The organism is Flavobacterium sp. J372, assembly GCF_024699965.1.
In the GTDB taxonomy this organism is placed as follows: Bacteria; Bacteroidota; Bacteroidia; order Flavobacteriales; family Flavobacteriaceae; genus Flavobacterium.
Window position 1 is genome coordinate 115343 of record NZ_JAJOMZ010000004.1, and the last position, 57671, is coordinate 173013.

A 57671-nucleotide genomic window follows, 5' to 3' on the forward strand; every position below is an offset into this window, starting at 1 on the left:
TGCCTGAAAAGCCTTGCTGTCAACTCGCCACGAAGGATTATCTCATCACCATTTACTTCAAGCCAGCTGCCTTCACGCAGGCCGAGCACAGGTTGTGCGTTAAATACATGAAACTCCTTTATACGGGTTTCGCGTGTTTCGCCCATATGGGTTGAGCCAGGCTGCGGGTCAAGGTAATGTGGATTAAGATTGAAGGGAACAAACCCCAGCGTATCAAAACTCGGTGGGTAGATTATAGGCATATCGTTGGTGGTCTGCATCGTCATCCCGCAAATGTTACTCCCGGCGCTGCTGCCGAGGTACGGCGTACCGCTGTTCACGGCTTTTTTAAGCGCATCCATAACTCCGGTTTTGTATAGTTGCGTCACCAGCAAAAATGTGTTGCCTCCGCCTGTAAAAAGCGCTTCGGCATCGGCAACGGCAGCCACGGGGTCGTCAAACTCGTGTACTCCGCGTACGGTTATTCCTATCGTTTTAAACGTTTCGGCCACTTTTGCAGTATAGGCTTCATGCGTTATCCCGCCCGGCCTGGCGTAAGGTATAAAGAGCAATGATTTGCATGCCGCAAAATGTTTTTGAAGTGTCGGCAGCAAATATTCAAGGTAGCCGCCGCCGTGTAAAGTTGAGGTGCTGGCAATAATCAGTTTTTTCATGCGTTAGGTTAAAAGGTAAAGTTACAAGTTTTACGAATGGCGAGGCACAGTTTTTGGAAGGGTATTCTTTAATTTTATCAACCTAATGCCAACCAATACACTACTGCTTGAAAAGACTTGCCTTACTATTGCTGCTACTACCTGTACTCACTTTTGCCCAGGGCCGAAAAAACCTGAATGGCAAAGTGGCATCCTCTATTGACGACCTTGAGGGTATTTACGTAATCAACAAAACCGCCGGAGACCTTACAGTTGCTACCATAAAAGGTGGGTATTTCACTATTCCGGCGGCTGTAGGCGATATACTGTTATTTTCATCAATAAGCTTTGTGGCGCAGCAAATAACAATCACCAAAGAAAATCTGGATGCCGACCTCCTGGTTGTAAAGCTTGAGTTTATGGTACGTGAGCTTGACGAGGTAACTCTTACCCAGTATAAAAATCTAAGCTCAGAAGCACTGGGGCTTGTACCTTCCGGACAGAGGCGCTACACTCCTGCGGAACGCAAACTGGCTACAGCGGGTGACATGCGCATGAACCCCATGGGGCTTGACCCGCTGATAAACTGGATGAGTGGCCGCACAACAATGCTGAAGAAGGAGGTTCAGGTAGAAAAGAAAGAACGCCTGATGGAAAAGATCAACTACATTTATACTGAAGAACAGATCATAAACGAGTTTAAGATACCTGAAGAATACGTTCAGGGTTTTATATATTATATCGTGGAAGACCCTGAATTTGCAAGAGCGATCAAAGCCAAGAACGATACCATGGCACGCTTTCTCATGGACGGACTTTCAGTTAAATACCGTGAAATTATTGCTGATGCAAAATAGGCTTATCTTCATATTGACACTCTTATTCTCAACCGTTGCCTCAGCACAGCGCGCGCCATTTAACGGAAAAGTGCTTTCAGGTACAAATCCCGTTGAAGGCATTCTCATTGTTAACCTGACTGATGAAAAAGAAGTACGTTCAGGCAAAGACGGGAGTTTTACATTGCAGGCACAACAAGGTGATATACTTGTAGTTACTGATATCCGCATTAAGGAGTACAGAATGACACTGACGGCAGCTATGATGATTGAACAGCCTTACCGTGTTTATGTGAATTTGATGCAAATACAGCTTGATGAAGTGGTTGTGACAGGGTTTAACCTGGCCACGATTTTAGGAATACCTGTTGGCCACGCTTATTCTCCCGCAGAACGAAGCTTGAAAACTGCTACCAGTATGGCGCCACCGCTCAACCCTCAATTGATTGGAGGATTTATGGTTGACCCAATTATTAATATGTTTACCGGAAGGACGAAAGCTTTGAAGAAAAACCTTGAAGCTGAAAAAAATACAATACTGTAGATGCGCTATCATCTTATTACAGCGATGATGTATTGGTAAGTGAATTTAATATTCCGCCGGACTATGTACAGGGCTTTAAATTTTTCCTTGCTGAAGACAAACATTTTACAACAGTCCTTAAAGGCGGTAATGCCAAAACTATTGGATATTTATTAGGTGAAAAGGCAATGGAATATCTTACTTTACTAGCGGACCAAAAAGAGTAACCTCAATGCCATTCCCTTATATATGTAACAAATACTATATAAGCATATTAGAGAGTATTTATAAAAACAAAAGCTCCGCAATGCGGAGCTTTGATACTTTTGTACTACTAAATATTAGTGAGCTGGAGCAGCTTCAGTAGTAGTTGTAGTAGTTGTAGCTGTAGTATCAACAACAGTAGTATCAGCAGCTGGAGCAGCTTCTTCAACTGGAGTTTCAACTGTAGTTTCTGTAGTTTCTACAGTTTCTTCTTTAGCAGTTTCCTTGCAAGAAACAAAAGAAACACTCATCATAGCTACAAGAGCGATGCTTAAAACAACTTTTTTCATCTTACTAAATTATAAAAGGTTAATTATTAATTCGGAGCAAAGATATAAATTTTTTGATATCACAAAATATTTCGCAATAAATTTTTTTTAAAACATTTCTTACTGAAATCCAGCAGGTTAAATACATCGGTTTTCGCAGTTAACTTTCATTTTTACAGGCCTTTACCGCATAGTTATTATGCACAACTTGCTTTTATATGAAGTTTATATTTAACCACACAAAGCTAACAGCGATTATTTATTACTTTTTCTTTATGCCAACCAGCTTCATTTCATCAACTAAATGCTTTGCACCGGCATATTTATCTATGATAAAAAGCACATAACGCATGTCAACCATTATATTGCGGCATATTGAAGGATCATAATATATATCGCTCATAGTCCCTTCCCAAACACGGTCAAAATTCAATCCTATCAGGTTACCGTTTGCATCAATAGCGGGGCTGCCCGAATTACCGCCTGTAGTATGGTTTGTACCGATGAAACATACCGGCATCTTACCATTTTCTCCATATTGCCCGTAATCCTTTTTGTTGTAGAGGTCTATAAGCTTTTGCGGAACGTCAAATTCATAATCACCCGGAACATACTTTTCCATCACACCGTCAAGATACGTTACAGGCTCATAGTACGTTGCATCACGCGGCTCGTAGCCTTTCACTTTACCGTACGTTACACGTAGGGTACTATTAGCATCCGGGAATATGCGCGCATCTTTTGGGCTAAGCTCCAGTATAGCTTTCATATAATTGCGCTGCAATGCCGTAATCTTCAGGTTAAGCTCATCATATTTAGGAGAAACATTTTTAGCATACGCTTCAGCCATGGCTTTCACCAGTTTATAGCCTTTATCAGCATTCAGTTTTGCGATAACGGTTTTCGCATCGCCTTCAGTAAGCTCTTTAAAGCCTGCATAGTTGGTAAGTTGTGACTGACTGTAAATCTCTGCAGCCATCTTGCTGTAATCCTGGTTAAGCACTTCTGCAGGTAAAAACTGCTTTGGCGACTTTGTGGCGTAAATTGCCATTAGCTGCTCAAAAACCTTCTCATCAACTGTTTTATTGAAATCTTTGTAAACATCGGCCATGGCTGGCACAAGGTTGTTCCGCCTGTCGGTAAACGCCTGTTCGCCACGGGCATTGTACACCTGCTCAAGCTGATACAACCTGTAACCCATTGTGAGTAACTCGGTATTTCTCAGCACAACTTCGGTGAAATAATCACGTGCCAGGGCGTACGGCGCAATTTCCTTGTACACCTTCTCAAATTCAGGGAGAATATTACCATACTCTTCCTGCTTGCCGGCCTTGTTTACCCAGTTGGCAAAATCTTTCTCATAGCTGCGTTTTATTGCCACTGCATTGGTCTTTTTAAGCCCTTGCGACTCACCTATCCACTTTTTCCAATAATTGGCAATGCTTGCATATTTGGCAGCATATTGAATTTTGATTGCGTTGTCTTTCCGCATAAAGCCGTCTGCCACCTTAAGGGCTGCATCACGAACTTCAATTTTGGCCGGGTTAAGGCTGTTCACAATCTGCTCAACGGCAACCGCGGGCAGGTACTCGGTTGTGCGGCCAGGATAGCCAAAAACCAGTGTAAAGTCGTTTTCTTTCACGCCACCGATAGATACCGGGAAGAAATGCTTCGGCGTATACGGAACGTTGTCTTTTGAATATGCAGCTGGTTTATTGTCTTTGCCGGCATAGATTCGGAAAAGCGAGAAATCGCCTGTGTGGCGTGGCCAAACCCAGTTATCGGTGTCGCTACCGAATTTACCTATTGATGATGGTGGTGCACCTACCAGGCGAACGTCTTTATACGTTTCTGTCACAAAAAGCATGTACTGGTTTCCTTCGTAAAATGTACGTATCTTATTTTCCTGCCAGGATTCTTTCGGCAGGGAAGCTGTGAGTTTCGTGATATTTTCCTGTATTTTCTTTTGCTTGTCTGCTTCTGAAGTTAATCCGCTCACGCCTTCAAGCACTTTGGTCGAGACATCTTCAATCCTTACAATGAACGTCACCTCCATATCAGGGTTTGGAAGTTCTTCAGCCATGCTCATCGCCCAGAAGCCATTGGTAAGGTAGTCATGGTCAACTGTAGAGTGTGCCTGTATCTCTCCATAACCGCAGTGATGGTTGGTAAGCAGCAGCCCTTTAGACGAAATCACCTCGCTTGTACAGCCGCCATTGAAGTGCGGCACAGCATCTTTAAGGCTTGATTTGTTTACGTCATAAATATCCTGCGCGCTCATTTTCATACCCAGGCTTTTCATTTCTTTTTCATTCATTCCCTTAAGCAAAGAGGGTATCCACATACCGCCCTGCTGTGCGGAAACTGTAGTAAAAACAAGTAAAAATGCCAGTAATCTTAGTATTCTCATGATGTAGTTTATTATTGTGGCTGCAAGTTACAATTTTTATCAGGAATGCAGGCGGTTAAGAGTTAATGGTTACTTTCGTAAAAATATGTAGTATGTTCAGCCGGATTGTTACACATATACGTAAGCACGTAAGTATTTCTGCAGAAGAAGAAGCCATTCTTACGTCAGCATTGGAATTACGTGATATAAAGAAAAAAGAATTTCTTCTGGAGGCAGGAGAAGTGTGCCGCGAAAACTATTTCATTAACCAGGGCTGCTTCAGGTTATACCTTATTACGCCCAAAGGAAACGAACAGGTAATACAGTTCGGGATTGAAGACTGGTGGATAACGGAATATTTTAGCCTAAAAACCGGGGCGCCATCACAATACTATTTGCAGGCTACAGAAAATGCCGAGGTTGTTGTACTTAAACGCCACCTTGAAGATGAGCTGTTTGCAAGAATCCCGCAACTTGAGCGCTACTTCAGGCTTGTGTTGGAGAAGGCCTATTCAGCACAATTGAATCGCATACACTATATCTTTAACCTAACAGGTGAAGAGCAATACAGGATGATGAGCCAGAAATATCCGGAGTTTGTACAGCGCATACCACAATACATGCTGGCATCTTTCCTGGGGATAACGCCCGAATTTTTAAGCATGCTTCGTTCAAAAAAAGACTAATTCTTCATTTCTTAAACTACTTTAAGTTTTTTGAGATACAGCTGGCAGACATTTGTATAAGGAATTTTAAAACAATAAATTATACAAAGTCATGGAAAAAAGAATGAAAATTTTTGAAGTAGAACCAGAGGGATATAAAGCGCTGGTTGGTTTAGAAATCTATGTTAACAAAACCGAACTCACCCATACCCACAAAGAACTCATAAAGATACGCACGTCACAAATTAATGGTTGTGCATTTTGCCTTGACATGCACACAAAAGATGCACGAAAATATGGTGAGACTGAGCAACGCATTTACACGCTTAACGCGTGGCGAGATACGCCATTCTTTACTCCGGAAGAACAGGCATTACTTGCTTTGGCAGAAGAAGTCGCGCAAATATCGGGCCACGTGAAAGATGAAACCTTTAAGAGAGCTGTGGAACTGCTGGGCGAAAAATATGTAGCTCAGGCTATAATCCTAATGGTCGCAATAAATAGTTGGAACCGAATCGCTATTTCAACCGGAATGATGCCTGCTTAATAAACCTCACTATTGCCCAATTACTTTACCACGAGCTTCATTAACCCACGGTTATGAAAGGCGTAACCATTAGACAAGTAAAGTTTTTGGGCAATGGTATTATGGCCTTCCACTTCAAGGTAAATGATTTTCACGGAATGCAGCTTCGCCTGCTCATTAACCCAATCAAGCGCGAGTTTGCCAATGCCCTGGCCGCGTTGCGAAGAAGCAATATATAGCTCATCAAGGAAAGCAATACGACCTTTATATTCAAAACTGAAAACAAAAGTAAGAATGACATAGCCGACAGGCTCGCTATCATTCAGGATAATCCATCCTCGTCCCAGCGATTCATTCTCTATAAACTCATGCATAAGCCCTTTAGATACGGCAACATCAATCGGGTAACCATCAATGGAATAAAAATCCTTCATCATGGTTACCACAGTGTCAATATCTGCCTGCCCTATTTCCCTGAAAGTGACATTATTCATCGGCGATGTGTTTAATTATCCTGTTTACAGCCCCGCGGTTCATACTGACAAAGGTCCCGGCTTTGTGCCCGGCCTCGCGGCGGTAATCCTCGTTATGTAGTAATTCACCCAGTATATATCGCAAGTTCTCGCCGTCCTTTGCTTCAATGCATCCGCCGAAATGGATAAGTGCCGCAGCTTCAGGAAACTTTTTGTGATTCGGACCGATAACAATCGGCACGCCGAAAGCTGCCGGTTCCAATATATTATGCAGGCCTGATGTACCGAAACCTCCGCCTACATAGGCAACATCAGCATAGCTGTAAATTTTACCGAGAATGCCGATGGTGTCAACAATAAACACGTCATATTCAGCCAGATTTTTCCCTTCCATTTCAGAAAATAAAACGTACTTGTTTTTGACGGTGGCAACGATTTCTGACACATGGCCTTTACTTATATCGTGCGGTGCAATGATGAATTTTACATCCTTAGTTTCATTTACAAAATCGATGAAAAGCATCTCATCTTTAGGCCATGAGCTGCCAAACACGAAAGTAGTTTTACCATTGATGAAATCCTCGATAAAAGGCAGGCTATTGTCCCGTTCCAATATCTTGCTGACACGGTCGTAGCGTGTATCTCCACTTACAGTAATGTTTTGAAAGCCTATTTTTTGAAGCAATTTTTTCGAACTTTCATACTGTACAAAAAAGTGACGGAATGTCTTTAAAGCCTCCCTGTAAAAACCGCCATACCATTTAAAGAACGCCTGGCTCTCACGGAAAATCCCTGAAATCAGGTATACATTTGTGCCGGATTTTCTTAGCTCATGCAAGTAATTCGGCCAGAATTCATACTTAATGAAAAAAGCCATTTCAGGATTGACTGCCTTTACAAATCTGGCTGCATTGGCTTTTGTATCCAGCGGAAGGTATACCACAACATCTGCGGCAGCGGTATTTTTGCGTATCTCATAACCCGACGGAGAGAAGAACGTTAACACAATTTTATGATTTGGGTAAAGCCTGCGCATCTCTTCCATCACGGGCAACCCTTGTTCATATTCTCCTAACGATGCTGCGTGAAACCAAATCGTTTTATCGCCCGGTTCCAGCTTCTGCGCCAGTGTTTGAAGTACAGTTTTGCGCCCATCTACGAAAAGTTTCATCTTGGGGCTGAAAAGAGCAGCTATCTTAAGGATTGGCCCCGCCATGATTGTCAGCAGGTTATAAATAAAAAGCATACAGGCTGAATTGTTGTGCTAAAATACGCACTTTAAATCATTTTCATTGGGAGCGGCGCATATAATTAGTAGTTTTGCCATTGCAAAATACAATGTGCACTATGAACAAAATACAGATGGTTGACCTTAAGGGCCAATATGAGAGCATAAAAGAAACAGTAAATAACTCCATCCAGGAAGTGCTGGATACCACAACATATATTAACGGGCCGCAGGTTCATTCTTTTCAAAAAAACCTTGAAGACTATCTTGATTGCAAGCATGTGATTCCGTGTGCTAACGGGACTGATGCATTGCAGATTGCCATGATGGGCCTTGGCCTTCAGCCCGGTGATGAGGTTATTACCGCCGACTTCACTTTTGCCGCTACTGTTGAAGTGATCGCTTTGTTACAGCTTACCCCAGTTTTGGTTGATGTTGAGCCGGATACTTTCAATATTTCGATAGAAGCCATTAAAAAAGCCATCACCCCAAAAACAAAAGCTATCGTTCCGGTACACCTTTTCGGGCAGGCCGCCGATATGGAAGAGATCATGGCGCTGGCAAAGGAGCACAACCTCTATGTAATTGAAGATAATGCACAGGCTATTGGCGCTAATTATAAATATGCTGACGGCTCTAAAAAGAAAGCCGGTGTAATAGGCCATGTGGCTTCTACATCATTTTTCCCATCAAAAAACCTGGGATGCTATGGCGATGGCGGTGCAATCTTCACTAATGATGATGCACTGGCACACACCCTCCGCGGCATTGTAAACCACGGCATGTATGTGCGTTACCACCATGACGTTGTAGGCGTAAACTCAAGGCTGGATAGTATTCAGGCGGCGGTGCTTAATGCTAAGCTACCCCACCTTGACAATTACAATAAAGCCAGGCAGGAAGCAGCAGCAAAATATACTAATGCACTGAGTAATCATCCTAACATTGTTACGCCGTTTGTTAAAGGCGACACTGACAGCCATGTATTCCATCAGTATACTCTTAGGATTGTGAACGCTAATCGTGACGGGCTTATGCAGCACCTGCTTGAGAAAGGTATACCTTGTGCTATTTACTACCCTATACCGCTGCACAGCCAGAAGGCCTACGCCGACAGCAGGTACAATGAGAGTGACTTCCCGGTTACAAACCAACTGGTAAAAGAAGTTATTTCCCTGCCAATGCATACCGAACTTGATGATGAACAGATAGCTTTCATCACCGGCAGTATACTGGAATTCCTGAAATAATTTGCATATAAACCACACCTAAATACACCAATATGAAAATTTTAATTACAGGAGGCCTCGGCTTTATAGGGTCGCACACAGCGGTAGAGCTACAAAAAGAAGGATTTGATGTTGTTATCATTGATGACCTTTCGAACTCATCGGAAAAAGTACTTGAGGGCATTACGGCTATTACAGGTAAAAAACCGATTTTTGAGAAGATGGACCTTCGGGACAAAAAATCTGTTGAAGATTTTTTTGGAAAACACAATGACATTACCGGCGTTATCCATTTTGCGGCATCTAAAGCGGTAGGTGAAAGTGTTGAGAATCCGCTCCTGTATTATGAAAATAACATAAGCGCATTAGTCTACCTTTTGCAGCAATTGCAGAAGAAAGAAAAAGCGCAATTCATTTTCAGTTCTTCATGCACGGTTTACGGCCAGGCGGAAAAAATGCCTATAACTGAAGATGCCCCTGTGCAGCAGGCTATGTCTCCATACGGTAATACTAAACAGATTGGTGAAGAAATAATAAGTGATGTTGCAAAAGTTAGCGGCATCAATGCCATATTGCTGCGGTACTTCAATCCGGTTGGGGCTCACGAGTCAGTTGAAATCGGAGAACTGCCACTTGGAGTTCCACAAAATCTTATCCCTTTCATTACACAAACAGCTATCGGGCTGCGTGAACAACTTTCTGTTTTTGGCGATGACTACCCTACCCCTGACGGAACTGCAATACGCGACTACATTCATGTGGTTGACCTTGCGAAAGCCCACGTTACAGCCCTAAAGAGGTTGATAGACAGTAAAAATACCGATAAGGTAGAAGTATTCAACTTGGGTACAGGCAAAGGAAATTCTGTGCTTGAAGTGGTAAAAGCTTTTGAAAAAGTAAGCGGAAAACCTTTGAACTACAAAATCGTTGGTCGCCGCGAAGGTGACATAACTGAAGCATACGCCGACACTACAAAAGCAAATGACGTTTTAGGCTGGAAGGCAGAATTAACGCTAGAAGATGCGCTTGCCTCGGCTTGGAAATGGGAACAAAAAATAAGAAGCTAATAAAAAGGGACCTGATTAAGGTCCCTTTTGTATTTCTGTATAAATTATTTGGCCGTTATGCTCAAGCTGTGTGATATGCTTTATAGATCCGTCGGCATCAAGTAAGGCCCAGTAATCAGGATATTTTATCGTTACTTCTTTACCTTCAAGATCATTTTTAAGTTTGGTAAGGCTAAGTCCGTTTTCCAATCCGCGATTGATATAAAATAAGCGCTTTTCTCCTTTAATGCTGAATACGGCATCTTTCACTCCACCTTCATAAATATTAGAAACAATACCTCTTACAACCAGGCATTCGCTTTCGTCATCAGGTGTTGGTACGGTGCTAAAAGCTAATAAAACTATTCCAACAACTGCCAAGGCAGATATACCAAGAAGAATTGGTTTCGCTTTCATAAAGTAATAGCTTGGTTATAATGTAATAACCTTACAATTGTGAAAATATTATATCGCCGCCGCAGAAGTCTGCGCTTCTTTAACAATTTTCTTCACAAGCCCCTGCAGTACATTACCCGGGCCAACTTCAATAAATTCTGTAGCGCCGTCAGCAACCATGTTTTGCACGCTTTGTGTCCATTTTACCGGCGCTGTAAGCTGTATGATAAGATTCTTCTTAATTTCATCTGCATCGCTTACAGCTGTTGCCAGCACATTCTGGTACACCGGGCAAACAGGGTTTTTAAAAGTAGTTTGCTCAATGGCTGCAGCAAGCTCTTCACGGGCAGGCTCCATCATGGGTGAGTGGAATGCCCCGCCTACCGGAAGTATAAGCGCTCTTTTTGCTCCTGCCGCTTTCAACGCTTCGCAGGCCAGCTCAACAGCTGTTGTCTCGCCTGAAATTACCAACTGGCCGGGGCAGTTATAGTTTGCGGCAACAACAATGCCTTCAACGCCTTCACACACATCTTCAACAACCTTATCTTCAAGGCCCAGTACTGCAGCCATAGTAGACGGTGTTATTTCGCAAGCCTTTTGCATTGCAAGCGCACGCTGGCTTACCAGCTTAAGACCATCTTCAAAGCTTAGTGCACCCGCGGCAACAAGTGCAGAAAATTCGCCCAGTGAATGCCCTGCTACCATATCAGGTTTAAAGCTGTCGCCCATAGTAAGAGCCAGGATAACCGAATGCAGGAATACTGCAGGTTGTGTAACTTTTGTTTCCTTTAGCTGGTCGGCTGTACCGTCAAACATTATATCTGTAATGCGGAACCCTAATATATCGTTAGCTTTTTCAAAAAGTTCTTTTGCTGTGGCAGATGAATCATAAAGATCTTTGCCCATTCCTGTAAACTGGGCGCCCTGCCCTGGGAATACATATGCTTTCATTTGTTTTGGTGTTTAGTTCGGAAAACAAAAATAGGTTTTTTTCCAGCAGGAGATGATTTTGCGATAACATTTAGATTGAGACATAAAAAAAGTCCAGGCATTAGATGTCTGGACTTTCAATATTAGCCGGATATGACTAATTATGCGTTTCTGGTAGCAGAGTATTGCGGTGCAGCCTGCTCGGTTGGTGTGGTTACAATACAGCGCCTTTTGTTGCAGCCGTACCTTTTAGGCCCGCATGATGCTAATAATAACACAGCGGCGCCGAAAGCAAAAAAGTATTTCCTCTTCATCAATCAGTTGTTTCCATTATTTATGCAAAGGTAATGCCAAATGCTATTTTATTGAAAATGTTGCTGTTAAAGTTTATGCCAGGTCGGCTGATAAGCTGTTTGCCTGCATTTTCTTGAGTTGTTCAAGATAGTTGCGTTCATTGCTGAGGCGAGGTATTTTGTGCTGGCCACCAAGTTTATCTTCAGCCTTGAGCCAGTCATAAAAAAGGCCGGGCCGCGCAACATTCAATACCAGCGGATTCAACGTCATGTTGTTGTAGCGTTTGGCTTCATAATCAGAATTTACTTCCTGCAATGCCTCGTCAAGCGACTGCCTGAATGCTTCCGCGCTGGCGGGAGGTGTTACAAACTCAACAATCCACTCGTGTGCTCCCTTTTCACGCCCTTCCATAAAAACAGGAGCCACAGTATAATCTTTAATTTCGCAATTATGGATGGCACATGCCTTTGCCAAAGCTTTATCGGTATTTTCCACCATCAACTCTTCACCAAAAACATTTATATGGTGCTTGGTCCTTCCCGTAATTTTAATGCGGTATGGATTGATGGATGTAAACCTTACCGTATCACCAATCATGTAGCGCCACAGACCTGCATTGGTAGTAATAACAATAGCGTAATTTTTATTTAGTTCCACATCGGCAAGGCGTATAACTTTTTGGTCTGGTGTACCAAATGTATCCATAGGGATAAACTCGTAGAAAATGCCGTAATCCAGCATCAGCAACAGTTCATCGCTGCCATTGATATCCTGTATAGCAAAGAAACCTTCCGATGCGTTGTAAATTTCATAGTACTTAAAGTCAGCTTTGGGCAATATCTTTTTGTATTGCTGCCTATAAGGCTCAAAACTTACGCCCCCATGAAAATACACCTCAACATTTGGCCATATTTCGGTAAGGTCACACTTGCCTGTTTCTTCCAGTATTTTGTTCAGCAGCACCAGCATCCATGAAGGTACACCTGCAAAACTGGTAACATTCTCGGTCATTGTCTCCTTAATGATAGCAGGTATCTTAGCTTCCCACTCACTCATTAATGACACCTTATTGCTCGGCGTACTGCTGAATTCAGCCCAAATAGGCATATTGTCAATCAGTATTGCCGAAAGGTCTCCGAAGAAGGTATTATTGTCTTCATACAGCTGCTTGCTTCCACCAAGCCTCAGGCTCTTACCCGTAAAAAGCTGGCTGTCTTCATTATTGTTAAGGTACAGGCACAAAAGGTCTTTACCTGCTTTATAGTGGCAATCTTCAAGCGCTTCGTAACTTACGGGTATAAACTTGCTTTTGGCATTGGTAGTACCGCTTGATTTGGCAAACCATTTAATCTGCGTAGGCCAGAAAACATTTTGCTCACCCTTGCGGGTCTGTTCAATCATAGGCTCGAGATCTTCGTAAGTTGAAACCGGCACCCGCTCTGCAAATGAAACATAACTGCGAATTGAAGGATAATCGTACTTGCGCCCCTGTACTGTATTTTCAGCAGTGCGCAACAGGCTCAGCAGCAATTCTTCCTGCACCTCATGAGGATATTTCAAAAACAATTCTATCTGGTGGATACGTTTTTTGAGAATCCATGAAGCTATCGAATTGATGATTGCCAACGCCATATTTATTATCTTTACGCCTATAAAAATAGTAATTTTTCCATGCAATACGAGGGGGTTTTAACAAAAATGCAGACAGAATTGGGAACTCCCATACAGTACTACATTGTTTTTGAAAGCAGTTTCATCAACGTTAACCAATTACTGGGCAAAGAGATGGAAATTGCATTTATGGGATACCAGTGCCTGCATTGCAGCAAAAAAAAGAAAATTTACCGACAGGGCTATTGCTATGACTGTTTCTATGTTATACCGGCAGCGGGTGACTGGATTATGCGCCCAGAGCTTAGCAAGGCACACCTTGATATTGCCGACCGTGACCTGGAATATGAAAAGAAAGCACAGCTGCAGCCACATATTGTGTACCTGGCTTCGGCAAGCGACATGAAAGTTGGCGTAACCCGTAAAACACAAGTGCCGACAAGATGGATAGACCAGGGCGCCAGCCAGGCGATACCTCTGGTTGAAGTACCTAACCGCTACCTTGCAGGCGTTACGGAGGTTGCGCTGAAAAACCACTTTTCCGACAAGATAAACTGGAAAAAAATGCTGCTGAATGAGGTGTCGCCTATTGACCTTTTCGAGCGCCGGAAATTCGTGCAGCCGCTTATACCGGAAGAAGTTGCTGCATTTTATGAGCAAACTGAGGAAAAGCTATACAACCTTAACTATCCCGTGCTGGAATATCCTAAAAAAATTACAAGCCTTAATATTGTAACTACTCCGGTTTATAATGGAAAGCTCACTGGCATCAAGGGCCAATATCTGATTTTTGAAGACGGCACCGTATTCAATGTGAGGTCATTTGAAGGTTTTGGCGTAAGGATAAGCGTATAAGCCACAGCTATTTTACAGAATTCCTGAAGCTGACTTCCTTTGGTGAAAACTAATATCAAATCTTACAATAGTTTAGCCGTAACTGTAACAATAATTGTATTTTTGGCACTTATCTGTTAAAAATAAATAGTTAGTTATATGCAGTTTTTAAAGAATGTACTTTCAACAATAGTAGGGCTGTTCCTGTTTTGTTTCCTGTTCTTCATTTTCATCGTGCTGATAGGTGTTGCCGTGGGCAGCAGCGGAAGTGAAGATGTTGTTGCCGTAAAAGATAATTCTGTGATTGAGCTGAACATTGCCGAAGTAACCAATGATTACGGCGGTAAATTTTCTTATCCTGAATTCAGTTTTCTTGACGATGAGCCGAAAGACGGCTTAATCGATATATTAGATGCTATAGATGCTGCCAAAACCGACAGTAAGATAAAAGGCATATCTATCACTAACAGCACCGCTGCTCTTGGCATGGCCCAAATGAAAGCGCTTCGTGACAAGCTTGAAGAATTTAAGAAATCAGGCAAGTTTGTTGTAGCCTATTCCGACTCTTACTCACAGGCAGATTACTACCTCAACTCGGTTGCCGATACGCTTTACCTGAACCCTATTGGTGAAGTCGATTTTAAAGGCCTTTCAAGCGAAGTGATGTTCTTTAAAGACTTCCAGGAAAAATCAGGCATTAAAATGGAAGTGATACGCCACGGCAAGTACAAAAGTGCCGTTGAGCCTTTCCTGAGCAACGAAATGAGCCCTGAAAACAGGGAGCAGCTTACAACGCTGCTCAATTCCATTTGGACATCGGTTTCTACAGACATCTCAAAAAGCCGTAACATACCGCTAGACCAGGTTAATAACATTGCCACCAACCTATCGGCCCGCACAGCTGATATGGCAAAATCGGTTAAACTTGTAGATAAGCTTGGCTATGAAGATGAATACCGCAATGGCATACGCAAAGCACTGAAAGTAAAGAAAGACGAGGACTATAATACAATTGAAATACTTGATTATGTAAAGTCTGGTTCAGTAGCCGCGGCAAAGAGCAGTCTTGGTGACCGTATTGCTGTAATATATGCTCAGGGTGAGATTACCGGCGGCGAAGGCGACATCAACGTTATTGGTGAGGGCGCCATGCGTGAATCGCTTAAAAAAGCACGTGAAGACAAAAATGTGAAAGCCATTGTACTGCGTGTGGATTCACCGGGCGGAAGCGCAATGACAAGCGAACTCATCTGGAGAGAGATAGAGCTTACTAAAAAGAAAAAGCCGGTTGTGGTATCAATGGGTAACCTGGCAGCTTCAGGCGGATACTATATATCATGCAACGCCGACAGGATATTTGCCGAGGCCAGCACCATCACAGGCTCTATTGGCGTATTTGGCGTATTGCCGAACCTTACGCAATTAAGCAACAAAGTAGGCATACACACAGAAGAGGTAAGCACACATGCCAATGCCTCAGGTTACAGCGTATTCTCGCCTCTTAAAGATAATACCCGTGCCTATGTTCAGGAAAGTGTTGAGAACATTTACAAAACCTTTGTGAGCCGGGTTATGGCGGGCCGCAAGATGACTTTTGAGCAGGTTGACGCCATAGGCCAGGGTCGTGTTTGGGCAGGATCAGACGCGCTTAAAATAGGTTTGGTAGACGAAATAGGCGGGCTTGATGCTGCTATAAAACACGCTGCCAAACTTGGTAAGACAACAAAATATTCTACCAAAGCATACCCACAGTTTGAGCGTGATCTCAGCAAATATTTTTCTAACCTAAGCGGGCTGCCTTTTGCAAAAACTAAGGAGGAGTTTATTAAAGAAGAAGTTGGCGCAGAGAACTATCGGGTGATTGAACGCATACGCCGTACTACACAACGCCGGGGCGCACAGCTTATACTGCCTTATGAAATAAACATTAAGTAACAGCCGTTATTTATGTAATACGGCTATAAAGCCGTATCTTAGCAAAAAAGCATACCATGGTTAAGAAGATTTTGAAATGGACCGGCATCACCCTGCTGGTCCTGATTATACTCCTGGCTGTAACGCCTTTCCTATTCAAAGACAAGATTAAAAGCATGATTGCCAAGGCTATCAACGAGCAGGTTGATGCCACTGTGGCATTTGAAGACGTCAGCCTCAGTTTGTTTAAGAGCTTTCCGCAGGCGAATGTTACCATTGATAAGCTAAGCATCATAAACAAAGCGCCGTTTGCCGGAGACACGTTGGTGTACATGGGCGAGATGAACCTTAAGATGTCGGTTAAGGAACTATTTAAGGGGGAGAGCGAACCGATGAACCTTGAATCATTTACTACCAAAAACGGTGTTGTAAACATCCTTTTCAATAAAGATGGCCTGGGCAATTTTGATATTGCACTGAAAGACCAGCCAGAAGAGCCGGGCAGCGGCGAGAGTAAGCCGTTTGCACTGAATGTACAGAATTATGCTGTAGAAAACCTCCGCTTTAAGTATTATGACGAGCGCAGCAAAATGAAAGTGGTTATTGACAGCCTTAATCATGAGGGCAAAGGTAATTTCGCTGCAAGCAAGCTTGATCTTGATACCCATACCACAGCAAAGCTGACCATGGATATGGACAAGACCAACTATATGCGCAACGTAGTGCTGAAGCTGGATGCTGTGCTTGGCCTTGACCTTGACAAAGGCATCTATACTTTCAAAGACAATAAGGCAATGATTAACCAGTTGCCTTTAGAATTCAACGGGAGCCTTGGGCTTCTGGAAGCAGGCCAGCAGTTTGACCTCACATTTAAAACCCCTACCTCATCATTCAAGAACTTTCTGGGCCTAATCCCTGAAGCCTACTCGGGCAGTATTGCCAATGTGAAGACAGAGGGTGATTTTACCATCAACGGCAAAGTGAACGGCATGATGACTGAAACTACTGTGCCGAAGTTTAATATCGCCATAGCTTCCAATAACGCGTCATTTAAATATCCGGATCTACCCAAGTCAATTAACAACATCGTCATTGATACTAAAATCATCAATGAAAGCGGTGTGATGAATGACACGTATGTGAATTTAGACAAGCTTTCATTCCGGATAGACCAGGATGTTTTTGATGCCAGCGCCAATATTAAAAATGTGGTAGAGAATCCGCTGGTTGATGCTAAACTTAAAGGCACCATCAACCTGAATAATTTTGCGAAAGCGTATCCGGTGAAGCTTGATGTGCCGCTATCAGGCATGCTAAAGGCCGATGTAGAAACGAAATTTGACATGCAGGCTGTTGAAAAAGAGCAGTATGAGAAAATCGACAACCGCGGCAGCATGAGCCTATCAGGGTTTACGTATTCTGGCGAAGGCATGGCGAAGCCGGTTGTTATCAATAACGCTTCGGTACGTTTTAACCCGAGCCGTGTAACGCTTGAGCAATTTAATGCCAAAACCGGCTCGAGCGACATTGCTTTAACGGGCACGCTTGATAATTTTTATGGCTTTATCTTTAAAGACCAGGTGCTGAAGGGCAACTTCAACATGAATGCCAACCAGCTTATCGTAGCGGACTTTATGGCGCCTGAAACAGCCAAAACCACAACTAAAACCGGTGACGGCGAAAAGAAAACCACAACAGTAAAAAAATCTGACGCTGTGAAAATACCGGCGTTTCTTGACTGTACTATCACTGCAAAAGCCAATACTGTGGTTTATGACAACCTGAACCTGAAGGATGTTTCGGGCAGGATGATCATCAGGGACGAAGCCGTGAAGCTGGAGAACCTGAAGACATCAATTTTTGGCGGGCTTATTTCAGCAAGCGGTAATGTTTCAACGAAAGGTAAAACTCCTACATTCAGTATGGACCTATCACTGAATAAAGTTGACATCAACCAGTCGTTCACGCAGCTCGACATGCTTAAGTCTATAGCCCCTATTGCTGATGTAATTAACGGCAAACTCACATCAACTATCAACGTTGCGGGTAACCTCGACGCAAAAGAAATGACACCTGACCTGAATTCGCTTACGGGTAATTTATTGGGGCAGCTGCTGTCTACAACCGTTAACGAGAAAAATTCTAAACTCTTAAATTCACTTGACTCACACCTGAAATTCATCGACCTGAGCAAACTCAATCTTAATGACCTGAAAGCTGCCCTGACTTTTAAAGATGGTAAAGTGAATATTGCACCATTCAATTTAAAATATCAGGATATAGCAATTAAAGTTGGCGGGCAGCACGGCTTCGACCAGTCTATGAATTATAATATCAACTTTGATGTGCCTGCTAAGTATCTCGGTTCAGATGTTAACAAACTCTTAAATAGTTTATCCCCGGGTGAGGCAAGTAAGATATCTGTTCCTGTAAATGCAATCCTGACCGGTACGTTCAAAAATCCGAAAATCAGTACTGATGTTTCACAAACTGTTACCAACCTTACCACCCAACTGGTAAAACAGCAAAAAGATAAATATGTAAAACAAGGCGCATCAGCCCTGGAGAACCTCATCAAAGGAAATAAAAGCGGCAGTAACAATCAGTCACAAACCACCGACACTACTAAAACCGCTATTCCGAAAACAAATCAGGAGGCTAAAAAACAAGCTGAAGAAGCCCTGAAGAATACTGTAAATAAGTCTGTACGGGATCTTTTTAAGAAAAAGGAGAAAAAAGAAGAATAAGATTATGTGCTGGCCAATACCCAGGCACATTATTCTGCGCCATTTGCGAAATGTTTCTTTATTTTGCACCTGATGAAATTTCAGAGCACCGCACACTTATCACTTGGCAGCAATAGGGGCAACAGGCAGCAGCAACTGGCTGATTGTGTAGATTATATACACAATCATGTGGCTACTGTGGTAAAAGTTTCAGGGATTTACAGTTCTCCTGCCTGGGGCTTTGAGAGCGATGAGTTTTACAATTGTGCCATTACCATTCATACATTTAAAACCGCACATAAGCTTCTTGAAGATTTGCTGTCAGCAGAGTCAAAGGCGGGGCGGGTGCGTAACGGCAGTGGAGGCTATACGGCAAGGACGATAGACATCGACATCATTTCGTTTAATAATGAAGTGATACGCGAAGAAGGCCTCACAGTGCCACACCCGCGAATGCAGGATCGTAATTTTGTACTGGTGCCGCTGGCCGAGATTGGGCCTGAATGGCAACACCCTGTGTTGAAAAAAGACGTAAGGACACTCTTAGCGCAAAGCAGGGATGAGGGCATTTGCAAGTTTGTTTCAAAACTTGATGTACAGCTTGATAAGTACCGGCTAAATAAATTCAATTATGTTGCCATTGAAGGGAATATTGGTGCCGGAAAAACAACACTGGCTGGTAAGTTAAGCGAAGATTTTAACGCAAAGCTGGTATTGGAGCGTTTTGCTGATAACCCCTTCCTGCCAAAGTTTTATGCCGACCAGCCACGGTATGCGTTCTCGCTGGAGATGTCTTTTCTGGCTGACCGTTACCAACAGCTTAGCGATGACCTGTCTCAGTTTGATCTTTTCAGGGACTTTGTAGTAGCCGATTACCACATTTTTAAATCGCTTATATTTTCTAAAGTCACACTTAGTGAAGATGAGTATCGCCTGTACCGCAAGCTGTTTGACATCATCTACAAGGAAATGCCTAAGCCGGATATATACGTATACTTATACCAGAATACCGAAACATTGCTGCAACACATAAAACAGCGTGGCCGTGAATACGAGCAGGACATACAGCCGGAATACCTTGAAAAGATAAATCGTGGTTATCTGGATTATATCAAGTCACAGCCCGGCCTGGATGTTTTGGTATTAGATGTATCTGAACGGGATTTTGTTGAAAACCAGGAAGACTACGTCTGGATACTTGACGAGATACATCGCTTTAATAATTACTAGATATTCTCGTTAACGAATGAGTGAGAAATGCCCCTTTATTTCAGGTAAACTATCGTCAAGCTTTATAACATACCAGTAATCTGAGGCGGGGAGATTCCTGTTTTCAAAAGTGCCATCCCAGTATGGCCTGCTTCTGGTAAGCTGTATTAGCAATTTGCCGTAACGGTCAAATATACTAACCTTAACCTTCGGGTACAGTGTCATACCTTGTATTGTAAAAAGGTCATTCACATTATCATTGTTTGGCGTAAAGAATCCCGGCACTACAAACACTATGAAATTGCCTGTTACAGTACCGCAATCATGACGTTCTTTTACAGTTACTGTTCCCTGCCCTGCCGGTACGTCAGTAAAAATATTTGACGTTTGAAAGTTCACCCCGTCAAGCGAGAAGCGGTAATCCTCAACATTAGTATTGGCAATGTTTATTGCTACGGTAGTGCCATCCACATTAATCGAAGAGATTACGGGCGCCAGCCTTTCAATTACTGTAAATGTTTTAGTGGCTGAACAGTTTTGCGCGTTAGTTAGTACTACGCTATAAGTTCCTCCTGTTGAAACAGTAATTGTTTGCGTAGCCTGGTTGTTTAGTGACCATACGTAAGTAAGTCCCGCAACGCCCGCATCAAGCGTAACACTATCTCCCTGACAAATATAAATCGTTTCCGGGTCTGCCGCTGGTGTACTGTTAACGGTTACAGTTACTGCCGCCCTTGTTGCCGACACGCAGTTATTGTTCACTGCTTCGGCATAGAAAGTTGTGGTAGAAGTTATGCTGGGTGATGTTATAGCAGTGCCTGTGCCTACCTGGTTACCCCCTGTTGGGGCATCATACCATGTTACATTTCCTGCCGATGCTGTTGCCTGCAACTGTGCTGTACCTGCCCCGCAAATCACTTGGTTTGCTCCGGCGGTTATAGTTGGCCGTTGGTTTACCGTCACAGTAACAGCCGTTCGGCTGCCTGTGGCGCATGATGCATCATACGGTGATGCATAGTAGGTTGTAGTGGCAGTAAGGCTGGGCGTTGTAAAGGCCGACCCGACATCTATAGGGCTGCCGCCTGTTGGGTTGACATACCAATACACCATATTGCCGCTTGATGTGGCGCTGATAATAGCGGTTCCGCTACCACATATGGTAGCCCCTTGTGATGATGTTATTGCAGGTACAGTTACGGTGGTAGTTGCCGATATATTCAGCACCGGGTCACCCGGCATACCTCCATATTCCACTATATAACCCTGCGGAACATAAGGTGGGCCGCTGCCTGCTGCCGGAAGGTCATTCCATGAGCCCGGTATACCCACACCCGGTGCGGTTATATGAGCGTAATCTTCGTTCCCTGCATTATTGGGTTCCTGAGTGTTCCAAAATGCAAAGTTGGGCGTAAAACCGTTGGCCAGTCCATTCCAGAAAACAGTCCCAGCTTCGGGGCCGGTTACCCACTTCCAAACGCCTTCCGTTTCTTCATCTGTACCGCCTATCCACCCTGTACCGGTAGCCTGCTCCCCGCAAAGCTGGGCTTCTTCAGCACTTAAAAGCGTTGCCATGTAACCCTGCAAACCATAATAAGTACTTGCTGCCGCCGCCGCTCTTGCCTGCGGCCAAGTGATATTGACTGCTTGCACAAACTGGTAATAATGACCTGTAGAAGCAAGGTAATTGGCCTGCCCTATGGTAATTGAAAATGTACGGGTGCCTGGTGTTGGTGTTGCCGAAAGGTTGGTATACAAAACATCTTTCACGGCTGCTATAAGCTGGGCATATGGCACTATCTGGCTGCCTGGGCCTTTAAGAGTAAGCTTGCCGGCAATATTATCCCATGTTGCTGTAACATTGGGGTGCGTACCGTTGAGGTTCAGCCTGTCCTGCCCTGCAATATAACCTGACGAAATCTGTATATAAACAGCGTTCAGCCCCGGGTCATCAGGGTCTGTTATGTTAAACGAAGTTACAATTGGCACAGGTGTACCCGCGCAGTATACCTGGCTACCTGTTGCCGTGAGCACCGGTGCAACGTTTTGCGAAAAGACGACAGATGTAAAAAAAGAAAGAAAAGCACTGCGCTTTTCCGTAACGCAAAAATATTCATTCCGCTAATGTAATGAAATAAGGTTACAGCGGCTTTGTTGTATAGTTTTTTGTGAAAATATCCCACACCACAATACCTGCGCTTACAGAAATGTTGAGGGAATGTTTAGTTCCCAATTGCGGGATTTCGATGGTTCCGTCACATAAATCTATAGCCTTCTGCTGCACGCCCTTTACTTCGTTGCCAAACACCAAAGCCAGCTTTTTATCTTCCGGCGGCGTAAAGTCATTCAGCATTACTGAGTTTTCAACCTGTTCAACGGCATATACTTCCGTGCCTACAGCTTTTAATTTCGCTATCACTTCAGCAGCATCCTTCATATATTCCCATGCAACGGTATCTGTAGCGCCCAATGCAGTTTTGTGTATTTCTTTATTGGGAGGAGTTGCGGTGATACCGCAGAGGTAAATTTTCTCAACAAGGAAAGCATCTGCCGTTCGGAAAACCGACCCAATGTTGTGCAGGCTTCGTATGTCATCCAAAATAAGGATAAGTGGCGTTTTTTCAGATTCTTTAAAATCCTCAACGCTTTTACGGTCCAGTTCACTATTGGCAAGTTTCCTCATCACTTCAAATTTACGGCACAAAAATAGCAAATATTCCGGCAGGGAAGTTATCCACAATATATCAGCACCCCGCCCTACTCTTTGGTAATTTCTGTAAATTGCATGCCTTAGTATTTTTAAAGAATTATCCGTTGGCAACCAAAGAAAAAGCAGCAAAAGAAACCCCGTTGATGAAGCAGTACAACGCCATAAAAGCGAAGTACCCGGATGCCTGCCTGCTTTTCCGTGTAGGTGACTTTTACGAAACCTTTGGTGAAGATGCCGTACGTGCTGCGGGTATCCTCGGGATAGTTCTCACCAAAAGGGGTAACGGAAGCGAAACCGAAACAGCGCTTGCGGGTTTTCCGCACCACTCGCTTAACACATATCTGCCAAAGCTTGTAAAGGCCGGGCTTCGCGTTGCAATTTGCGATCAGTTGGAAGACCCTAAGATGACCAAGACCATTGTGAAACGCGGGGTGACAGAATTGGTAACCCCGGGAGTTTCTATGAATGATGAAGTATTGCATTCAAAATCGAATAACTTCCTGGCGTCAGTTTATTTCGGAAAAAAGACACTCGGGATATCTTTTTTGGATGTCTCTACTGGCGAGTTCCTTACAGCGCAAGGCAATGAGGAATATATAGATAAGCTGTTGCAAAATTTCTCGCCGAGCGAAGTGTTGGTCCAGAAAAATGATAAAACGGCTTTCCGTGATACGTTTGGAGATGACTACCATGTGTTCTACCTGGAAGACTGGGTATATAAAGAAGATTACGCTTTTGAAAGCCTTACTTCACATTTCGGAACGAATTCACTTAAAGGCTTTGGCGTTGAAGAACTCCAGGAGGGCATCATCGCATCGGGGGCAGTACTGTACTATCTGAGCGAAACGCAACATAAACGCGTGCAGCATATTACAGCCATACAGCGTATTGCCGAAGATGCCTACGTGTGGATGGACCGCTTTACCATACGAAACCTGGAGCTATATCATAGCACCAACCCGAATGCGGTAACGCTGCTTGATGTAATAGACCGTACGCTTTCACCTATGGGCAGCCGATTGCTGAAACGCTGGCTGGCACTACCGCTAAAAGATGCCAACAAAGTACGTGCACGCCATGAGGTTGTGGAATACCTGACGATAAATACCGACGTGTTGCAAAAATTCCAGCAGCAGATAAAACAGATAAGTGACCTGGAACGCCTAATTTCAAAAATAGCTACAGGCAAGGTATCACCGCGCGAAGTTATTTATCTTAACGATTCACTCGATGCCATCATCCCTGTAAAGAACATAGCCCTCTCAAGTGATAATGAAGCGCTGAGAGCCATTGGTGACAGCCTGCACAGTTGCGACCTGCTGCGTGAAAAGATAAAGGCTACGCTCAACCCTGATGCTCCTGTTGCCATTGCTAAAGGCAATGCTATAGCGCAGGGAGTTCATGCTGAGCTTGACGAACTTCGGGCAATAGCCTATTCGGGTAAGGAATTTTTAGAAGCGATAGAAAAACGGGAGTCGGAACTTACAGGAATAACATCACTTAAGATTTCCTTCAATAACGTATTCGGGTATTATATAGAAGTTCGTAATACGCACAAAGACAAGGTTCCGGCAGAATGGATTCGGAAACAAACACTTGTAAATGCCGAGCGTTACATAACCGAAGAGCTGAAGGAATATGAAACCAAAATTCTTGGCGCAGAAGAAAAAATACACCAGATAGAGTCGCAGCTTTTTGAGCAGCTCGTAAACTGGATAGCTACGTATATAAAGCCCGTACAGCTAAATGCCGGGCTGATTGCGCAGGTAGATTGCCTTGCATCATTTGCGCAGCTGGCGCTTGAAAATAAATATATACGGCCTGAGATAGACGACAGCTATGAACTCGATATAAAAGAAGGCCGCCACCCTGTTATTGAAAAGCAGCTGCCTGTGGGTACGGCTTACATTACCAATGATGTTTATCTTGACCGTGAAGCGCAGCAAATAATCATGATCACCGGCCCCAACATGTCGGGTAAGTCGGCTATACTCAGACAAACCGCGTTGATAGTATTACTTGCGCAGATGGGCAGCTTTGTGCCGGCCGAAAGTGTGCGTATGGGTATTGTGGACAAGATTTTTACAAGGGTTGGAGCATCAGATAATATCTCGATGGGCGAATCAACCTTTATGGTCGAGATGAACGAGACGGCTTCCATTCTTAATAACCTAAGCGACCGCAGCCTTATATTACTTGATGAGATAGGCCGCGGCACCAGTACCTATGACGGTATATCCATCGCATGGGCAATTGCCGAGTTTCTGCATGAGCATCCGGCACAGCCAAAAACTTTGTTTGCCACGCACTACCATGAACTGAACGAGATGCAGGAGATTTTTGAACGGATACAGAATTATAATGTATCTGTTAAAGAATTAAAAGATACTGTGCTCTTCATCCGTAAACTTGTAAAAGGAGGCAGTGCGCACAGTTTCGGTATCCATGTAGCAAAGATGGCCGGTATGCCGCAAACAGTGATACAAAAGGCGCAAAAGCTGCTCAAGAAGCTTGAGAAAGACCATAGCGGCGAAGCATTATCTAATGTAAAAGCATCGGCCAAGGAAGAAATGCAGCTGAGTTTCTTTAATCTTGACGACCCTTTGCTTGAAGAGATAAAAGATGAGATCATGAATATCGATATCAACACACTTACACCTGTTGAGGCTCTGATGAAACTAAATGAGATAAAGAGAATGCTAACGAAGTAAAATTCCAAAATCATAAATTACAAGCACCAAATTTCAAACAGGGCGATCAGACTAAAAAATTTATGTAGTAAGACAAACGTTATCAGAAGATTAAATTTTTATCCTGAAAAATTTTTAAAAAAGCCTTGTATAATTGATTTTATGTGCTACATTTGCATCCGCAATACTGAAACAAAAAGCGGTAATTGACATAATGCGAAAATAGCTCAGTTGGTAGAGCGCCACCTTGCCAAGGTGGAGGTCGCGGGTTCGAATCCCGTTTTTCGCTCAAAACCTTTTAAGCTCGAGTGGTGGAATCGGTAGACACGCTGGACTTAAAATCCAGTGGGCAGCAATGCCCGTGTGGGTTCAAGTCCCACCTTGAGTACACAATATTAAGCCCTGACATTCGTCAGGGCTTTTTTATTATTTTTTGGTAAACTTTTTATTGGCGATACTGCCGTTTTCCAGTTTCAGGGTTGCGATATATATACCCGGCGCCAGCCCTTCAGTGCTAATACTGTCATTATCAACATCTGTCGATTTTACGAGCCGGCCTGTAATACTGTATATCTGTGCCGATATAACTTTTGAGGCAGATTGTACTACAATATCATTTATAGAAGGGTTAGGATAAAGCGCTATAGTGTTTACATTAAAGTCTCCTGTGCTTAAAAAAGTGCCGTTCAACACTATTTGGGGCCTTGTTTTCTTCGCCTGAACTGAAGTAGCGGTATTTGTACCGGTGAAATTAAGCGGCGGATTAAATGGATCTGCATTATCTGCGGCAACATCGGTACGAATCATAAGTGATGTAAAATCGGTTGTAGGAGCAGTCTGTAAAAATTTAGTCACGTTTCCGTTATTTCCCGGTTGGTTGGCATCAACGGTAATTACAAGGTTATCAGTACCGTTATATTCAAATGGCGTACTGAAGGTACAGGTTAATGTTGTTCCTGAAACTGTAAAAGACCCGTTCGCCATTACCTGCGTGTGGGTTGATATATCTATCCAGTCTGCACCTGTTGTGCTTACCACAGGATTATAGGCTGATACATTGGTATGGCCTATCCAAACGTCAAGCATACCGTTTGAATTGGTAAGGGTTCCGGTCTGATTTAGCTTAAATTCGACAGATGTAATTGTTCCCGGAGATCCGATTTCTGACGGAAAATAAATAAATTGCGCCAGAGAAGTTGAATAAAAAATAGAAATAGGTGTTGACAATCCGGCATTACTGTCAACTGCGGTGCCTGAACCGATAGTAACTTGGGCTGATGATACAGCAGCTACCAATAAACTGTAAAATAGTAAAATTCTTTTCATAGGATTTGTATAAATATTCATGTAAATATATGAGAATCATTATATTGCACACATATTATTATATTTATTTATGGGTTAGGCAATAGTGATACTACCATATCGTAAAAAATTGAATATTCTATAACTTTAATAAATCTATATTCATAAAGTATTAAAACATTACCTTATACCGGTAATTTAGATATTATTAACAGGCATATCCTTATTTTTGCAGTTAACCCGTTTTTAAACTTATGAAGCTGCTGATTGTTGAAGATGAGCCAAACCTGCTGTCAATTATCAGGAAAGGGCTTTCCGAAAAGAATTATGATGTAAGCGCCGCGCTTGATGGCGCTACAGCTTTGCAGATGATTGCTGAAAACGTGTTTGATGTAATTGTGCTGGATGTAATGCTCCCCGACATCAATGGCATTGAAATATGCCGAAGGCTCAGGGCTGCCGGAAACTTTGTACCGATACTTATGCTTACGGCCCTTGACAGCAGCGCCAATATCGTTTCAGGCCTGAATGCAGGGGCAGATGACTATATGAGTAAGCCGTTTAAATTCAGTGAGCTTGAGGCTCGTATAAATGCGCTGGCCCGCCGCGCTGCAATTGAGCATAAACCGGCTGAAGTACTTGAAGTGGAAGACATGATAATCGACAAAAAAGCCAAAACCGTAACACGAAGCGGCAAGGATATACCATTGACAGCAAAAGAATTCAGGTTACTGTACTACCTCGCAAAAAATCAGGGCACAATACTCTCACGGGAAAAAATCCTTGATAACGTATGGAACATAAATTTTGACATGAATACCAATGTGGTTGACGTATATATAAACTATCTCAGAAAAAAGATTGATAAGCCTTATGATACAAAACTCATACATACCATAAAAGGCCTCGGTTACACCATCCGCCCCTAACCTATGCAGATACAAAAGAAAATAACCATTACCTACATTGTGCTTTCGTGTGTAAGCACACTTCTTCTATGTGTTGTGGTTTTTTATCTCTTTCAGCAGAATAACCGCTACTATTTCCTGAAAAGACTTGAAGACAGGGCAAACGTTGTGGCATCAATGCACTTTCAGGATGATCCGCTTAAATCAAAATATGTTAGCGATCTTAAAGCCAATGCACTACCTGAATTAATTGATGAAAAAGACTACGTACTTAAAATAAACGGGGTAAATTCTTTTGAATACAACACGGATCTTACTCTTGCACCGGATTTTTACAAAGAAGTTCTTGCAACAGGCAAAGCATGGGAGCGTGACGGCCACCGGTACTACTACGGCCAGACTTTTGGTGAAGGCAATCAAAAGTACATCGCGATTGTTTCTGCAATAGACAGGCGCGGTAATACCACCACGATATATATGGTGCGCATATTTATTGTTGGCGGGCTCGGGTTCATAATAATCGCTTATATTTTTGGCCGGTTCCTTGCAAGAAGAATGACTGCCCCGGTAGCCAGGATTACCGCTGAAGTAAAACGTATAAGCGCTAATAACCTGCACAACCGCCTCCAGAAAACAAGTAAAAATGATTCGGATGAACTGGCTGACCTTACCCGAACTTTTAATGACATGCTGGACAGGCTTGAGACTTCATTTGAGCTGCAGGCCAACTTTATCAATAATGCATCGCATGAGCTGAAAACGCCTGTGACTACCATAATGGCAGAGGCGGAAATAGCGCTAATAAAAGACCGTAAACCCGATGAATATAAATTGGCGCTGGAAAACATAAACAGGCAGGCTGCACGCCTTGCCAGCCTTACTGAAAGCCTTTTAAAGCTGACACTGACAGGCTATGATGGTAAAAAGCAGGTACAGGATGTGGTGCGCATTGACGAGCTGCTTACTGAAGTAAAACAATCCCTTGATCGTTTGTATCCTGATAACAGGGTGAGCCTGAAGTTAAAGCTTCCGCAGGATGAGTCATTATTATTGCTGCCATGCAATAAACCCTTGCTGGAACTTGCCATTGGCAACATAATAACCAATGGTGTAAAGTACAGCAATAACGAAGAAGTTTTTGCAGAACTTACTGCCGACCAAAACCAGATAAAAATTGTAGTAACTGATATTGGCATGGGCATACCACCCGAAGATGTACCGCACTTGTATGAGCCCTTTTTCAGGGGTAAAGAGGCTTCGCGCTATACGGGCTATGGCCTTGGGCTGCCATTGGCTATGAAGATTATCCGGATGCATAACGGCGAATTGGTAATACAAAGTGAGCCGGGCAGGGGGACTGTAGCAACTATTGTTTTCAGGAAACCGAACATTAAAAATTCTAATGTAAAATCTTAGGATTTTCTAATTTTAATTTAAGCCTGCTCTAATCTGGCGATTGTTGCTTTGTATGTATAAACTTTCAATAGAGTTATACATATGAAAAATATTCTCATCCCCACTACGCTTCAGGAAGATACACTACACGCTGTAAATAACGCACTTGTACAGGTAACCGGCCCGTGTAGGATTATCATACTGCAGCCTGTACCAATGCCCGACAGCTTTGCCGCAGCAGAATTTATCCGAAAATCGCATAACAATCTTACAAATGTACAATCTTCGGTAATTGAAAAATGCCATAAAGCCGTTACTGCCGTGGCCGGGTGCTGCCTTGAAGTACGCACGCAAATAGGAGTTACTGCACCTTTGCTGCGTAACCTGCTAGACTTTCTTAATGTGAACCTTATAATTGTACCTGCATCTTACAGGGCTGAAAAATCAAAACTGCACACACGGTGCCTTGAAATTTTACTAAAGTATAAGTGTCCGGTATTGCAGCTAAATACAGAGCCAAACGAAACCGGGCTCATAAATGCTCTATACCTTGAGAATAAAAAGGCCAGCTTTGGCATACAGGAACTGCAGCAGCGCGTAGGGGCACAATTCAACTTCAGGATTGTAAGCCATGCCGATATCACTGAAGCCCAAAGCCCGGATGAACTTGCAAATTACCTTACAGCGGCTGTTGAAAAGAATAACATTGACCTGCTGATTGAAACGAGGGCTGTACAAAGCCGGAAAAAAAACCAAAGCAGTATAGATGAGCTGCTTGGCCTGCCGGTGCTATCTATTAATGAAGACGCCGTAAATGCATAATACTTACAAGCTAAAACTATGCTGTTAAAAAAGAAAATACCATTGAAATATGTGCTGGGCAAGATCAGGATTGAGCTTGCGCTGGTAATAACATATACTGTTACCTTTGAGCTGATACATCATTTTTACCACGCTATATCTATAAATATTCCTATTGCGGTACCTGCCATTATCGGTACCATCATATCATTGCTGCTGGCCTTTAAATCAAACCAGGCGTATGACAGGTGGTGGGAGGCCAGGATAGTTTGGGGAGGTATTGTAAATGACTCACGCACGCTGATAAGACAGCTCATTGCCTTTTATAAAGACCCGGATTTTTCTGTGCGGGCTAATGATTTTAAAGAAAAGTTTGCCAGAAGGCAGGCGGCATGGTGCTACAGCCTGGCGCAATCACTTCGCGGCAAAGACCCTATAAAGCTGATAAAGACACTACTTACTGATGATGAGCTTCGCTTCGTGAAAAACCATAAGCATGTACCCAACGCAATACTGATGCTGCATGCAAAAGACCTTAAGCGTGCACGGGATGAAGGCGCACTTACTACTTACCAGCAAGTAGAGATTGACAATACGCTAACGCGCCTATGTGACGGCATGGGCAAATGTGAGCGTATAAAGAACACTATTTTCCCCACAACGTATAGTATGTATATACGCTTTACACTATGCCTTTTTATTTTGATGCTGCCTTTTGGGCTTACAGATTATCTTGGCTATATGCAGATACCGGTTGTGGCAACTATTGCTGCAGCGTGCTTCCTTATAGAAAAAATGGCCATTCACCTGCAGGATCCATTTGAAAACAGGCCAACAGACACACCTATGATTACTATCTCAAATAATATAGAGAAAAACCTGATGCAGATGGTGTACGAATACAGGAATGAATTTGAGCTTGATCCAAAGGCTCCGGAACTTCATTTAACGAAGCCATCAAGAGATCCTTATTTTGTTCTCTAACACCCCTGGGCCCCGCGAAGCGGGGCTTATTTTTAATACCTCAAAACTTACTTTGTAAAAAAAACCGGCTCAATGAGCCGGTTTATAAATTTATGAATAAGCTTATTTAATGCTGATTGCAGCGCCGCCGCCCGGGGCAAGCTTCTGCTTCAGCTTTGTTTTACTTGTCACTTTTATTGTCCTGATAGCATAACTCTGCGGATTAGTTTCGTAATGCGCATTGTCGCCATCGGCATAAATAGTTGCAGTATATGTTTTTCCTTTTGGAAGGAATTCAAAGCTGATGTTTGCAATACGTGCGTTCTCATCAGTAATTGCCCCTATAAAAAATTCATCTTTACCTTTAGCTTTTCGAGCCATGGTAATATAGTCTCCCGGTTCGGCCTCAAGCACCCAGGTTTGGTCCCCAGTCTATCGCTACGTCTTTTATAAACTGGAAAGCATCCAGATGCTTATTGTAGGTTTCAGGCAGGTCGGCTGCCATTTGCAGAGGGCTGTACATAGTTACATATAATGCCAGCTGCTTTACCAGGGTAGTATGTACATATGAATTGTTATCCGGATTATAAGCATTTATTTTGGTCTGGAAAATACCCGGAGTATAGTCCATTGGCCCACCCATAAGCCTTGTAAATGGCAGTATTGTAGTATGATCCGGATTATTTCCGCCGAAAGATTCATACTCAGTACCACGTGCTGCTTCGTTACCTATCAGGTTAGGATATGTACGCGCAAGGCCTGTAGGCCTTACTGCTTCGTGGGCATTTACCATAATTTTATATTCAGCGGCTTTTTTAATGGCATATAGGTAGTGATTTATCATCCACTGCCCGTAGTGGTATTCGCCACGCGGAATTATATCACCCACATAACCACTTTTAACCGAGTTGTAGCCGTTATCAACCATAAACTGATACGCTTTATCCATCCAGCGCTCATAGTTGCGCACAGAGCCCGATGTTTCGTGGTGCATCATAATTTTCACACCTTTTGAAGCAGCATAGCGGTTAAGTTCTTTCACGTCAAAATCAGGATACGGCGTAATGAAGTCAAACACGAAGTCTTTTGATTTGCCAAACCAGTCTTCCCAGCCTTCATTCCATCCTTCTACCAGGACAGCATCAAAACCATGCTTTGCCGCAAAATCAATATATTCTTTCACGTGTGCCGTGTTTGCAGCGTGCTTACCGTTGGGTTTTGTTTTTGAATAGTCTGTTTCACCGAGCTTTACACTTGTCAGGTCGTTATACGCCCAACTGCTTTTGCCGGTTATCATTTCCCACCAAACACCAACATACTTCACTGGTTTTATCCATGAAACATCTTTGTATTTCGTAGGTTCGTTCAGGTTATAAATGGTACGCGAAAGAAGGATATCACCTGCTTTATCGCTCACCAAAACCGTCCTCCATGGCGATTGCATAGGCGCCTGCATGTAGCCTTTGTTGCCAACAGCATCAGGCGTAAGCCATGAGTTCAGCACCATATTTTTATCGTCAAGCTCCAGAGAGAGGCATGAATAATCTACCAGCGCAGCTTCATGGATGTTGATATACAAACCATCATTGCTCTTCATCATAAGTGGCGTCTGCAGCCCCGTTGGCGAGAAGGTTTCCTGAGAGGCATTCGGAGTGACAGCCTTATCCATCCTGCCCCGCACTTCGCTTAGTTTTGATGTTACCGTACTGTACTCCTGAGTGTCATAATCCCCCGGAAGCCAGAATGCTTTATGGTCTCCTGCCAGCGCAAACTGTGTGCGTTCTTCTTTTATGATGAAATAGCTAAGTTCTTTTTGTTCAGGAAATTCATACCGAAAGCCAAGCCCGTCATTAAACACCCTGAAACGTATACGGATATACCTCCCCTTCTGGTCTTTCTGGCTAAGTGTTACCAGTAGCTCATTATAATTATTGCGGATACTTTTCTCTTCACCCCAAACCGGCTGCCAGGTTTCATCAAATGATGATGTTTCGGCCATATCAACCGTAAAGCCTGCAAGCATTGGGGCAACATCTTTTGTGTCAATGCCCAGCTTACTGGTTTTTATTACAGGCTTATTTTTATACGAAAGCTCATAGGTTGGTTCGCCTGCCGGGCTTAGTTTAAAAGTGAGCTTAACATTCTTATCGGGTGATGACACCTGCTGTGCCTGCATTATAATAGCAGTAAAGACAAACAGGATTGATAAAAGTTTTTTCATGTGTACTTATTGATTTTTTATCGGATGGATAAAAGTACCGATTTTAAATCTATATTAACATCACACACCTTACGCAAACCTTTTCGTGTTGAAAACTTGGGCGTATAAAACTAAAAACCCCGCCGGAGCAGGGTGTTAATTATTATGCTTCAACAAGCTCAGCATGACTTATAGATATTAAGATGCTGCCTTAAGCCGCTTCATAAAAGTGCGGCTCAGGTGGTGCTCTACATATTCTCTGTCAATGTAAAGTTCCTTGTCATCACTGCCGGGAAGCTCATACATCGCTTCGTTGAGGATAGCTTCACAAAGCGAACGCAATCCGCGCGCGCCAAGTTTATACTCCAATGCTTTTTCAACAATATAATCCAGTGCGTCATCAGAGACAGTTAACTCCACATCATCCATCATAAACAGCTTTTTATACTGCTTGATAAGGGCATTTTTAGGCTCTGTAAGGATAGCACGAAGTGTCTCCCTGTCGAGCGGGTCCATATGGGTTAAAACCGGCATACGGCCAATTATTTCAGGTATAAGCCCGAAGTCTTTCACATCCTTCGGGATAATATATTGCAACAAATTATCTTTGTCGATATTGTCATTGTTCTTTGATGTGCTGTAGCCCACCGCCTGCCTGTTCAGCCTTTTCGAGATAACGCGTTCAATACCGTCAAAAGCACCACCGGCAATGAACAGGATATTTTGCGTGTTAACCTCAATAAACTTTTGATCAGGGTGCTTCCGTCCACCTTTCGGCGGAACGTTTACTACCGTACCCTCAAGCAGCTTCAGCAATGCCTGCTGCACACCCTCACCCGATACATCGCGGGTTATAGACGGGTTATCGCTCTTACGGGCAATCTTGTCTATTTCGTCAATAAAAACAATACCGCGCTCGGCCTTCTTCACATCATAGTCGGCTACCTGCAGCAGTCGGGTAAGGATACTTTCTACGTCCTCCCCTACATACCCTGCCTCTGTTAGCACCGTTGCATCAACAATAGTAAGCGGTACATTCAGCATTTTCGCAATGGTTTTTGCCACAAGCGTTTTACCGGTACCTGTCTGGCCCACCATCAATATGTTGCTCTTTTCAATCTCAACCTCATCTTCGTCTGTCTGCTGCATAAGCCTTTTATAGTGGTTATACACCGCTACCGACAGCACCTTTTTGGTCTGGTCCTGGCCTATCACATACTGGTCAAGAAAAGCCCTTATCTCTTTCGGCTTCTTCAGGTCAAGTTCGCCTGATAAGGCTGTGCTCCCGCTTTGTTTGAGTTCCTCCAGCACAATGCCGTGGGCCTGCTCAATACAGCGGTCGCATATGTGCGCGCTTATGCCTGCAATCAATAAATTCGTCTCCGGCTTCTTCCTTCCGCAAAATGAACACTCTAATACTTCTTTCGCCATAGTTCTTTATTTGTAACCGGTGTAAAGCAATTTACGTGCCTAACACCGGCTATCTAAAATCTTTATATTATTCCCTTACAAGAACCTCATCAATCATACCATACTCCTTAGCTTCAGGGGCTTTCATCCAGTAGTCCCTTTCACTATCCTTGTGTACCTTGTCAAAGCTCTGGCCAGAGTGCTTAGCAATGATATGGTACAACTCTTCCTTCAGTTTAAGCATCTCGCGAAGATTGATCTCCATATCGGTAGCAACACCCTGCGCACCGCCTGACGGCTGGTGAATCATTACCCTTGAATGTGGCAATGCCGAACGCTTGCCTGCCGCGCCGGCACAAAGCAATACCGCACCCATAGATGCTGCCATACCCGTACAAATTGTAGCAACATCAGGCCTTATGTACTGCATAGTGTCATACATGCCGAGACCGGCATACACGCTGCCGCCTGGAGAGTTGATGTATATCTGGATGTCTTTACTTGCATCTGTACTTTCAAGGAACAAAAGCTGTGCCTGCACAATATTGGCAACCTGGTCATCTATCCCTGTGCCAAGGAAGATGATCCTGTCCATCATAAGGCGCGAGAAAACGTCAATCTGCGCAACGTTCATCTGGCGCTCTTCCATAATGTATGGTGTAAGGTTTGTTGGAGTAACACGGCCTACAATCTTGTCATAATACAGGTTGTTTACACCGTGATGCTTGGTGGCATATTTTTTAAATTCTTTGCCGTAGTCCATAGTTTTTCTATTTTTTTAATTTCTTATTACTTAACGAAAAAACGTCAAACCTGTTACGGTTTGACGTTCAAATATACTCATTTTTAGCGAGATTATTCGCCGTACATTTCTTTAACAAAATCTTGGTAACTTACCTCTTTGGTTTTGTAATTTACCTTTTCTTTAAACAGGTTCAGCATTTTCTCGCTCATCACCTGCTCGCTAAGCCTCTTCACTTCTTCCTGATTTGAAAGCACACGAGCCACGATGTTTTCTACATCTGCATCTGTTGGGTTCATCTGGCCAAACTGCGCCATCTGCTTTTTGATAACCTCAGCCGTGTAGGCTTTAAGGTCTTCAAAAGTTGTCTGCAGGTTATTTTCAGTAATTATCTTACCTTCAATAAGCTGGTAACGCAGTCCGTTTTCAGACTTAGCATATTCTTCTTCAGCCTGCTCAGCCGTAAGCGGGTTCTCACCTACAGTCTGTATCCATTTTTTAAGGAATTCAGCCGGAAGGTCAAATTTTGTATTATTGATAAGCGCCTCAGTTACATCATTCAGGAACTTCTGGTCTGCCTGCTGTGCAAACTGCTGCTCGGCATCTTCCTTAATCTTTTCTTTAAGCTGCTCTACAGATGTTACATTGCCTTCACCAAAAAGCTTGTCGAATAACTCCTGGTTAAGCTCAGCTTTTTCAGAAGTATTTATTTCTTCAATTTTGAAGTCAACTTCAATGTCAAGGCCGTGGACATCGTCATGGCCTACCTTAAGGTAATCCATAAGTTTATGGTCATCATCAAACAGTCCTTTTGTAGAAACTGTTACTACATCACCAACTTTCTTGCCGATGAATTTCTTTACCACCTTCTTGTCTTTAAATATCTCAGTTGTGATGGTAGCTTCGTTGTTGATGCCTCTTTCTTCGTTTGTGAAAACTCCGCGAATATCATCGCCTTCTTCAACAGTATCTTTAGATATAAGCTTACCAAACTGCTTCTGTATGCGCTCTACCTGCTCATCAAGCATTTTGTCGTCAGCTTTGATGTCATATTTAGTCACATCATTTTTTGCAGCAAGGTCAACCGAAAACTCCGGAGCAAGGCCAAGTTCAAAGTCAAATGAATAATCGTCTGCATCCCAGTTGAAATCTTCAGTAACTTTAGGTAGTGGGTTGCCCAGTATATCAAGTTTTTCTTCAACAAGATAATCGTTCAGCTTTTCCTGAAGCAGCTTGTTTACCTCATCAAGCAAAACAGCTTTGCCATATTGCTTCTGGATAAGACTCATTGGCACAGCACCTTTACGGAAACCCGGAATTGATGCGTTTTTCCTGTAATCCTGAAGTACTTTCTCTACCTTTTGCTTATAATCGTCTTTTGTAATTTCTACTGTAACAACAGCATTCAGGCTATCTACCTGCTTTTTCGTAATATTCATTATCTAAATTGTTTGAAACCTAAAATGAGGTGCAAAATTAATCCTTTTTTACAACCTTCACAAGTTTAAACGATTGTATTTCACAGCAGAAGATTTTAACGCTATTTACCCTGAATTGCAGAAATCAGCGCCTGGCAGAAAGACAGAATCAAACTGAACAGCAGGGCCCGCAAAAAGCCATCAATCGCAAAACCGTCTACCAAAGCATCTGTAATCAGGATAATTATGGCATTTATAACCAAAAGGAAAAGACCAAGCGTAAAAATAGTGATTGGAAATGTGAAGAAAACCAATATTGGCTTTACAAAGATATTAAGCAAACCAAGTACCAGCGCCACAAGCAATGCCGACATAAAACTGTCTACCCGTACTCCCGGCATAAGATGTGCAATTAGCATTACAAATATGGTCGTGAAGAATATATTTATAAGAGTTTTCATATAAATTGTTTTTGCAAAAATAAAAAAGCATTCGCCGGGGCGAATGCTTTTTAAACAAATATTATAATACTTAGTTATTATTAGGCAGAACTGTCGGCCCAGGGAAATTACCCGGACTCACAAATGGCAACTTAGCCTTGTAATGCTCGTTGATTACCTTAATAACCTCATTAGTTATAACCGCATAGCCACGTGCATTCGGGTGTATACCATCAAGCGAGAACAACACTGTACTAAGATTTGAATTGCCGGCAAAATAATTAGCCGTGTATATTTGCCCATCGGCAGTGCGAAGGCCGCTAACCAATTGGTTAAGTATAGCATTCATGTCTGCCACCGCTAGCCCTTTTGCCTCGGCAGCAGCCTTAATAACATTATTGAATTCTGTTGTTGCTGTTGCAATTTCAGCCTGTTCAGACGGTATTAGTACCCAACGGTCAGCCAACGGAACAGATACTCCGTTAATTTGCTGTGGATTACCTCCTACAAGCGTTCCGATAATTGTGCGTGCCGGAAGTACGATCAGGTCGTCCTCGGTTGCCTGCCTGTAAGACGGCAAACCAAGTGCTGAAAGATTAGTAAGCGTTTCATCTACAATTGTAAGCGCATTGCCCTCACCTTCCTGGAAGGTAATTGTCCTGCGCTGCCTTTCGGCCTGCGTGATAAGACCTGCATTTGCCGCAAGCGCCAGGCCGCCATTGTATTGTGCAAAACCCGTGTTCAATGCAGTTACCTGTGCAGCACTAAGAGGTACCGGGTTGTAAGGAACAGTAGTAAAATACGGAATTGATGTTACACTTGGAATTGTAGCAACAACACCTTTAGCGCCGTTTGATGTAAGCCTGTTAATAATGGCATTGTAAGCTGCAGTAAAGGTTGGCAGCGGAGTTATTGGGTCTGATCCGTCACCACCGCTGGTAGAGTAGCCCAGAACGTCATTATTACCAATCCAGTTGGTAAAGAACGTTGGGTTTTTCATCATGGCATCGTCCAATACCGTTGTACTGGTTGACGTAGCCATACGAACAAAGTAAGGGTTAGCTGTTGCAGGTGATGTAACCAGGCCTGCCGGGTTACCATAGCCGGGCGCTAAGAGATGGAAGGATTTTGCTCCCGGAACACCCATATTGTTAAACGCCATTGCCTGTTGCGTAAGCGTTATTGTTGAAGTACCGGCAATAGGCTGTGGCCCAAATGCCTGCCCTGTTGCAGGATTAATTTCAGAATTAATTATAAGCCTTGTATTAAAGCCCGGAAGGCCTGCAATACCACCTAAATTGTTTACATCTTCAGCATATGAAGGCTGCGTAAACTCACCTCCGCCAACAATCCTGAACTGTCCGGCAAGCATGCTGGGGAACGAATATGACTGGCTTACACGCGAAACTGTACCATCCATAACGCCGGCTGTAAGTGAGTTACCAATTCCAACGTAAGAGCTGAAATCTGCCTCACCGGCGCTGTAGTTGCCATCGGTAAGTTCGTTTTCAAATTCAGGTTCACAAGCTGTAAGGCCCATTGCACCCAAAATTGCTAAGTATATAAATTTATTTTTCATAGTGTTTTATTAAAAGCTGTAAGTTAAACCAAGTCCCGGAGAGAACACGCTGTTTTTGTATGTTCCGCCGAAAGATACATTGTTGCCGTCTTCGTTGAAGTAGTCATACGAATTTGTAGTCTCATCAAAGTGAAGGTAAAGGAAAGAAGCATCTATACCAAGCTTTGGCGTTATCTGGTAGGTAAGCCCGCCTGTATAGCCGTTAGAATCATTACGCGGCGTTTCAGGAGCAAAGTAGCCATCTTGTACCGGGCTCTCATCAAAGTAATACCCTGCGCGGAAATGCCACTTGTCTGTAGCTTTGTACTGTACGCCCACACGGTAAGTGCTTGCATCTTTATAGTTACGCGGGTTTACTGATGTTGGTACATTGTTGGCAAAGTCAACAACCAAAGCATCATAAGCATGCCACATAGCCCTGTTATAATCAAAAGCAAACATAAGTTTATCATTCACTTTGTATGATGCGCCTACGGTTAATTCTGCCGGAAGCGGAAGGTCAGCATTGAATGTTGTATTATTGAAAGTTCCCTGCGCAAATGCCGGCACCTGGTTAAATGTCGCATCGCCATCGCGGGCTTCCATAATGATTTCGGAGCGATAGTTCAAACCCAGTGAAAGCTTCTTTGTAGGATTGAACATAAAGCCTGCACTCCAACCCCAGGCAGTAACGCCTTTAGCATCAATAGTAACATCGCTGCGGTTGCCCTGCTCATCAGTAAGGCTGCGGGTAAGGTTACGGTTAAAGTTTACCGAACCTGTTACAAATATTGGCCCGCCACCAACGCTGAAATATTCATTAACCTTTAGAGAGATCATTGGCTGTATATATATCGCCTGCAGGTCAATATCATTTACAAGGTGTGAGCCCTGCCAGTCTTTATCCCACTCAACGGCGCTGCCATAAGGTGTATACACAGCCAAACCGGCCGAAAGCCAGTCAGTAACACGATATGAAATATACGCTTCAAACGGCGTACCCATATTTTCTGTTTCTGCTTTCCAGTTATAGGTTTCATTCTGGAATTTTGTCTTTGCAAATAGTGCATTGGCACCTACCGATGCATTAAAGCGGTCTTCAAGGAAAGCCATACCCGCCGGGTTAAAGAACAGTACTTCAGCACTGTTTACCACTGCCACGCCGGTATGCCCCATGGCAAGCTGTTTCTGGCCCTGCAGGCTCACGCGGTAGCCCCCTGCAAATGCGGTTGATGCCGCCAAAGCCGTAAGTGTTAATGATAATAGTTTTCTCATGTTTAAAAAATGGTGTTAGTCTGGTTAAAATCTCAAATCAAAATTAGCATAAAATATGAATTACACAAGAATTTCATTAAAAATATTATGCATTCATAATAATAAATTCAGGATTTTAAAATTATGCAATATACCTCTGCCTCTCCGGCTAAAACCTAATTAAAACTTAAAGGCAATCGGGCTTATGAGAGTTTTCTGTAATTTTCATTAAAATTTCCATTGATGCGCATTGCAAAAAAGATATTTATAGGCCTGATGGTGTTGGCATTACTGGCTATAGTCCTGAATTTTGGCATAAGCTGGTACCTGCGCGAAAAACTGCCGTCAGTAATACACAAAGAGAAAAATTTCCCGTACAACATCAGTTATGAAGATCTGGATGTAAACCTCATAACCGGCAGCCTTACCCTGCACAATGTATACGCCGCCCCCAAAGACACACTGCTAAACCAGGGCGCTTTTGCCAAAGTTGACCGCATCAGCGTACGCCGTTTCAATTTATGGGCTTTTCTGCGTGAAGATAAGATAAAAGTTAACCGGGTAATTATTGAATCACCCAAAGTACAGTTGTATGAAAAAGATAAGCGCTACAGCGTGGAAGACGATGTGGTAAAACCTTTTAAAAACAGCATCAACACGGGCAGCATAGAAGTAAATAACGGAAACTTTAAACTGCTCAGCATAAAGCACAAGCCTTTACTGAAAGCTGCAAACATAAATCTTGTTGTAGAGAATATAAAAGTTGACAGCGCTATTGTAGCGAGTAATATTCCGGTACGGTATACTGATTATAACTTTAGCTGTGACAGCCTTTTTTACCATATTGACAATGTATACAATATGACCGCTTTAAAGGTTACCAGCACAGACAGCACGATAACTGTTGACAAGTTGAAACTCATACCTAAATACACACGGGCACAATACACAAAATCACTTGCAAAGGAGAAAGACCTGTTTGCTGTAAACGTTCATCAGCTTAAGCTGCCGAATGTGCAATGGGGCTACATTAATAACGTACTTTTTGTGCACAGCCCTGAACTCATACTGGACAGGCTTAATGCCAATGTGTACCGCAACAAACTACCTGCCGACGACCCTACGACCAAAAAACTATATAGCCAGCTTTTGCGCGAACTTGATTTTGATCTTGATATAGGTAAGGTTATGCTTAAAAATTCGTTGATTGAGTATGAAGAGCAATTGGACTGGACACGCCCTGCTGCTAAAGTTTCCTTCTCAAACTTTTATGCTACAATCCATAATGTATACAGCCCTATAAACAAGAAAAAATTACCCAGGACTGTGGCAGATGTGCAATGCCTGTTTATGAAGCATTCGCCTCTTACCGTAAAATGGATTTTTAATGTGCCGGATAAAAGTGACTCATTTACCATAAACGGTCATTTGCGAAATATAGATACCGGGAAAATTGACCCTCTGGCTAAACCTTTGATGAATTTTACAGCAGAAGGCACAATAAAAGAACTGCGCTACACAATGAATGGCAACCGCAACAGCGCCACCGGTACTTTTGCCATGGAATATGACGACTTTAAAGTAGACATCTATAAAAAAGATGGCAAAGAGAAGAACAAGTTCCTTAGCGCCATCGGCAACCTTATCGTAAAGAACGACAGCAATGATAAGCTGAAAAACGCCGACATAGAAGTTGTGCGGCTTAAAGACAAATCGGTCTTCAATTTCTTATGGCGATTTTTACAGGAGGGCCTTAAGAAAACACTGCTGCCAAAAGCGGTAAATGCCGTGCTGCCTAAGAAGAAAAAGATGTCGTAAGCCAGCTAATCGTTTCCTTCAAAAAATCCTGCGGGTTTTCAGCATGCAGCCAGTGGCCCGAGTTGGCAATATCTTTGATTTCAGCTTTCGGGAAATGCACTTTTAAACCCGGAACATCTTTATCTTTGATATAGTTTGACTTGTCGCCACGAAGGAAAAGCACCGGCCGCTCATATACCGAACCTTCCGGCAATGCTTCACCAATATTTTCAATTTCACGGTTAAAAACATCCAGGTTAAACTTCCAGGCCAGTTGTCCTGGTTCCTTCCAATATAAGTTCTTCATCAGGAACTGGCGTGTCCCGAAATCGGGTATGTACTTCTCCAGCACTTCTTCAACCTCTCCTCTGCCCGGTTTTGAAGAAAAGTCTACTGCATTCAACCCCGCGAGTATATCCTGGTGGTGCGGCGCGTAATATTTCGGCCCTATGTCGGCAATTATCAGCTTATCAATAAGTTCCGGATATTTTACCGCAAGGAACATTGCAACTTTTCCGCCCATAGAATGGCCTATTACAGATACATGGTCAAGCGCGTTTTGCCTGCAATACTCAACTACATCATTTACCATAGCATCATATGTAAATTCTTCCGAATGGAAACTCTTACCATGGTTTCGCAAATCAAGTGCATGAACCTGGAAACCTTCTTTTGCATACTGCCCGCCAAGGGTTTTCCAGTTATCGCTTGTGCCCATAAACCCGTGAATTATCAGTAACGGCTTTCCTTCGCCTTCTATTCTTGAATACAGCATATTATTTTAATCTTTGAAGGTACATATTCACAACATTTTCCAGCCCCAGGTACAGTGACTCTGCAATAAGCGCATGCCCAATAGATACCTCAAGCAGGCCGGGTATGTTCTCTTTAAAAAACTTTATATTGTCAAGGCTCAGGTCGTGCCCTGCATTCAGGCCAAGCCCCAACCTGTTGGCAGCTTCAGCAGCTTCAACATAAGGTTTGATTCCATCTTTATTACCCAGCCCGTAATCGTGCGCAAAAGCTTCAGTGTACAGCTCTACCCTGTCAGTTCCCGTTTCAGCAGCGCCTTCAATCATAGCTACTACAGGGTCAACAAATATAGAGGTGCGTATACCGTTGCGTTTAAACTCGGCAATCACTTCCTGCAGAAAGCTGCGGTGCTTTATAGTATCCCAACCTGCATTGCTGGTAATGGCATCATCTGCATCAGGCACCAGCGTTACCTGCGTAGGCTTTGTCTCTAAAACCAAATCGATAAACTTAGGCACGGGGTTGCCTTCTATATTATATTCAGTATACACAACAGGAACAAGGTCGCGTGCATCCTGGTAGCGTATATGTCTCTCGTCAGGCCGGGGATGTACGGTAACACCCTGCGCGCCAAACTGCTGCACGTCTTTAGCCACTTTAAGTAAATCAGGTACATTGCCGCCGCGTGAATTACGCAGGGTTGCTATCTTGTTTATGTTTACGCTTAATTTTGCCATATCTTAGGGTAAATGCTTTATTTTACAAAAATACAAACTTAAGGTGAGGGATATTCTCACGATTTTTGATTATTTTGCATACACTTTAAATCACACACATGATTGACATTGCCGATTTTGTAAATAACTCTATTAAAGCGCTGAACACTACCGACCGTATAGATGTAGCTCAGGACCTGTTTGCGGAATATCCATTTTCACATTTCCCTGTTCTGGAAGAAGGCGTATACATAGGATGCGCTGGGGCTGAAGATACCGAGCTGATGGATATTGAAAAAACCCTGGGTGATGTACGGTATACATTTGACAGGTTTTTTGTGCGCGATACATCTATATGGCTTGATGTACTTGAGGTTTTTGCAAAGAATGACACCAACATAATGCCCATTCTGGATAAAGACAATATCTACAAAGGCTTTTATGAGATTACAGACATCATGAAATTTTTTCATGAGACACCGTTTTTAAAAGAAGACGGCGGCATTATAGTAGTTGAAAAAGGCATTGCCGACTATAGCCTGAGCCAGGTAACGCAAATTGTAGAAAGCAACAACGGCAGGCTGCTGGGCGTATTTGTAAGCGAAATGGGCCCAAATACCGTACAGATAACAGTGAAAATAAGCCTGGGAGGAATGAGCGAAATATTGCAGACTTTCCGCCGGTATAATTATGAAATTATAAGCCAGCACCAGGAGGATGCCTACCTTAACACACTAAAAGACAGGAGCGATTATCTTGACAAATACCTAAATATATAGCTATGAAAATTGCAGTTTACGGGCAGTATTACAAAGACAACACCGAAGATATTATTGAAAGGATGCTGGCTGTATTTGCAAATTATAATCCGGAAGTGGTTTTTGAAGCAGGATTTCACAATGTACTTAACGAGAAAGGCCTTCTTGATAAATCATTCAGCGTATTTTCATCGCACGAAGAACTTGCCAGCGGCTATACTATGATGATAAGCATAGGCGGAGACGGCACCATGCTACGCGCCGCAACCCTTGTGCGCGATAAAAATATACCTATCCTCGGGATAAATGCCGGAAGGCTCGGTTTTCTTGCAACGGTACAGCAGGAAAATATTGAAAACCTGCTGCCGCTTATTTTCGAGAATAAGTATAAAGTTTCTCCGCGCTCGCTGCTGTCAATAGATTATGAGGGTATGCCCGAAGGTGATGACGAGCTTGACTTTGCATTGAATGAAATAACCGTAAGCCGCAAAGACACCACATCAATGATTACCATTGAAACGGTGCTTAATGGCGATTACCTTAACTCCTACTGGGCAGACGGGTTAATAATATCTACCCCCACAGGCTCTACAGGCTACTCGCTAAGCTGTGGCGGCCCTGTACTTATGCCTGAAGTTAACAGCCTCGTGATAACCCCTATAGCGCCGCATAACCTTAATGCTAGGCCCTTGGTAATACCTGATGATACTGAAATACAACTGAAGGTTACAGGCCGCGAACCGCAACACCTTATATCTCTTGACTCGAGGATTATAACTCTTGATGTTGAAACAGTAATAAGCATAAAGAAAACAGGATTCAAGATAAACCTGGTTGAATTTCACGAAGAAAAATTCCTGAAGACATTGCGCAAAAAATTACTTTGGGGCGAAGACAAGCGCAATTAATTTTTTTACTTTTTACAGCAGGGCTATATACTACGGCGGGCTAACTTTCGTTTTCTGCACATATACAGTTGCAAAATTGCATTTTAAGATGGTAAAATGTCCGCTAAGAGGGTCTTTTAGAAATCTATATTGTTATATTTGCACCCTATTTTCATAAAATGTATCGTATTCTGATTGCTTCTATATTTCTGATAATTACTGCAAACGCAGCTGCCCAAATCAATGAGATCGGCGTGTTTGCAGGCGGAAGCAATTATATTGGCGACATTGGGCCAACTACCTATATAGCTCCGGAAAAGCCGGCGCTGGGCATACTTTACAGGTGGAACCGCAGCCCGCGCCACTCTTACCGTTTCTCTTTAACCCATGCTAAACTGGCAGCAGCAGACATGAACAGTGATGTAAGCGGACGGAGTGACAGGTATCTTGCCTTTAAAAATACAGTCACCGAACTGTCGGCTGGGATGGAATTCAGTTTTTTTGATTTCAACCTGCATACCGATGAGTTTAAAATGACGCCGTATGTTTACACCGGCGCAAGCTATTTTTTCTATGACGAATCATATTTCAACAATAGCGGCAGGCAGATAATGCAGAATAAAAAGGCAACGCTTGCTATACCTATGATACTGGGACTGAAAGCACATATAGCCCCAAGTTTTGTACTGGGCGTTGAGGCCGGCGCGCGCTATACTTTTACCGATAACCTTGACGGCAGCCACCCCGATAATGAAAGCCTCGGCTTTGGCAACCTTGAGAGCAATGACTGGTATTTGTTTACCGGCGTAACATTAACCTATACTTTTGGCAACAGGCCTTGCTATTGCGCTGAATAACCATGGAGAACACTACTATAAATCCTGATAAAATGCCCAAGCACATAGCCATAATTATGGATGGCAACGGGCGCTGGGCAAAAAAAGCAGGGTATGCTGAGGGCTTTCGGGCACGAGAATGGTACAAAAGCGGTACGCCAGACGGTTGAATCTGCTGCAAAGCTAGGTGTTGAGTACCTCACGTTGTATGCTTTTTCTACCGAAAACTGGAACAGGCCTAAACTAGAGGTTGATACACTGATGAAACTGCTTGTAAGTTCGCTTAAAAACGAATTGGACACGTTGCAGAAAAATAACATCCGGCTGCACACCATAGGCAACAGCAACATGCTGCCGAAAGGTGTTTTTAAAGAACTGAACGATGTTATAGAAAAGACTAGAAACAACACCCGAATGACACTTACCCTTGCCCTGAGCTATGGCTCAAGGGAAGAGGTAATATCAGCTGTAAAAGCTCTTGCTGAAGACGTGAAAGAAGGCCGGATAGATGTAGCTGAAATAACAGAAGAAGCATTGGGAAGCCGATTATATACAGCCGGCATGCCTGATGTAGACCTTATGATACGAACAAGCGGCGAGCAGCGCATAAGCAATTACCTGCTTTGGCAAAGCGCCTACGCCGAATTATATTTTACTGATGTGCTTTGGCCGGACTTTAGGGAAGCCGACCTGCACAACGCAATTATTACCTACCAAAACAGAGAACGCAGATTTGGAAAAACCAGTGAACAAATTAAATAGCCTTTTAATGTTTCAAAAAAACATTGCTTTACTTTTTATAGCGCTTTTTTGCGCCACCATTACCGCATTTGCACAAGACCAGCCTCAGGTAGACCCAGGGCAGTATATACTTGCCGATTTTAACGTTATTGGCAAAATAAGCTACAATGAGCAAACCGTAAAACAATTCACAGGGCTTGAAAAAGGCCAGCAGATAAATGTGCCGGGCGAAGAAATAAGCAATGCCATTAAAAAGCTATGGAAACTTGGGCTTTTTAATGACATTAATTTTTATGTAACCAGGGTACAAAATGACAGTATATGGCTTGAGCTTGATATTAACGAACTGCCAAAGCTTAGCGATGTAAAGATCCAGGGAGTTAAAAAAGGTAAGCGTGAGGGCCTGCTAAAAGATACCCAGCTAAACAAAGGCAAAATTGTTAATGAAAACTTAATAACTACTACTAAGAACTACATAGAGAACAAGTATAAGAAAGATGGTTATTACAATACCAAAGTTGCCATCAACACGATAGCCGACAGCAGTAATACCGTTAAGATGGTTGTAAATATTGATCGTGGCAAGAAAGTGCGCGTAAAACGTATTGATTTTGTTGGCAATAAAGAACTTACCAGCGGTAAGTTGAGACGCGCAATGAAAAACACCAAGGTAAAAGGCTGGTATAACCCTTTGCGTATTTTTAAGTCATCTAAATATATTGCTGACAAATACAAAGAAGATTTAAACAGCATTGTAGATAAGTATAAAGAAAATGGTTATCGTGATGCCAGGATTTTAAGTGACAGTGTTGCTTACAATTCAAAAACTAATAATGTAGCTATAAAAATTAATGTTGAAGAAGGCCGTAAATACTACTTTGGCGACATTAAATATATTGGTAACACAGTATATACCAACCAACAGCTTAACCAGATACTCGGCATTAAAAAAGGCGATGTGTATAATGGTGTAATGCTTCAGAAAAGGATTGCAGACCCTTCAAGGCCTGACGGTTTTGACATTACAAACCAATATCAGAACAATGGTTATCTTTTCTCAAACATCAACCCTGTAGAGGTAAGGACGTATAATGATACTATCGACTTTGAAATCAGGATTGTAGAGGGCCCTATAGCTTATTTTAACAATGTGACTGTAGTTGGTAATGATAAGACGAATGACCATGTTATATACCGTGAGCTCCGCACAAGGCCTGGCATGAAGTGGGACAAGCAGGAAGTAATAAACACCGTTCGTGAAATCGGGCAGTTAGGTTTCTTTGACGCGCAGGCTATACGCCCGGATGTAAAGAACCCTGACCCTGCAACCGGTAATGTTGACATTGAATGGAGCGTGGTTGAGAAAGGATCTAGCCAGATTGAGCTACAGGGAGGTTATGGCGGCGGCGGCTTTATAGGTACGCTGGGACTTTCTTTCAATAATTTCTCTGCAAGGAATATATTCAACAAAGAAGCCTACAGGCCATTACCAATGGGTGACGGGCAAAGATTATCACTAAGGCTTCAGGGAAGTACTTATTTCCAGACGTACAGCCTCTCGTTTTCAGAGCCTTGGTTTGGCGGCAGGAAGCCGGTACAATTTTCAACGTCACTATCACACAGTAAGCAGTTCCTGTATGATTTCCGTAGCAGGGACGTAAACAGAGACAGGAGCTTTACCATCACATCACTATCAGTAGGTATTGCCAAAAGGCTTAGTGAACCCGATGTTTACCTTACGCTATCACAGGCTGTAAGCTTCCAATACTATGCCCTTAGCAATTATAACACAGGATTATTTACTTTTGGTAACGGTAGTGCCCGCAACCTTGCATATACTGTAGGCCTTAGCAGGAACAATAAGGGTGATGACCCTATATATCCTACAAAAGGTGCTGAATTTAGCGTAACAGCAAAAGTAACATTCCCTTACTCGTTATTCAACGGTGTTGACTATGGGAACCTTCAAAACGAAGAAGCTTATAAGCTAAAAGACGCTAACGGACGTTATCTTAATGAAAATGGTGAGCGTGTTACGGATTACAGGCTGGCAGCAGTTGACCAAAGTAAGGTAGACCAAAAGAAATTTGATTGGCTGGAATATTATAAAATTAAGTTCAAAGGTGACTCATATACAAAACTTTATGATAAATTAGTGCTCCGTACATTGGGTGAATTTGGATTCATGGGGGCATACAACAGCGACAGGGGCCTTGTACCATTTGAGAGGTTTTTCCTCGGTGGTGACGGCCTTGCCAACTACTCTCTTGACGGGCGTGAGGTGATACAGCTGAGGGGTTATCCTAACCAGTCACTTTCAAACCTTGACGGTGGTACAATATATAATAAGTTCTCGCTTGAATTGCGTTATCCTATAACCCTGAAAGCTGCAGCATCAATATATGCCCTGACGTTTTTAGATGCGGGTGCGTCTTATGACACTTTCAGGAACTACAATCCTTTCGAACTTAAGAGGTCGGCAGGTTTTGGTTTAAGAGTGTTTATGCCTGCGTTTGGTTTGCTCGGTATAGACTTCGGGCACGGGTTTGACCCAATACCGGGAGCAACGCAAAAGAATGGCTGGGAAACGCACTTTATCATTGGGCAGCAGTTCTAAAAAACTGGCATGATATTTTCTAATACCTAAAAAGTTATGAAAAAAAGACTTTTATTATTACTTGCTTTTTGCAGTACACTGGCAGCCACAGCACAAACACGTGGCCTTAAGGTAGCATATATTGATATGGAGTACATCCTTGAAAAAGTGCCAGATTATGCTGAAGCAAAAAATCAGCTTGAGCAGAAAGCGCAAAAGTGGAAGCAGGAGATAGAAGCTAAGAAAAATGACATTAATAAACTTAAGGAAAACCTTAAGACGGAACGTGTCTTGCTCACTAAAGAACTAATACAGGAACGCGAAGAGGAAATAGCTTTTCAGGAAAATGAACTGATAACTTACCAGGATAAGCGCTTTGGGCCAAAAGGCGACTTAATATCGCAAAAAGCAGTTTTGGTAAAGCCTATACAAGACCAGGTGTTTAATGCGATACAAGATATATCTGAAGCAAAGAAACTGGATTTTGTTTTTGACAAATCGTCAGACATGACTATGCTATATGCAGCCAAAAGGCATGATATTAGTGACCAGGTGATCAGGAGGCTTACAAGGGCTGCAAAACGTGAGCAGCTGAGCGGAAAAGAGATAAAGCAGCTTGAAAAACAAGAAGCACAGGAAGATCTTGAAGACGACCCTGACTTCCAGGACAAAAAGAAAATACAGGAGGAAAAGAAAGCTGAGAGGCAGCGCCTGATAGAGGAACGTAAAGCAGCAGCTCAAAAGAAAAGGGAAGAGCAACTGGCAAGGCGTGAGCAGCAAAAGCAGGAACGTGAGGCTAAAAAAGCAGGTAGTTCATCTGCAACAGGTTCACAACAGCCTTCGAATCCGACTCAAAATAATGGCAATCTTGAAGGTGAAGATAATGACCCTGGCACAAACAGGCCTGTTGCAGTACCGGGAACAAACCCTACACTAAACTCACAGCCTGTTCAAGGTGAAAATAGCAACCAGGTTAAGACTACTGCGACACCAGTACCTGAAGAAGGCAGTACTACGGCGATAGAGAGACAACAAGCCGCACAGGAAGAGCGCCAGAGGAAACTGGATGAGCGTAAACAGGCCGCTGAGGCCAGGAAGCAAAAGATTCTTGCGGATCGGGAAGCTGCAAAAAAAGCACGTGAGGATAAAAAGAATCAATCTACTGAAGAGAACAAAAACGAAAATTAACATAAACACTTTAAAGACAATGAAACAATTGAAATCTTTACTAATCGCTGTTATATTATGTATAGGTATAGGCCAGGCAGCAAATGCACAAGCAAAAGTTGCCCACATAAATGTAGAGGAGCTTATGACTACTATGCCTGAAATGAAAGCAGCTAATACACAGCTTGAAAAGATTGCTAAAACGTATGATACTGATTACAGGACTATGGTAGAAGAATACCAGTCAAAAATCAAGAAATATGATGAAGAGTCTGCAAAAGTTACTGCTGCAGTAAACGAAACGCGTACTAAAGAAGTACAGGATATGGCTCAAAGGATACAGCAATTTCAGCAAACAGCTACAAAAGAACTTCAGCAAAAACGTGAAGACGTTTTAAAGCCGATAATGGAAAAAGCGCGTATAGCTATACAAAAGGTTGCTAAAGCTAAAGGCTACCAGTATGTACTAGATTCTACTGATGGCAGTGGTGTTATCCTTGCTGAAGGGCCAAACTTGCTTGCTGATGTAAAAAAGAACTGGGCTTCTAATAAGAACAGCTTAATAAAATATGAAACGGCCTTTATGAGGCCGTTTTTTTATATTTGTAATATGATGAAGAATTCTGAAATGCCAATAGGCCTCTTTGATTCCGGCATAGGCGGCACATCTATCTGGAAGGAAATACATGCATTATTGCCAAATGAAGATACAATATATCTGGCCGACAGTAAAAATGCCCCCTACGGGCAAAAAACTAAAGAAGAAATAATTGACCTGAGCGTAAAAAATACCGAGTACCTGCTTAACCTAAATTGCAAAATGATTGTGGTTGCATGTAATACCGCCACAACCAACGCCATTAAGCATTTAAGGCAAAAGTATCCTGAAGTTCCGTTTATTGGTATTGAGCCTGCTATAAAACCTGCAGCTGTTTCTACAAAAACACAAAAGATAGGTATTCTGGCCACAAAAGGAACGCTTAACAGTGAGCTTTTCCATAAAACAGTGTCAACCTACAGTAACATAAAAATTATTGAACAGGTAGGCTATAATCTCGTTGCATTGATAGAGAGCGGCAAGATTAATTCTCCAGAGATGAAGGAACTGTTAATAGCTTACCTTAAACCTATGGTTGATGCAGATATTGATTATCTAGTGCTTGGCTGCAGCCATTATCCCTACCTTGTCCCGCAGATTAAAGAAATACTTCCGCCACACGTAAAAATCATAGATTCCGGTGAGGCAGTTGCAAGGCAAACTAAAATAATCCTTGAAAAAAATAATCTGGTTAATAGCTCCCGGCATCATGCTCAAAATACATTTTATATAAATAGCAATCCATTTGTATTAAATGATATACTGGACAATAAATATACTATTGAGCAGAAAGATTTCTGACTATTTAAACCAAGAGGCGTACATTACATAGTTATTTGAGATGCGACCAATTTCACCTGCAAAATCCGACTGGTCAATATCTTTTACTTTTTTTGCCGGTACACCGGCATATATGGTACCCGATTCAATTCTTGTACCTTGTGTTACCAGTGCCCCTGCCGCTACAATAGAGTTGCTTTCCACAACGCACCCATCCATCACAATGGCACCCATCCCTATCAATACATTATCCTGTAATGTACAGCCGTGAACTATAGCATTATGCCCTATAGAAACATTGTTTCCAATCAGCGTAGCATGTTTCTTATAAGTACAATGAATTACTGCGCCATCTTGTATATTTACTTTATTCCCAATTTTTATGGTATGTACATCACCCCTCACCACAGCATTAAACCAAATACTGCATTCAGCTCCTAATGTTACATCGCCAACAATTGTTGCATTATCCGCAACATAACAATCTTCAGGAATTACAGGGTATTTACCATTTACTTCTTTAATTACCATCTTTCGCTAAAAAAATATCCCGATATGAAACATACCGGGACAGAATTAATAATTTCAACAAGATTTAGTTAACTGCCGGGCAGTTACAATCATATTTTTCCCTTTTACAGAATAGATTAACACCTAATGTTAGCTGGTGGAAACCGCTGTTATCAAACTTAACATCACCTGTAAGGTATGAATAAGTGTAAGCAAACATGAAGTTTTTATAATTGATACCAACTATTGGTGTAAAATACTGTAAATTTTGATCTTTGGCGCTTTGGTTATCTGTAGTATATCTTGCCCCGTCAAGGCTTCTGCGGTAAGACAAACCTCCCCAAAGGCGGCCAAAATCCATTTCTTTATAAACTTTCAGGTTAACATCTATTGTTTTTTCCTGCGTTTCATCAGTATACTGGAAAAGGAATGATGGTTCCCATTGAAGCGATTCCTGAAAACCGAAAACATAACCTGCGCTTAGCAAATATTTCCTAAGGTTATCGCTTTCAATATCTGTGTAAATATCCCTTTTGCTTGCAAGTACATTTTTGCTGTAAAGTGTGCATAAAAATCAAGGAAATGATATGATGCACCTATGTCAACGTTAAAATAAGAATCCTTTTGCTCCATACCACCTTCTACAATCGGGTCAAATTCCCTGAACTCACTTTGGTCAAGACGGCTTTGCACAAGGCCTGCACTCATACCAAAAGATAGCTGGTTAAGATCATAATCACTGCGTGAAAACATAATATGGTGGGCATAAGTAAGCTTTGCACCGGTTTGTGAATGATACCCATTTTTATCATTAAACGCAATAATACCGATACCTGACTGTGGGCCAACATTACCATTAAAACTTAATGTTTGAAGCTGTGGCGCATCATCCTGGCCAAACCATTGCTGGCGTGCAGTTAGCCTGATTTTAGCACAGTTAGCCGCACCTGCCATTGAGGGGTGGATAAGATAGTAGTTATCCGAAAGATAGTCAGAATATACAGCTATACCTTCCTGAGAAAATGATAACTGTGTTAAGAACAATCCGAAAATAAGATAGATCTTTTTAAAATTCATGTCGATGATATCGTTTAATGAAAGATGTACTTGCCAATAAAACACAAACGGATGTTTATGCAGATTATTTTACCGGCATTTTACATCGCGGTCAAATATATAAATTTTTGTGTTAGGTTTAATGTTAAATCATAATATTATTATAAAATGCTGCCATCTCTGGCAGCATTTTATAAATGAGGCTTTTAGCTGTATTACCTTTTGAGGGAGAAGTGCGCTTTAAACTCTTTAGTCACTTCCACGCCGTCTGTCATTTCTTTGTATTCTACGGTGAACCAGTAGTCATCTGCCGGTACCGGGCTGCCCATGTAGGTGCCGTCCCATCCCTCGCCTTCAGAGGCTATCTGCTTGATGAGCTTGCCGTAGCGGTCAAAGATGAAGATCTTGGCTGTAGCATTGTTGTTCCGGCTGCCAAGGCCTACGATGTTCCACCTGTCATTGAAGCCGTCTCCGTTCGGGGTGAAGAAGTTCGGGTAGTCTATGATGCTTACATCAACTATGGTAAGCGGCTCACAGGCATCTGCCGTGGTGTCGCGCACTCTCACATCATGGTCTCCCGGTGTCACACCCGTGAAGATGTTGCTTGCCTGCCATGGGCCGTTGTCAAGCCTGTACTCATAGCTGCCATAGCCTTCTACGGTGATGGTTATAGTCTGGTTATCACTAAATGCATTGCTTACCGTATAACCGTTGCCTATCGGTACTGCCTGGCTGCTGCGTACTACCTGTACAGGTGTCTGCGGATTTGATACGCACCCTGTGGCGCTGGTGGCTATCACAGAGTAGGCCCCTGCCTCTTCTGCAAGGTATGATGGCCCTGTGGCTCCCGGTATCACGTTGCCGTCTCTGTACCATACAAAGGTATGGGTGGCATCCAGCCCGCTGTCAAGGGGTAGCGGCCTCACAATTGCACCTGAAGGGTATTCCACACATATGGTGCCTCCTGTAAGCTGCGGCTCAGGGAGCCTTTCAACTAGGATGTCAATGCTTACATACCCCCTGCACGGTGCCTGGGTGGCGGTGTTTGTTACCACTGCCCATACTGTTACCAAATCAGGTGAGTTGGTATTCACATACGCGTTCGGGGTTGCTATGGCCACAGCGGCAGGGTTCACCCTCGGGTCTTCTTCATAATAGGTTACCGTAAACTGCGGCTGCGGCTGGGCGCCTATAATGTCGGCATCCATCGTAGTCAGGTTAAGCTGCGTTATACCGTCATTGGTGCCGTCATTGTCACATGTGTCAGGCACATTGGCAGGGTTTGGCGTGTTGGCTACCGCACCAAGGTCTATAAGAAGGTCAAATGTACCAATGGCATAGCATCCTGTGGCTATGTTGTCGGCACGTACCCATACCTGTTTCTGAGGCACGCTGCTTACGTACTGGTTTGGCATGGCCGGTGCGCCTGCCTGTGCTGCTGCAAGGGTTTCAAAGAACCTCACATTGTAGTCAGCTGCATTCTGGCCTATCAGTATCTGCGGCGTATGGCTGTTAAGTATAAAGGTTGCCGTGCCTATATATGGTATCTGGCATTGTGCATATGGCCTGATAGCAGGGGTATTGGCAGGGTTGCCCAGTACCGGAAGCGGGTTCACCACTATCTGGAGTTCCACCACACTGTAGCACGGGGTATCCAGCGGGTTGCCCGTATTGGCTGTCATCCTTACATAGATGGTAGCGCCGGCGCTTTGGTAGTTTCCTGCATTTGGTATTGCATTGGTGCCTGCCTCAGCATCTGCCATACTGGTATGGAAGGTGATGATGGCCGAGCTGTCATTGTTCCTGATGTCGGCTTCTGCATCGTTCAGGTTAAATTCTGCCATGCCTGCCCCTATTGCAGGGTCTTCGCACTCCTCAAGGGCATCAGGGGTGGTATCCGGGTTCGGCTTTGGCAGCACCCTTAGCGTTAGGGTGGTATAGCTGCGGCATCCTTCAGGGCCGGTTACCCTTACAAACAGTGTCTGCGCGGCTCCTGCAGGCTTCACATAGGCCTCAGGGTTAGCTATGGCCACTGCCGTGGTGTTGGTGCGCGGGTCCTGTACAAAGTATTCTACCGTATAGCCCTGGCCTACACCGAAAGGCCCAAGTATTTCATTGTCTTTTGTGGTAAGGTTAAACGTGGCCGAGCCTGTGCTTGGTATCACATTGCTGCATACTGCCAATGGTGTTGGCGTGGTTAGCTGTAGCGGCTTGCCTATCTCCAGTTCAAAGCTTGCTATGGCGAAGCAGTCATCGCCATCGGTAGCCCTTACCCAGATGGTCTCCCCATTAGTGCCTATATAGGTTGTCGGGTTGGTTATCCTGGGTGCACCTGCCTGGGCAAAACTTTCCTGCTTAAAGTATTCTATGGTATAGCCGGTTCCTGTTAACATGGCTTGCACATCGGCATCACGCTGCCTCAGGTTTACTATGGTCTCGCCGTCCTGGTCATTGCTGTCCTGGTCACACAGCACTATGTTATCAAGCTCTTCCAGCACCGGCGGGGCGGTTACTTTAAGCTCAAGCCTCTCAACCTGGGTGTTTACGCAACCTGTCACCGTGTTCTCTATCCTTAGATAGATAAACTGGGCATTTGGTATTATATTGGTATAGCCTGAGGTATTGGCTATATAGTTATTGTTACCTGCCTGGGCATCTTCAAGGGTTTCGTAAAAACGTATCACAAGGCCAACGCCGTTGTTGATCATTGCTGCTTCAAGGGCCTGAAGGTCAAACACCGCATAGCCGTTGGCGCCGCATGCCTGAAGGTCCTGTGCCGGCGGCATGGTTATCTGCGGAAGCGGCTCTACCCTGATGTCCATCAGCACTACCCTGTAGCAGCCGGTTACAGCATTGGCCACCCTTACAAAGATGGTCTGTACCGTGCTGGTGTTGGTATAGGCTTCAGGGGTGGCTATCGCCCCTGTGTTTGCCTGGGCTGCCGCCATGGTAAGGTGGAAGCTTACATTCACGCCTGTGGCACCGCCTGTTATAGCAGCTATCCTGGTGGTAAGGTCAAACACCTCGCGCTCATCGCCCGGGTTATTATCATCACACAAGGTATACGGCACCGGGGTGTTGGCCACCGGAAGCGGGTCTACCACAAGTTCAAGCGCTACTACGTCATAACAGCCTGTTGGATTTGAGGCTACATTATTGGTTACCCTTACATACAGCGTGGTGCTTGGGCTACTGTAGCTGGTTACGTTGGTAATGGCGCCTGTGCCTGCATCTGCTGCTGTCTGGCTGGTGTGGTAGGTCACCACATAGTCGGCAGGGCTTTGCGTGCCCAGTATCTCGGCATTCCTTGTGCTCAGGTTGAATACGGCTACACCGTCTGTATTGTCATCGCACACATGGTACGGCTCAGGCTCTGTAGCCTCAGGTACCGGGTTGGCGATAAGCTGAAGGGCCACAACATCAAAACAGTCAGTCAGCGTGCTTTGCACTCTTATATATACAGTTGGGACTGCTGCGCCATTGGCGTTAATGTTAGTATAACAGTTATATTGTGCAGGCTGTATTACATACCCGTTGAACTCTGCACCTTCTTCGGTCTCGTGTACCGTAAGGGTGACGTTTGGTATAGTAGCTGTAAGCTGGGCTAGTGTCGGGTTCAGGTTAAAGCATGCCACGTTGTCATTGTTCAGGTCGCACTCCTGAAGCGGTGCCGGGTTCGAGGCTACAGGGCCCGGTATTACATCAAGGTTCAGCGTGGTGGTGCTTGCACAGCCTGTTATCTCATCTTCTACCCTTACACCTATGGTCCTCGGGCCTGAGATATAGCCATCGCCTATTACGCCTGCTGTGCCGCCGGCCTGTGCCTGGGCAAGGCTTGTATAGTATATTACATTATAGCCTGCCGCTCCAAGGGTCACTGCCGCATCATTGCGCGATAGCTGGAACTGCCCCTGGCCCGGCGTTTCTTCACAGGCATAGAATGTAGGAAGGGCTGTGTCTATAACCGGAAGCGGGTTTACTTTTATAGTGAACTGGCCTTCTGCAGTACAGTTGTCGGTATTCCTAAGCACTACATAGATGGTTTGCTGGTCCTGCACTGTGTTGGTATAGGTAGCAGGGTTTGCTATCGGGTTGTTGGCCGCAATGTCTGCCTGCTGCGCATAATAGGTTACTGTTACACCGGTTACCCCGCCGGTTAGGGCTGCTGCCCTTGTGGTAAGGTCAAAAGGCCTGTAGCCTACATTGGCATCGCCGTTATCACACAGGGCATACACCGGTATAGTGCTTACCACCGGTTTTGGCAGCACTGTAAGGGCTACGCTGGTAGTGCTGTAGCAGCCTGCGCCTGTGGCATCGGTTACCCTTATCCACACCGTGCCTGACTGTGATTCATATGTTGAAGGGTTATTGATAAGCGGGGTGCCGTCATTGGCTGCCTGAAGGCTGGTGTGGTAGGTCACCACAAGCCCCGGCTGCCCGTTTACGGCCTGCGCGCCGGCAACTGTCAGGTCAAAAATGGCGTCGTTGTCATAGTCGTCATTACATTCTGCTATAGGGCTCACTGCGCCAAGTACCGGCGTGGCCACTACTATAAGCTGCAGCTGTACTGTGGTGTAGCAGCCTGTGGCAGGGTCATCTACGCGTGCCCATACCGAACCATTCATTGAGGTGTGGTCGGGGCAAGGTCCGTACCGCCTGCATCAGCAAGGGCTTGTGTGGTATAATAGCGC

47 protein-coding genes, 2 tRNA genes and 3 pseudogenes (2 of these 52 running past the window's edge) are annotated in these 57671 nt (G+C 43.5%); 28 read left to right on the plus strand and 24 right to left on the minus strand.

Annotated features, from left to right (window positions below; translation table 11 throughout):
* A protein-coding gene (gene pepE / locus LRS05_RS00960) for a dipeptidase PepE (protein ID WP_257866599.1) crosses the window boundary here: on the minus strand, positions 1-653 show its 5' portion. 55 nt of this gene lie to the left of the window's left edge; 653 of the gene's 708 nt are visible here — the first part of the coding sequence; it begins with the start codon at positions 651-653; the stop codon falls past the left edge of the window.
* Between the two features lie 107 nt (positions 654-760).
* Here pepE and LRS05_RS00965 point away from each other — a divergent pair, with 107 nt between their 5' ends.
* The 3 genes from LRS05_RS00965 to LRS05_RS00975 are packed head-to-tail and all read left to right on the plus strand — an operon-like array spanning position 761 to position 2218.
* On the plus strand, positions 761-1489 hold the full coding sequence (locus tag LRS05_RS00965) for a hypothetical protein (RefSeq protein WP_257866600.1): 729 nt from the start codon (positions 761-763) through the stop codon (positions 1487-1489).
* Positions 1479-2012, plus strand: a complete 534-nt coding sequence (locus LRS05_RS00970; RefSeq protein WP_257866601.1) for a hypothetical protein — start codon at positions 1479-1481, stop codon at positions 2010-2012. Before LRS05_RS00965 ends, LRS05_RS00970 begins: the two co-directional genes overlap by 11 nt.
* A 32-nt stretch (positions 2013-2044) precedes the next feature.
* The gene (locus LRS05_RS00975) at positions 2045-2218 is read left to right on the plus strand and encodes a hypothetical protein (protein ID WP_257866602.1); all 174 of its coding nucleotides are present in this window, start codon (positions 2045-2047) and stop codon (positions 2216-2218) included.
* Between the two features lie 114 nt (positions 2219-2332).
* Here the strand turns inward: LRS05_RS00975 and LRS05_RS00980 are convergent, their stop codons facing one another.
* Both LRS05_RS00980 and LRS05_RS00985 read right to left on the minus strand, forming a co-directional pair.
* Positions 2333-2545, minus strand: a complete 213-nt coding sequence (locus LRS05_RS00980; RefSeq protein WP_257866603.1) for a hypothetical protein — start codon at positions 2543-2545, stop codon at positions 2333-2335.
* 241 nt (positions 2546-2786) lie between these two features.
* Complete coding sequence (locus tag LRS05_RS00985) at positions 2787-4934, minus strand: S46 family peptidase (RefSeq protein WP_257866604.1); 2148 nt, start codon at positions 4932-4934, stop codon at positions 2787-2789.
* Between the two features lie 92 nt (positions 4935-5026).
* Between LRS05_RS00985 and LRS05_RS00990 the strand changes: the two genes are divergently transcribed.
* Both LRS05_RS00990 and LRS05_RS00995 read left to right on the plus strand, forming a co-directional pair.
* Entirely contained in the window at positions 5027-5599 is a 573-nt protein-coding gene (locus LRS05_RS00990; protein ID WP_257866605.1) for a Crp/Fnr family transcriptional regulator, read from the plus strand.
* 91 nt (positions 5600-5690) lie between these two features.
* Positions 5691-6125 carry a carboxymuconolactone decarboxylase family protein gene (locus tag LRS05_RS00995; protein ID WP_257866606.1) on the plus strand — a complete coding sequence of 145 codons (435 nt, stop codon included), beginning with the start codon at positions 5691-5693 and terminating at the stop codon, positions 6123-6125.
* 20 nt (positions 6126-6145) lie between these two features.
* On the opposite strand, the gene LRS05_RS01000 is transcribed toward LRS05_RS00995, so the two are convergent.
* A complete protein-coding gene (locus tag LRS05_RS01000; RefSeq protein WP_257866607.1) occupies positions 6146-6598 on the minus strand; it encodes an N-acetyltransferase in 453 nt (150 codons plus the stop codon).
* Positions 6591-7823 carry a 3-deoxy-D-manno-octulosonic acid transferase gene (locus LRS05_RS01005; protein ID WP_257866608.1) on the minus strand — a complete coding sequence of 411 codons (1233 nt, stop codon included), beginning with the start codon at positions 7821-7823 and terminating at the stop codon, positions 6591-6593. The genes LRS05_RS01000 and LRS05_RS01005 overlap by 8 nt, the downstream gene beginning before the upstream one ends.
* A gap of 101 nt (positions 7824-7924) precedes the next feature.
* Between LRS05_RS01005 and LRS05_RS01010 the strand changes: the two genes are divergently transcribed.
* Together LRS05_RS01010 and galE are read left to right on the plus strand one after the other, a co-directional pair.
* A complete protein-coding gene (locus LRS05_RS01010; RefSeq protein WP_257866609.1) occupies positions 7925-9055 on the plus strand; it encodes a DegT/DnrJ/EryC1/StrS aminotransferase family protein in 1131 nt (376 codons plus the stop codon).
* Between the two features lie 32 nt (positions 9056-9087).
* Entirely contained in the window at positions 9088-10101 is a 1014-nt protein-coding gene (galE, locus tag LRS05_RS01015; protein ID WP_257866610.1) for a UDP-glucose 4-epimerase GalE, read from the plus strand.
* Positions 10102-10116: 15 nt separating this feature from the next.
* Here the strand turns inward: galE and LRS05_RS01020 are convergent, their stop codons facing one another.
* Positions 10117-10497 (minus strand): hypothetical protein, encoded by a 381-nt coding sequence (locus tag LRS05_RS01020; protein ID WP_257866611.1) that lies wholly within the window; start codon positions 10495-10497, stop codon positions 10117-10119.
* A gap of 48 nt (positions 10498-10545) precedes the next feature.
* Entirely contained in the window at positions 10546-11427 is an 882-nt protein-coding gene (gene fabD, locus LRS05_RS01025) for an ACP S-malonyltransferase (protein ID WP_257866612.1), read from the minus strand.
* Positions 11428-11559: 132 nt separating this feature from the next.
* Here fabD and LRS05_RS01030 point away from each other — a divergent pair, with 132 nt between their 5' ends.
* Positions 11560-11754: a hypothetical protein gene (locus LRS05_RS01030; protein WP_257866613.1), complete on the plus strand. Its 195-nt coding sequence runs from the start codon at positions 11560-11562 to the stop codon at positions 11752-11754.
* Between the two features lie 39 nt (positions 11755-11793).
* On the opposite strand, the gene LRS05_RS01035 is transcribed toward LRS05_RS01030, so the two are convergent.
* Positions 11794-13332 (minus strand): GH3 auxin-responsive promoter family protein, encoded by a 1539-nt coding sequence (locus LRS05_RS01035; RefSeq protein ID WP_257869215.1) that lies wholly within the window; start codon positions 13330-13332, stop codon positions 11794-11796.
* Between the two features lie 39 nt (positions 13333-13371).
* Here LRS05_RS01035 and LRS05_RS01040 point away from each other — a divergent pair, with 39 nt between their 5' ends.
* The 4 genes from LRS05_RS01040 (at position 13372) to folK (ending at position 20015) form a co-directional block, all read left to right on the plus strand.
* A complete protein-coding gene (locus LRS05_RS01040) occupies positions 13372-14166 on the plus strand; it encodes a DUF2797 domain-containing protein (RefSeq protein ID WP_257866614.1) in 795 nt (264 codons plus the stop codon).
* A 138-nt stretch (positions 14167-14304) separates the two neighbouring features.
* Complete coding sequence (gene sppA, locus LRS05_RS01045) at positions 14305-16080, plus strand: signal peptide peptidase SppA (RefSeq protein WP_257866615.1); 1776 nt, start codon at positions 14305-14307, stop codon at positions 16078-16080.
* Positions 16081-16136: 56 nt separating this feature from the next.
* Complete coding sequence (locus LRS05_RS01050) at positions 16137-18806, plus strand: AsmA family protein (RefSeq protein WP_257866616.1); 2670 nt, start codon at positions 16137-16139, stop codon at positions 18804-18806.
* Between the two features lie 72 nt (positions 18807-18878).
* Positions 18879-20015 carry a 2-amino-4-hydroxy-6-hydroxymethyldihydropteridine diphosphokinase gene (gene folK / locus LRS05_RS01055; protein WP_257866617.1) on the plus strand — a complete coding sequence of 379 codons (1137 nt, stop codon included), beginning with the start codon at positions 18879-18881 and terminating at the stop codon, positions 20013-20015.
* Between the two features lie 9 nt (positions 20016-20024).
* Here folK and LRS05_RS01060 read toward each other — a convergent pair whose 3' ends face one another.
* The gene (locus LRS05_RS01060) at positions 20025-22025 is read right to left on the minus strand and encodes a T9SS type B sorting domain-containing protein (RefSeq protein ID WP_257866618.1); all 2001 of its coding nucleotides are present in this window, start codon (positions 22023-22025) and stop codon (positions 20025-20027) included.
* A gap of 106 nt (positions 22026-22131) precedes the next feature.
* A complete protein-coding gene (locus tag LRS05_RS01065) occupies positions 22132-22674 on the minus strand; it encodes an RNA methyltransferase (RefSeq protein ID WP_257866619.1) in 543 nt (180 codons plus the stop codon).
* Positions 22675-22805: 131 nt separating this feature from the next.
* Here LRS05_RS01065 and mutS point away from each other — a divergent pair, with 131 nt between their 5' ends.
* The 3 genes from mutS (at position 22806) to LRS05_RS01080 (ending at position 25779) form a co-directional block, all read left to right on the plus strand.
* On the plus strand, positions 22806-25412 hold the full coding sequence (gene mutS / locus LRS05_RS01070; protein WP_257866620.1) for a DNA mismatch repair protein MutS: 2607 nt from the start codon (positions 22806-22808) through the stop codon (positions 25410-25412).
* Between the two features lie 195 nt (positions 25413-25607).
* Positions 25608-25680 (plus strand) — tRNA-Gly (locus LRS05_RS01075).
* 13 nt (positions 25681-25693) lie between these two features.
* Positions 25694-25779, plus strand: a tRNA-Leu gene (locus LRS05_RS01080).
* 38 nt (positions 25780-25817) lie between these two features.
* Here the strand turns inward: LRS05_RS01080 and LRS05_RS01085 are convergent.
* Positions 25818-26717, minus strand: coding sequence for a T9SS type A sorting domain-containing protein (locus LRS05_RS01085; RefSeq protein WP_257866621.1), 900 nt, complete (start codon positions 26715-26717; stop codon positions 25818-25820).
* Between the two features lie 233 nt (positions 26718-26950).
* Between LRS05_RS01085 and LRS05_RS01090 the strand changes: the two genes are divergently transcribed.
* The 4 genes from LRS05_RS01090 to LRS05_RS01105 all read left to right on the plus strand — a co-directional run bounded on the left by LRS05_RS01090 (position 26951) and on the right by LRS05_RS01105 (position 30784).
* Positions 26951-27625, plus strand: a complete 675-nt coding sequence (locus tag LRS05_RS01090; RefSeq protein WP_257866622.1) for a response regulator transcription factor — start codon at positions 26951-26953, stop codon at positions 27623-27625.
* Between the two features lie 3 nt (positions 27626-27628).
* Positions 27629-29020 (plus strand): HAMP domain-containing sensor histidine kinase, encoded by a 1392-nt coding sequence (locus tag LRS05_RS01095; protein WP_257866623.1) that lies wholly within the window; start codon positions 27629-27631, stop codon positions 29018-29020.
* Positions 29021-29101: 81 nt separating this feature from the next.
* The gene (locus tag LRS05_RS01100) at positions 29102-29821 is read left to right on the plus strand and encodes a hypothetical protein (protein WP_257866624.1); all 720 of its coding nucleotides are present in this window, start codon (positions 29102-29104) and stop codon (positions 29819-29821) included.
* Positions 29822-29839: 18 nt separating this feature from the next.
* A complete protein-coding gene (locus LRS05_RS01105) occupies positions 29840-30784 on the plus strand; it encodes a bestrophin family protein (protein WP_257866625.1) in 945 nt (314 codons plus the stop codon).
* Positions 30785-30886: 102 nt separating this feature from the next.
* On the opposite strand, the pseudogene LRS05_RS01110 reads toward LRS05_RS01105, so the two are convergent.
* From LRS05_RS01110 to LRS05_RS01140, 7 genes and pseudogenes are all read right to left on the minus strand, one after another.
* Positions 30887-32984: pseudogene (locus tag LRS05_RS01110) on the minus strand (glycoside hydrolase family 97 protein).
* 177 nt (positions 32985-33161) lie between these two features.
* Positions 33162-34394 carry an ATP-dependent Clp protease ATP-binding subunit ClpX gene (clpX, locus tag LRS05_RS01115; protein ID WP_257866626.1) on the minus strand — a complete coding sequence of 411 codons (1233 nt, stop codon included), beginning with the start codon at positions 34392-34394 and terminating at the stop codon, positions 33162-33164.
* Between the two features lie 67 nt (positions 34395-34461).
* Positions 34462-35136 (minus strand): ATP-dependent Clp endopeptidase proteolytic subunit ClpP, encoded by a 675-nt coding sequence (gene clpP, locus LRS05_RS01120; RefSeq protein ID WP_257866627.1) that lies wholly within the window; start codon positions 35134-35136, stop codon positions 34462-34464.
* A gap of 92 nt (positions 35137-35228) precedes the next feature.
* A complete protein-coding gene (gene tig / locus LRS05_RS01125) occupies positions 35229-36554 on the minus strand; it encodes a trigger factor (protein WP_257866628.1) in 1326 nt (441 codons plus the stop codon).
* 101 nt (positions 36555-36655) lie between these two features.
* Entirely contained in the window at positions 36656-36994 is a 339-nt protein-coding gene (locus LRS05_RS01130; RefSeq protein ID WP_257866629.1) for a phage holin family protein, read from the minus strand.
* Between the two features lie 70 nt (positions 36995-37064).
* Positions 37065-38552, minus strand: a complete 1488-nt coding sequence (locus LRS05_RS01135) for a G-D-S-L family lipolytic protein (protein WP_257866630.1) — start codon at positions 38550-38552, stop codon at positions 37065-37067.
* Between the two features lie 9 nt (positions 38553-38561).
* A complete protein-coding gene (locus tag LRS05_RS01140; protein WP_257866631.1) occupies positions 38562-39806 on the minus strand; it encodes an OmpP1/FadL family transporter in 1245 nt (414 codons plus the stop codon).
* Positions 39807-40028: 222 nt separating this feature from the next.
* Here LRS05_RS01140 and LRS05_RS01145 point away from each other — a divergent pair, with 222 nt between their 5' ends.
* Positions 40029-41603, plus strand: a complete 1575-nt coding sequence (locus LRS05_RS01145) for a hypothetical protein (protein WP_257866632.1) — start codon at positions 40029-40031, stop codon at positions 41601-41603.
* Here LRS05_RS01145 and LRS05_RS01150 read toward each other — a convergent pair.
* Positions 41581-42357 (minus strand): alpha/beta fold hydrolase, encoded by a 777-nt coding sequence (locus LRS05_RS01150; protein ID WP_257866633.1) that lies wholly within the window; start codon positions 42355-42357, stop codon positions 41581-41583. The two genes, LRS05_RS01145 and LRS05_RS01150, sit on opposite strands and share 23 nt — an antisense overlap.
* A 1-nt stretch (position 42358) precedes the next feature.
* On the minus strand, positions 42359-43072 hold the full coding sequence (locus LRS05_RS01155) for a pyridoxine 5'-phosphate synthase (protein ID WP_257866634.1): 714 nt from the start codon (positions 43070-43072) through the stop codon (positions 42359-42361).
* A 98-nt stretch (positions 43073-43170) separates the two neighbouring features.
* On the opposite strand from LRS05_RS01155, the gene LRS05_RS01160 reads away from it, so the two are divergent.
* From LRS05_RS01160 to murI, 8 genes and pseudogenes are all read left to right on the plus strand, one after another.
* The gene (locus LRS05_RS01160; protein WP_257866635.1) at positions 43171-43830 is read left to right on the plus strand and encodes an acetoin utilization protein acuB; all 660 of its coding nucleotides are present in this window, start codon (positions 43171-43173) and stop codon (positions 43828-43830) included.
* A gap of 2 nt (positions 43831-43832) precedes the next feature.
* The gene (locus LRS05_RS01165) at positions 43833-44717 is read left to right on the plus strand and encodes an NAD kinase (RefSeq protein ID WP_257866636.1); all 885 of its coding nucleotides are present in this window, start codon (positions 43833-43835) and stop codon (positions 44715-44717) included.
* A 158-nt stretch (positions 44718-44875) separates the two neighbouring features.
* Positions 44876-45553 carry a DUF6089 family protein gene (locus LRS05_RS01170; RefSeq protein WP_257866637.1) on the plus strand — a complete coding sequence of 226 codons (678 nt, stop codon included), beginning with the start codon at positions 44876-44878 and terminating at the stop codon, positions 45551-45553.
* A gap of 60 nt (positions 45554-45613) precedes the next feature.
* On the plus strand, positions 45614-46294 hold the full coding sequence (gene uppS, locus LRS05_RS01175) for a polyprenyl diphosphate synthase (protein ID WP_374707751.1): 681 nt from the start codon (positions 45614-45616) through the stop codon (positions 46292-46294).
* A gap of 7 nt (positions 46295-46301) precedes the next feature.
* Complete coding sequence (gene bamA / locus LRS05_RS01180; RefSeq protein WP_257866638.1) at positions 46302-48890, plus strand: outer membrane protein assembly factor BamA; 2589 nt, start codon at positions 46302-46304, stop codon at positions 48888-48890.
* A 36-nt stretch (positions 48891-48926) separates the two neighbouring features.
* Positions 48927-50057: an OmpH family outer membrane protein gene (locus LRS05_RS01185; RefSeq protein WP_257866639.1), complete on the plus strand. Its 1131-nt coding sequence runs from the start codon at positions 48927-48929 to the stop codon at positions 50055-50057.
* Positions 50058-50076: 19 nt separating this feature from the next.
* Positions 50077-50559 (plus strand): annotated as a pseudogene (locus LRS05_RS01190) (OmpH family outer membrane protein); the annotation flags it as partial.
* Positions 50560-50649: 90 nt separating this feature from the next.
* Positions 50650-51435, plus strand: coding sequence for a glutamate racemase (gene murI / locus LRS05_RS01195; RefSeq protein ID WP_257869216.1), 786 nt, complete (start codon positions 50650-50652; stop codon positions 51433-51435).
* On the opposite strand, the gene LRS05_RS01200 is transcribed toward murI, so the two are convergent.
* The 4 genes and pseudogenes from LRS05_RS01200 to LRS05_RS01215 form a co-directional block, all read right to left on the minus strand.
* Complete coding sequence (locus LRS05_RS01200) at positions 51436-51945, minus strand: gamma carbonic anhydrase family protein (RefSeq protein WP_257866640.1); 510 nt, start codon at positions 51943-51945, stop codon at positions 51436-51438. It lies immediately after the preceding gene.
* A gap of 64 nt (positions 51946-52009) precedes the next feature.
* Positions 52010-53001 (minus strand): annotated as a pseudogene (locus tag LRS05_RS01205) (type IX secretion system membrane protein PorP/SprF).
* A 194-nt stretch (positions 53002-53195) separates the two neighbouring features.
* On the minus strand, positions 53196-57605 hold the full coding sequence (locus LRS05_RS01210; RefSeq protein WP_257866641.1) for a T9SS type B sorting domain-containing protein: 4410 nt from the start codon (positions 57603-57605) through the stop codon (positions 53196-53198).
* Positions 57602-57671, minus strand: the 3' end of a protein-coding gene (locus LRS05_RS01215; protein WP_257869217.1) for a DUF11 domain-containing protein. Its footprint extends 3038 nt past the window's final position; 70 of the gene's 3108 nt are visible here — the last part of the coding sequence; the start codon falls outside the window, past its right edge; the stop codon is at positions 57602-57604. The genes LRS05_RS01210 and LRS05_RS01215 overlap by 4 nt, the downstream gene beginning before the upstream one ends.

Bases quoted from the DNA above. Each gene is read 5' to 3' on its own strand.
- LRS05_RS00970 (WP_257866601.1), top strand. From the start codon at position 1,479: ATGCAAAATAGGCTTATCTTCATATTGACACTCTTATTCTCAACCGTT.
- LRS05_RS00980 (WP_257866603.1), bottom strand. From the start codon at position 2,545: ATGAAAAAAGTTGTTTTAAGCATCGCTCTTGTAGCTATGATGAGTGTT.
- LRS05_RS00985 (WP_257866604.1), bottom strand. From the start codon at position 4,934: ATGAGAATACTAAGATTACTGGCATTTTTACTTGTTTTTACTACAGTT.
- LRS05_RS00990 (WP_257866605.1), top strand. From the start codon at position 5,027: ATGTTCAGCCGGATTGTTACACATATACGTAAGCACGTAAGTATTTCT.
- LRS05_RS00995 (WP_257866606.1), top strand. From the start codon at position 5,691: ATGGAAAAAAGAATGAAAATTTTTGAAGTAGAACCAGAGGGATATAAA.
- LRS05_RS01000 (WP_257866607.1), bottom strand. From the start codon at position 6,598: ATGAATAATGTCACTTTCAGGGAAATAGGGCAGGCAGATATTGACACT.
- LRS05_RS01005 (WP_257866608.1), bottom strand. From the start codon at position 7,823: ATGCTTTTTATTTATAACCTGCTGACAATCATGGCGGGGCCAATCCTT.
- LRS05_RS01010 (WP_257866609.1), top strand. From the start codon at position 7,925: ATGAACAAAATACAGATGGTTGACCTTAAGGGCCAATATGAGAGCATA.
- galE (WP_257866610.1), top strand. From the start codon at position 9,088: ATGAAAATTTTAATTACAGGAGGCCTCGGCTTTATAGGGTCGCACACA.
- LRS05_RS01020 (WP_257866611.1), bottom strand. From the start codon at position 10,497: ATGAAAGCGAAACCAATTCTTCTTGGTATATCTGCCTTGGCAGTTGTT.
- fabD (WP_257866612.1), bottom strand. From the start codon at position 11,427: ATGAAAGCATATGTATTCCCAGGGCAGGGCGCCCAGTTTACAGGAATG.
- LRS05_RS01030 (WP_257866613.1), top strand. From the start codon at position 11,560: ATGACTAATTATGCGTTTCTGGTAGCAGAGTATTGCGGTGCAGCCTGC.
- LRS05_RS01035 (WP_257869215.1), bottom strand. From the start codon at position 13,332: ATGGCGTTGGCAATCATCAATTCGATAGCTTCATGGATTCTCAAAAAA.
- LRS05_RS01040 (WP_257866614.1), top strand. From the start codon at position 13,372: ATGCAATACGAGGGGGTTTTAACAAAAATGCAGACAGAATTGGGAACT.
- sppA (WP_257866615.1), top strand. From the start codon at position 14,305: ATGCAGTTTTTAAAGAATGTACTTTCAACAATAGTAGGGCTGTTCCTG.
- LRS05_RS01050 (WP_257866616.1), top strand. From the start codon at position 16,137: ATGGTTAAGAAGATTTTGAAATGGACCGGCATCACCCTGCTGGTCCTG.
- folK (WP_257866617.1), top strand. From the start codon at position 18,879: ATGAAATTTCAGAGCACCGCACACTTATCACTTGGCAGCAATAGGGGC.
- LRS05_RS01065 (WP_257866619.1), bottom strand. From the start codon at position 22,674: ATGAGGAAACTTGCCAATAGTGAACTGGACCGTAAAAGCGTTGAGGAT.
- LRS05_RS01085 (WP_257866621.1), bottom strand. From the start codon at position 26,717: ATGAAAAGAATTTTACTATTTTACAGTTTATTGGTAGCTGCTGTATCA.
- LRS05_RS01090 (WP_257866622.1), top strand. From the start codon at position 26,951: ATGAAGCTGCTGATTGTTGAAGATGAGCCAAACCTGCTGTCAATTATC.
- LRS05_RS01095 (WP_257866623.1), top strand. From the start codon at position 27,629: ATGCAGATACAAAAGAAAATAACCATTACCTACATTGTGCTTTCGTGT.
- LRS05_RS01100 (WP_257866624.1), top strand. From the start codon at position 29,102: ATGAAAAATATTCTCATCCCCACTACGCTTCAGGAAGATACACTACAC.
- LRS05_RS01105 (WP_257866625.1), top strand. From the start codon at position 29,840: ATGCTGTTAAAAAAGAAAATACCATTGAAATATGTGCTGGGCAAGATC.
- clpX (WP_257866626.1), bottom strand. From the start codon at position 34,394: ATGGCGAAAGAAGTATTAGAGTGTTCATTTTGCGGAAGGAAGAAGCCG.
- clpP (WP_257866627.1), bottom strand. From the start codon at position 35,136: ATGGACTACGGCAAAGAATTTAAAAAATATGCCACCAAGCATCACGGT.
- tig (WP_257866628.1), bottom strand. From the start codon at position 36,554: ATGAATATTACGAAAAAGCAGGTAGATAGCCTGAATGCTGTTGTTACA.
- LRS05_RS01130 (WP_257866629.1), bottom strand. From the start codon at position 36,994: ATGAAAACTCTTATAAATATATTCTTCACGACCATATTTGTAATGCTA.
- LRS05_RS01135 (WP_257866630.1), bottom strand. From the start codon at position 38,552: ATGAAAAATAAATTTATATACTTAGCAATTTTGGGTGCAATGGGCCTT.
- LRS05_RS01140 (WP_257866631.1), bottom strand. From the start codon at position 39,806: ATGAGAAAACTATTATCATTAACACTTACGGCTTTGGCGGCATCAACC.
- LRS05_RS01145 (WP_257866632.1), top strand. From the start codon at position 40,029: ATGCGCATTGCAAAAAAGATATTTATAGGCCTGATGGTGTTGGCATTA.
- LRS05_RS01150 (WP_257866633.1), bottom strand. From the start codon at position 42,357: ATGCTGTATTCAAGAATAGAAGGCGAAGGAAAGCCGTTACTGATAATT.
- LRS05_RS01155 (WP_257866634.1), bottom strand. From the start codon at position 43,072: ATGGCAAAATTAAGCGTAAACATAAACAAGATAGCAACCCTGCGTAAT.
- LRS05_RS01160 (WP_257866635.1), top strand. From the start codon at position 43,171: ATGATTGACATTGCCGATTTTGTAAATAACTCTATTAAAGCGCTGAAC.
- LRS05_RS01165 (WP_257866636.1), top strand. From the start codon at position 43,833: ATGAAAATTGCAGTTTACGGGCAGTATTACAAAGACAACACCGAAGAT.
- LRS05_RS01170 (WP_257866637.1), top strand. From the start codon at position 44,876: ATGTATCGTATTCTGATTGCTTCTATATTTCTGATAATTACTGCAAAC.
- uppS (WP_374707751.1), top strand. From the start codon at position 45,614: ATGGCAACGGGCGCTGGGCAAAAAAAGCAGGGTATGCTGAGGGCTTTC.
- bamA (WP_257866638.1), top strand. From the start codon at position 46,302: ATGTTTCAAAAAAACATTGCTTTACTTTTTATAGCGCTTTTTTGCGCC.
- LRS05_RS01185 (WP_257866639.1), top strand. From the start codon at position 48,927: ATGAAAAAAAGACTTTTATTATTACTTGCTTTTTGCAGTACACTGGCA.
- murI (WP_257869216.1), top strand. From the start codon at position 50,650: ATGAAGAATTCTGAAATGCCAATAGGCCTCTTTGATTCCGGCATAGGC.
- LRS05_RS01200 (WP_257866640.1), bottom strand. From the start codon at position 51,945: ATGGTAATTAAAGAAGTAAATGGTAAATACCCTGTAATTCCTGAAGAT.
- LRS05_RS01210 (WP_257866641.1), bottom strand. From the start codon at position 57,605: ATGAATGGTTCGGTATGGGCACGCGTAGATGACCCTGCCACAGGCTGC.